Below are 57671 nucleotides of genomic sequence, written 5' to 3' on the forward strand. Positions count from 1 at the left end.
AGCTTCAAGACCCTGAAGTACTGCCCGACCTTCCCTGGCCGGTTCGGCTCGATCGAGGACGCCCGCGCGTTCTGCCAAGACTTCTACACCTGGTAACAACCACGACCACCATCACTCCGGGATCGGCTACCACCACCCGGTCGACGTGCACCACGGGCGCGCTGCCAAGGTCCGCGACCGGCGCGCTCGAGTCCTGGCTGCCGCGCAGGCAGCTCACCCCGAACGCTTCGCCAGTGGCGGCACCCCTACCCCGCCCGACCTTCCCGGCCCGGCATGGATCAACAAGCCCAACCAAGACCACACGAACGAGCAGAAGAACACATCAGAGAACCAGACACAGAATTAGCCCAGCTCAACTGCCTTGATCAAATTGACAGGTTCCGGCACCGCCAAACGGGTGGCACTGGCTCAAATCGCCCTCATCGACTCCCTCAGCATCGAAATCGACGCCATCGAAAAGGAGCTCAAGCCGCTGGTCGAGGCCCGGGTCCCGCGCTTGCTGGCGATCGTCGGGGTGAACGTGCTCACCGCCGCGAAACTCCTGGGCGAGATCGGCGACATCACCCGCTTCCACAGCTCCGCAGCATTTGCCCGGCACAACGGCACCGCCCCGATCCCCGTGTGGAGCGGCAACGACGATCGTCACCGACTCAACCGCGGCGGAAATCGGCAGCTCAACACCACCCTGCATCGCATTGCCATCACCCAGGCCCGCTGTCACGAAGGCGCCCGAGCTTTACTGAAACGACGCCAGGAGACCACCCGAGACACCGGCAAGGGGAGCTTCCGCGTCCTCAAACGGCATCTGTCGGATGTGGTCTACCGAGCGCTCATCGACGACCACGACCAATCCGCCACGACCGGGCGACCTGCTCACCGAGGCCCTGCGACGTCCCAAGGGCCAGGTTGTCAACAGTATTCGTCCACATCAAGCTCGGCATGCGTTGAGATCAAGAACTGCAGCACTCGGCGGTCCAGATGCCAGCCGAGCAGTTGATGCTGCCCCGGCAGCTTCTCAAACGCTGGATCCGAGGAGAATGTCTCCTCTTCCTCGCCGCCGTCGGCATTCAGATAACGGACGACCTGCAAGACGGCGCATGAACCGCCCTCATCCTGGTTCAGCTCCTCGACCAACTCACCGATGGCCCCGCCGAACGGCGCAAGCCGATCGATCAGGCGGGCGATCAGCTCATCGACCGTTACTCCTGGATCACGGCACACGATCTTCCATGCGTGTGCGGTCGGCCGGGGCGGCTTCGCACTACGGCTGCCCAGCGCCGCGGTCTCGTCCCGCTCCAATCCGATCCGAGCCGTCATCTCCACGGCGTCCAAGATTTCGCTCCTCACGGCGAAGTAGACGTACTGGCGGACGCGCACACGCCGACCTTAAACGATCTCCAGGGTTCCCTTGCTTGACATAGGAGCGTCAGGCAGGCGGGGGTGTCCGCGGGTGCGGATCTGTCGACGCCGTAGCCCGCCTACGCTCTTTGAGAAGGCGTTTGGCCTGGTGTCGTGCTCGCTGGCTGATGTGTCGATGCTGCTGAAGCGCGATGAGAAGGTCCTCGAACAGGGGGACCTCTTCGACCCGGATCCAATCAACGGCCAGCGTGACCCAATAGGGGGCGAGGGCTGTCAGCTCCATCTCGATGATGACGCGCACCACCTGTGCAAAGTCGGGGGTGTCTTCCGTCCGGAGCGATTCGACTTCCGCTTCCACGGTCTCCCGTGATCGTTCGAGCAACGGCAACAACCACACCGCGGTATGGAAGCTGAGAGGGAGGGCGCCGTGCTCATTCGACGTAACCAGCCAGGAGCCGTTCTCGGTGATGAGCCAGGGACCGTTCGGCTTGACCGCGAGTACGAAGGCCACGACTCACTCCTGTACCAGGATCCACATCGAGGGTAAGGGTTCGGGCTTGATCACATGCCACAGGCGTGCCGGATCCCGCGGGAAACAGCGGGGAAACACGGTCACTCACGGATCATGAACGAAGAAGCCCCCGACCGACATCTCTGCTGGTCAGGGGCTCTTTGCGCTGGTGTGGCAGGTGCAAGGTTCGAACTTGCGTAGGCTGAGCCGACGGTTTTACAGACCCACCGCGAAAACACCGTGACCTGCAACGATTACCGGCGCTGGCTGCACATGGGCACACACCGGGCATGATCTACAGGTCTGACCCGTGAAAACTAGGCGTACGCGCCCAAGTCTAGAGCGCGGGAACGCATTGGGAAAGCTCAGCCGGATCCGTCCGATTAGGGCCGGACGCAGCCGGATGACGACCGCTGATCGAGACACGAAAAAGCCCAGGCCATCACCGATGACCTGGGCTTTCATGCTGCGCGGCCGGAGGTATTCGAAACCCCAACCTTCTGATCCGTAGGTGAAGACTCATCCGACATTGCTCGGGTCGCCTACCTGCATAAACGTCTGGTGCATAGGCATGGCCTGCCCGGCTCGGGAAAGCATCAGGAGTCCACCACTCAAGGGATCGGCTCACCCACATTTCCCGCTTCAACCCTAGGACTCGACAGCATATCCGCTTCATGCACATTTATCCGCTATGGGGTAACGATTGAGAGCACATTGGCAAGATGTCGATAGTGTACGAACATCGCCACAGATAGAATCACCCGATCTTGTTAGTAGGTGCTAGAGGATCTGGGGCGATAGTGATGGCAGACCTGGACAGCGAATTCCGTGAGTACTACCCCCCGACTGACGAACAGCGCAAAGTCGCCATGACAAGCGGTCTTGTGTGCTTGGACACCAACGTCCTGTTGGATGCCTACCGCTTCGCTCCTCACGCGCGAGAAGAGCTGCTCAATGTCCTGGAAAAATTGGGAGATCGACTGTGGATCCCCCACCAGGTCGCTGGCGAATTCCATAGAAACCGCATCAAAGTAATTGGCGATCAGGCGAATGCCTATACTCCCGCGCTTACGGCTCTCGAAGGCATATTGGAGTATTTTAAGCAGAATGTCAGCGACAAAATCAGGACCTTAGGTAGAACTGTGGCTCTGACAAAAGAAGAGGAGAGAAGAATCCTTGAGCAGATCCCCGAGAGCGTATCGGCAGCATGGCAGGAAATCGACAACCTAAGGACACGGCACGGCGTAACGCTCGACATGCTGTCCAACGACCCCGTTCTGAAGCGACTAGAGGAGCTTCTTAAGGGAAAGGTGGGAGCGAGACCAACCCTTGAAGACGAGCAAAAGGCACGAGAAGAGGCCAAGAGAAGAGCAGTCGAAAATATTCCACCAGGATTCGCCGATCAGAAGAACAAGACCGACAGCAGCGGGGATTACTTAGTCTGGTCTCAGGTTCTTAAAGAGGCCGCACACAGGAAATCGCCCATTCTTCTCGTCACTAGAGACACCAAAGATGATTGGTTTCGCAAAGAGAAGGGTCGAACAATTTCAGCCCGACCTGAGTTGATCCGTGAGGCCAGGGAACAAGCTGGCTCTGATCTTGTCATCATGGAAACACAATCTTTCCTTTTCCATGCTCGCGAATATCTGAACGCAACAGTAAGCGACGAACTACTGAGTCAAGTCGAGCAGCTGCCCGGCATTGAGCACAATAACGAAATTATACACATCTCACGGAACGCACGCGGACGGATTATGCATAAGCTCAGATCTGCCTCGGTTCGCGTTCTTGAAGAGAACAGGTATCTTAAAGATCGCATGGAAACACTTTATGAAATCGCCAAGAACTCACCCCTCGAAAATTCGAAAGAGCTACAGGAAGAGCTGCACGAGAACCTAGCGCGCAGACGTGCCATAGCGGAAGATTTCGAGAAGATCGACAAGGCAATGTATATACTTGACAATCCACAATCTGAAAGTTCTACGCATATCGCAATCTACCGTGATCAATTGCGAGGTGTTCACGAAACAGCGCGATTGATCACGAACGATGACGATTCCCATACCATGGAAGACACCGAGAAAGACCCTACTGCCAGATATCTCTTCTGATTAGAGACCAGCCGTCAACTTCTCGATACTCGTCACGATCAAGTTTTCCCCGCGGCTAAGAGTCGATCCGCCTTTCCCGGCTTATTGGCGTAGCCAACGGCGAGGACGTCGGTCCGCTTGGCCGCCTGCATGTCGATGGTCGAGTCGCCGACCAAGAGGGAGACCGAGGCATCGGCACCAAGCTGCGCTAAGGCGGCACTGGGAAAGGCCGTAAAGTCGGCCCCTCTTGCCGGGTAGGTCTCACTGATGGTCTGCGTTTTCCCGCTCTCGCGCCGATACCTCCGAGCTGACGCGCACCGTAGAGTCCGACATCCCTCGCACGGTCTCAGCGAGTCGAGCTGCGCCCTGGGACGCCACACGGACATCGGAGATACCACGAATGGCCGTAGCAGCCTCCTGATATGCCCGCGTGAGCGCTACGAGGGCTGCATCCATGCCGCCGTTCTCATCGGTTGTACGGCGCTCGCTCTCGCGGCCAGGATGCCGGGGGTCGATTTCTGCGGCTCTGACGAGCTGGTGAGGGCCGATGAAACGAGCGGTCACCAGCAAACCAGCCTCGTGGGAGACCTCGCCGGCATGGCTGGCTGAGGCATCCTCAATCACCCACGGCGTCAGATCTCGCTCAAATGCATCGGCCGCTGTCTTAAGTACACAACTTTCCGTGGCGATTCCACAAACGTATATGTCAGTCCATCCGTGTTGCGAAATGAGCGCCCGGCCTTCATCGTTGAAAAGGCTATAGATGGTCTTATCGATTACCGCCGTCGCCTTCGACAGGTAGGGCTGCAGCTCAGGAACGATATCCACCTCCGGCGACCCCATGAGCTTTGACCAAGCAAAGAGCCGCTGAAAGATGCTTCCCTCATGATCTTGGTAGCGAGTGAAAACGACCTCGCCGCCCGCCGTCTGCCGGCGCTTGACGAGGTCCGCGATGATCGGAACGACATGGGCCGACTCTTCTCGCACGAACCCGTTCTGAACGTCGACTACAGCTAGGACGGCGGATCTGTTGAGCACTGGTCTTACCCTTCACTCGTTTCGCGAAGTATATCTATGGCCTGTGTAAGGTGACCCGGCAGGCCGCTGGTGTCGAGGATGGCGGAGCGCATGAACCGATGCTGGTCAGTCTCTTGGGGGCGAGGGTTCGTAAGGCGGGAGCGTACTCCACGAAGAAACCGCCACCCGTACTCTTCGGGTACCGAAGGGTCGCGCCCCTGTTCCACCTGCTCATTGATGTACGCGCAATAGGCCCAGATGGCTTGTGTTGCCAGTTCAGCGGATACAAGCTCATGTTCAGCGAGCGAACGTTGTGGCGCCATCGGTGAATAAACAACACCCGACCATGAGGCGTAACCCAAAGAGATTCCCTTTACGCCAAAGGAAATCATTTCCGAAGTGCGTCCATGGGCAGGACGGGGGGGCAATGCGCCGCATCTTGTACGCCACGACGCCTTGAAACAAGGCCATTGAGTGCCACGCTAGATAGCGGGAAAACACGCATCATCGGTTATAGATCGACCTCTGGCCTTCGGGTTGCGCTAGAGGCCGATCTATGCCTTAGAAGGGGGATACTGCGATCGCTTTGGCAAACTCAACTAGAGCATCCTCAACAGACAAGGACCTTTGCCTTACAGCCTTCTCCTTCCGTAAACCAGCCCCTACCCCCCATGGTGCCGCCCAGAAAGGCGTGCTTGACGTTACCGCCTCCTCATTCAAGCGCTTTAGATCGAGTATCGAAATGGACGCATACTTAGTGTCAACTATGCCCGCAGAGCGCCATGCCCTGAGTACCCGATTAACAGAGGCGAGGCTGGCGCCAATCCAAGCCGCTAGGTCCGGCTGAGAGACTGGCGGCGCGAGAAGAATCCCATGCCCTTTGGCTGATTCTACCTCGCCGAATCGATAGAGCAGGGTCAGGAGAAGTCGCGCCAATCGAGGAGCGACATCGAGCCGATTCATGGCATGCATATACATCACCATATGGAGTTGCATGGCAACGCAGGACATGATTGGCTTATGAAGCGTCGGCAACCTTTCTAGAATCCGCGAGATGTCGTCAGTCGGGATTTTGAGTACACGTCCGCCTCGCAGAGCAATGGCCTTTGTTACTCCGGCTCTACCTACCCACATGGGCTGGACCGGCGCTATTGAGTGCAGGGCGCTAACCAGGTCACCTGGGCCGGACAAGTCGATTACGACGCGATCATCCGGCCCAGCTTCCACCTGAAGCCTTACCCAACAGTCCGATAGAAGGACGATCAGGTTTTGAGTATCGTCGGATAGAACCACATCCCTTCTCTGGACAGTTCTCACTTCCCCTCGCTTGAGAAGCAGCCGCTTCTGCAAGGGAGACAGATCGTTCCAGAAGCTGGACTGACCGGGACGCCGTCGGACGCGATTCATGGTTGCCGTACTTCCCTAAGCCCAATACAGGGCGTACAGGATTGCCGGTATAGCACCGAGCAGGATCGAGAGCGCTAGAAGAATGCGCGCAGCCCTGGTCGGCGCCAGGCTCGCCAATCGGATACTGACGTATCCCGCCATGCAGACGATAGCCGTAGCGACCGCCACTCCAGCAGCGATCCTGAACAGTTCTGGTTGCACCTATTCCCCTAACGTCCTTTTCGCCTCTTCGCCGAGCGACTGCATTCGTCACTGTACGTACGGCCTGGTAGAAGCCGCCGTGAGGCAGACTAGGGGATATGGGGCCCATCGTCACACCGCAACAACCAAGATGCATAAATCGATGCCCTAGCTGGGACAACGGTCGATATGTCGCTTTCAATCACCGCACGCGACGAAGTTAGCGGGAGAAAAATGCCCCCCTGCGTTATATAAGTGCCGCTAAGACGGACGAGACATCTCCTCCAAGAGGTTCCGACGCAGTACATTGGACCTGCCTGGCGTCCTGCCTCTTCGCCGAGCGCATCGGAGTGCCGGGTCTCGAGAGGTGGGATCCGGGGTGGTAGCCGGAGCCCACCTCTCATCCGGCATGTGCCGCGTTACGAGGGCTTGCAGGTACTGCGAGACGCGGGTGCGGGATCCACTCGCCGCTCAACGCCGGCGTTCCGGCGCCTCAACGCCCAGTGGGCAGGGCACAGCGTGGATGTGCTCTTGCGGGTCTACGCGACGTGCATCCACGGGCAGCAAGGCGAGGCCATGCGCCGCATCTTGGATGCCACAGCACCGTAAATCCTTGGGCCCGCATTAGGCACAACCGCCCGTAGAGAGCCGGTGTCAGTCGGACACAGCCGGACACACAGCAAGAGGCCCGCCGCCGCGTTTCCGCTGGTGACGGGCCTCTTTACGCTGGTGTGGCAGGTGCAAGGTTCGAACTTGCGTAGGCTGAGCCGACGGTTTTACAGACCGCTCCCTTTGGCCACTCGGGCAACCTGCCGTGTCTTCGCTCTCGCGGTGACAGCAAGAAGAATAGCGGACTTCCGGGGTGCCCGTGACACCGGTTTGTCCGTGCCCTGATCCACACGGAACCCGCCTCGTGTCGCTAGGGTCGGAGGGACGAGAGAGGACACCTATACCGATGGCCGACAGCAGTTTCGACGTGGTGAGCAAGATCGACCGGCAGGAGGTCGACAACGCGCTGAACCAGACGGTCAAGGAGGTCGGGCACCGCTTCGACTTCAAGGGCACGGGCGCGGGCATCGCCTGGTCAGGTCAGGACAACATCGAGATCAAGGCCAACAGCGAGGAACGCGCGAACGCCGTCCTTGACGTGTTCAAGGAAAAGATCATCAAGCGGGGCCTGTCCCTGAAGGTGCTCGACGCGGGCGAGCCGAAGCTGTCCGGCAAGGAGTACCACCTGGTCGTCGGCCTCAAGGAGGGCATCGACCAGGAGCACGCCAAGAAGATCTCGAAGATCATCCGGGATGAGGGCCCCAAGGGCGTCAAGGCGCAGATCCAGGGCGAGGAACTCCGGGTCAGTTCCAAGAAGAAGGACGAGCTGCAGGATGTCATCGTCCTGCTGAAGGGCAAGGACCTGGACATCGCCCTGCAGTTCACGAACTACCGCTAGCCAGCCGCTTCTCAAGGCTCTGACCTGTTGACTCATCGGGCCGGAGCCTCCCGGGGGCACATCCGGGGCACACGGCCGAGCGCGCCGTCCACCAGGGCACGCGTCCTCTCCTGTGCCTCGGGCCACTCCACCACGTACGTGTTGAGTGTGACCACGGGCGTGCTGTGGCCAAGGGCGAGCGGGCCGAACCTGTCCAAGTGCCGCTGGAGCGCCATGACCACAACCTCAGGAGGCTCCACGGTCCGCGACGAGGTCCGGGTCTTGGGCCACCCGGTACCGAAACTGCCGAAAATCTCATCCGTGCAGGTCAAGCCGCATGTTCATATTCGTGGAGGATTCCGCCCAGACCAGACGCGGGACCAGGGGGCGGCTGGAACGCACGGTCCGCGGCCGGCCCGGCCGTTTGTCGGCTATGGCTTCAGACAAGATCAGTTGTGAGACGGCGCCTGGGCGCCTCGTACGTCGGAGAGCCATGCTCGGGGCGTGGACGAGCCGAACAGGTCGGTGCCACTGACCAGCCAGTTGGCGCCGCTAGCCGTGGCGCGACGGCCGTTTTCGCGGGTCACGCCGCCGTCGAGCCCGAGCAGGCGGGAGGCTCCGGAGGCGGCCTCTCGGAGCGCCCGCACGGTGGCGAGGGCCGACTCGTCGAAGGTGGCGCCGGCCTCGCCCGGGACGACCGACATGGTGAGAACGGCCAGCTCGTCTGAGGGCACGAGCGTCGCCGGGGTGCCCGGGGACAGGGCCAGGGCCGGCCGGGAACCGCGTCGTTCAATGCGGTCGAGCGCCGCCCGCCACCCCTCGGCCTCGGCGTGGACGATGACGAGCTCGCAGAAGCCGGTCCACGCGTCGAGGCGGGCGAGCGGGTCGGTGACCATGAGGTGGGCCTCGGCACGCATCCCGCTCTCGGCGGTCATTGCGGCGGCCGTCTCGACCGAGAAGCCGCCCTCGCGAGCGAAGACGCCGTCGGTGGTGTCCCAGTGGAGCACGTCGAGCCCGGCGTCGCGAAGCCGGTGCGCCTCACGTGCCTGTACGGCCGGGGGGACCGACCACAGGGAGCCTGCGATGCGCATGCGCTCAGCCACCCGCGGGAGGGTCGAAAGGCTCGCGGAGCACGACCTCGGCGAGGGCTCGGTCGGTGACCAGGGAGGACAGCAGCCCGGACCGGGCCACGGCCAACACGGCCTCCGCCTTTTCCGCGCCCGCGGCGACGGCGACGACGCGCGGCAACCGCCTGAGCTCCTGGGCGCTGATGGACAGGCACCGCTCGGCGAAGTCCTCCCCGACGAGGCGTCCGTGGCGGTCGATGAGGATCCCGGCGACCTCGGCCTGCACGCCCCTGGTCGCGAGCTCCGCGCGGTCGGCCTCGGACATGACCTCGCGGAGCTGCGAGATCGGCGGGTCCCACGAGCCGACGGCCACCACGGCGACGGTCACCTGGGCGAACAGCCGCATGGCCGCCGCGACGTCGGGCTGGCGCCGGAGGGCTGCCGCGGTCGTCGCGTCCTCCACGACCAGCGGCGCGAAGATGGCGTGCGCCTTGCCGCCGGCGCTGAGCGAGGCCTTGCGTACGACCTCGACGGGTGACTCGGCGAGGTCAGAGCCGACGGTCCCGGTGAGCTGCACGACCGAGACGGGCGGCAGTGAGGTGAGGTTCTCGGTCATCGCGGTGAGGGTCCTGCCCCATGCCAGGCCGAGGACGTCGCCGGCGTGGAGCGTCTCGGAGAGCAGGGTCGCGGCGGCGGCCCCGACCTGGCTGCGCACCTGCGCGTCGGTTCCGAGCGTTTCGACGACGATTGCCTCACGGAGCCGCATATGTGCGCTGAGCTGGGCGGACATGACGTCGTCGACATATCCGGAGTCCCTTAGAGTGATGGTCACAATACCGGTGCTCTTGGCCTGCTCAAGAAGCCGGGCGATCTTGAATCGCGAGAGTCCCAGCTCTTTGGCGATCTCCACCTTCGAGACGTCATCGATGTAGAAGCGCCTCGCGACGGTCGCCATGAGCCTTCGTTCGGCGGGCGTCACCTTGGTCAGAGCGCTCATATGAGCGCCAGAATTGCTCATTCGTTACCTCACTGCGACCACGTGCGCCTTGTTGGCGGACTTCGATGGACCTTATAGTACACAAACGAGCGTCTGTGGCGCTCATATGAGCGAAGCCCGGGAGGGGCAGTTGTGAGATCACGCCGTATGCCGGACGAGGTCGGGATCTTCGGGATCCTGATCCTGGTCGCCCTCGTCATGAGTTTGCTGTCCGCCAACTTCCGGACCGTCGACAACCTGCAGATCCTGCTACTTAACGGCGCGGTCATCGCCTTCCTCGCCCTGGGACAGACCTTCGTACTCCTGACAGGAGGCATCGACCTGTCCACAGGGTCGAACGTCGCCATGACGGGGATGCTGGCGGCGGTCGTCATGAAGGCAGGGGCGGGGTGGCCGATCGCCGCGCTGGTGGCCATTCTCGCAGGAATCGCGGTCGGCCTGCTCAACGGCGCGGTCATCCACCACCTGAAGCTTCCGCCGTTCATCGTGACGTTCTCCACGTTCGGCATCGCGGCGAGCATTCCGCAGATCATGACCGGGGCGAAGTCGGTGTCGGTCACCGACCCGATGTTCGCCATCATCGGCCGAGGCGCCCTGCTCGGCATCCCGATGCCGGTCGTCCTGGTCATCGTCGCCGCCTGCGTCCTGACCTTCTTCCTGCGCAGGACCGCGACGGGCGTGCACATCTACGCCGTCGGCGGCAACACCGAGACCAGCCGGCTCGCCGGGATCGGGATCGGACGCACCACCATGCTGGTCTACGCGGTGAGCGGCCTGTGCGCGGCGTTCGGCGGGCTCATCACCACCAGCCGGCTCATGGTCGGCTACCCCACCGCCGGTTCGGGCAACGAGCTGTTCTTCTCCATCGCCGCGGCCGTCGTCGGCGGCGTCAGCCTGTTCGGCGGCATCGGCTCCATTCCCGGAGCCTTCCTCGGCGCGGTGCTGATCGCGACCGTGTCCAACGGCATGAACGTCATCGGCGTCGACAGCTTCTGGCAGCCGCTCGTCATCGGCGTCATCATCCTGCTCGGCGTCAGCCTCGACACCTACCGCCGCAGGCTCTCACTCTCAGACTTCTCCCGGCTGTTCAGCCGTTCCGGTCCCCCGGGCCCGGCAGCGCATGAACCGCTCGATTCCCTCTTGCCGGGCGAAGCCGCTGTTTCCATCGAAAACCGGAGGTAGTTCCCCCATGCAGCGACGTTTTTCCCTGGCCGCCGGCGCGGCGCTCGCCGCGCTGACCCTCGCCGGATGTAGCACCGGGGTCGACACCGGCGCCCAGGCCGGCGCCGCCAAGCCGGAGGGCGGCATCCCCCGGCCGGCGGCGTGCGACGCGGCCTCCAAGTACGTGGCGGTCGCGCTCCCCAATCTGACCAACCCCTACTACGTGGCCATGAAGAAGGGCTTCGAGACGGCGGGCCAGGCGGCGGGCTTCAAGACCGAGGTCCAGATCGCCAACGACGACGACGCGGCCCAGCTCGCCCAGGTCCAGGCGATGCTCCAGAAGAAGCCGTGCGCGCTCGCGCTCAACGGCGTGAAGTCCGAGCCCGCCGCGGCGATCGTGAAGCTGGCCAACGACGCGGGCGTGCCCGTCTTCACCGTGAACGTCACCGTGGACGACGCCGCGCTCAAGGCCCAGGGCGGGAGCATCGTCCAGTACCTCGGCGCCGACAACGCCGCGGGCGGGAAGCAGGTGGCCGAGCAGGTGCTCAAGGACCTCGGCGCTGACGCCGACCTCAAGATCGGTTTCATCACCGAGCCCGACGAGGGTCCGGTCGTCGCCCGGGACAAGGGCTTCGAGGACGCCATCGCCGCAGATGCCAAGGCCAAGGTCGTGGCCAAGGTGGACGGCAACGTGAAGCCCGACGACAGCCTCGCCGCGACCACCGAGCTCCTCCAGGGCAACCCTGACGTGAACGTCCTGTTCACCAGCACCGGGCCCGCCTCCTATGGAGCGCTCCAGGCGATCAAGAGCGGGGGCAAGAACGTCAAGGTCTACGGCTTCTGCTCGGCCGACGAGCCGCTGACCGACCAGTACCCGGCGTGCGTGGCGCAGGAGCCCGAGGACTACGGCAAGCGCGTGATCGAGCAGATCTCCGCCTGGCTGGGCGGCGCCAAGCCCGAGGCCCAGATCCTGCGCCCGCTGAAGCTCTACACCAAGGGCCAGACACCCGCACCGGGCGAGGTGGGCTGAATGACCGGGCCGACGGCGACGGACACGCCGGCCGGAGGAGCGCCCCCCGGACCTGCGGAGGGTCTCCGGGCCGAGGGGATCGTCAAGCGGTACGCCGGTGTCCCCGTGCTATCCGGCGTGACCGTCACCGTTCGGCCCGGCGAGGTCGTCGGGCTGGTCGGGCACAACGGCGCCGGCAAGTCCACTCTGCTCAGGACGCTCTCCGGGGCGATCAGGCCGGACGAGGGGACGATCAGCGTGAACGGCGGCCGGATGCAGCTGACCGGCCCCGCGGTCGCCCTGAAGGCCGGCATCTCAACCGTCTACCAGGAGCTGTCGCTCCTGCCGAACCTCACGATCACCCAGAACGTGTTCCTGGGCCGCGAGCGGCGGCGCGGCTCGCGGACGCTCGACGGCGAAGGCATGCGCCGAGCGGCCCGGGACCTGGTCGATCGCTTCGGCCTGCGGGTCGACGTGGACCGGCCGCTGGGCCACTACCCGGTGGCCACCCGCCAACTGCTGGAGATCGCGGTCGCCACCGAGCGCGACACCCGTTTCCTGCTCCTGGACGAGCCGACGACGAGCCTTGAGGGCGAGCAGGTCGACCGGCTGCTCCAACTGATCAGGTCGCTGACCAGGGAGTCGGGACTCGGCGTGCTGCTCGTCGACCACAAGCTCGATGAGTTGTACGCCGTGGCCGACTCGGTCGTGGCATTGGTCGACGGTGCGGTCCGGATCGCCGGACCGGTCGAGGAGGTCGACCGAGCGGACGTCATCCGCGCGATCGCGGGTGAGGAAGCCGCCGTGCACCTGGCCGAGACCGGGCAGTACGACCAGCTCCCGGTGGAGGAACTGAGCGATCTGGCGTCAGGGCGCCCCCAGGGACGGCGTGCCGTCTCGGCGCTGCCGGACGGGGCCCGGCCGAGCCTACGGGTGCGCGGCCTGCGGGCGCACGGCCTCACCGACGTCTCCCTCGACGCTTATCCGGGACGCGTCCTCGGCGTCTACGGCCTGATCGGGTCGGGGCGCACCGAGTTCCTGCGCGCCCTGGTCGGGCTGGAAAGGATCGACGCCGGGCGGCTGGAGCTGTTCGGCAAGCCTTACCGGCCGCGCAACCCCTCCCACGCCCGGCGGGCCGGAGTCGTCTACCTCACCGAGGAGCGCAAGGTCGACGGGATCGTTCCCGGCCTCGACTCCGCCACCAACGTCGTCCTGCCCGTGCTGCACGGGTTCACCAAATACGGCGTACTGGACCGCCGTGCCATGGCAAGGAGCGCCACCCGGTTCATGGACCAGCTCCAGGTGCGCGGCGACCGGGGCGCCCCGGTCGTCAGCCTGTCCGGCGGCAACCAGCAGAAGGTCCTCCTGGCACGCGCGCTGGCGCAGGAACCCCGGCTGCTGCTTCTGGACGAGCCCACCAAGGGCGTGGACATCGGCGTGAAGACCGAGATCCATCGCCTGCTCCGCCGCCTCGCCTCCGAGCAGGGCATGGCCGTCGTGGTCGTGTCGAGCGAGGAGGAGGAGATCCTCGACGTGTCCGATGACGTCGTGACGTTCTCGCACGGGCGATGCGATGGCGGCACCCAGCTCGCCTCCGAGCTCTCGCTGGTCAAGCTCCGGCAGGTCGCGTGGGGGGCGGCATGATCCCCCGACCCGGGCCCGCTCCCCAAGAAAGGCAACAGAGAACATTGATGGCCGCCGCTGCGAATGATGTGCTGTCCGAGGGCCGCGAAGCCGTACGGCGGGAAGCGAGCGGCGTGCTGTCCGTCGCCGACCAGCTGGACGGCAGCTTCGTGGAGGCGGCCCGCCTGCTCTACGACTGCGAGGGCAAGGTGTTCGTCACCGGGGCCGGAACCTCGGGGGCGGTGGCCCGGCGCATGGCCCACCTGCTGTCCGTCTGCGGCACCCCGGCGCTGTTCATACAGGCCGCCGACGCCCTGCACGGCACGATGGGAGCCGTCACGGCCGGCGACATCCTGATCGCGATCTCGCGGGGCGGCGGCTCCCTGGAGATCAACGACCTCACCTCGCGCGTACGGGAACGAGGTGCCCGGGTGATCGCCCTGACCGCGGTCGCCGACTCCGAGCTGGGGAACCGCGCCGACCTGGTGGTCAAGCTGGAGAGTCCGCCCGGCGTCGACCCGGGCGAGGTGATCGCCATGGGTTCGACGCTCGTCACCGCGGTGTGGGGCGACGCGCTCGCGTACGTGCTGATGAGGGTGCGGGGCTACGGATGGGAGCAGGTGCTGCACAGCCACCCATCTGGGGCCGTGGGGCAGATCGACAACGCCCCCGAGCCGCTGCCCGCGCTGACCTTCGACGCCGATGCTGAGGCGACGGGCGTTGCGAGGGACATCCCGGCGGGCACGGTCTGACCATGCCCGTCGTCGCAGGCGTCGACAGCTCGACGCAGTCCTGCACCGTGGAGCTCCGCGACGCCGACGGTGGGGCGCTGCTCGGGACCGGCCGCGCCCCGCATCCGGTGACGCACCCGCCGCTCAGCGAGCAGGAGCCCGCGGCCTGGTGGCGCGCCCTGGCCACCGCGCTCGACCTGGCCTGCCGGAACGCGAACGTACGGCCGGGCTCCATCGACGCCGTGAGCGTGACGGCCCAATGTCACGGCCTGGTCGCCCTCGACGCCGCCGGCCGGGTCCTGCGGCCCGCCAAGTTGTGGAACGACACGACGTCCGCCCCCCAGGCGACCAGCCTGGTGGCGCGCTACGGGGCCCGGAACTGGGTACGCGCGACCGGCCTCACCCCGACCGCCGCGCTGACCGTCACCAAGCTGGCCTGGCTGGCCGAGCACGAGCCTGAAAACCTGCGGCGCCTCGCCACCGTGCTGGTGCCGCACGACTGGCTGACGTACCGGCTGACCGGCGAGCGCGTCACGGACCGATCCGACGCCTCCGGGACCGGATACTACGCGGCGTCCGAGAATCGGTGGCTCACCGATCTGCTCGCCGAGCTGGTGTCGCCGGACGTTGACTGGGATGCGGCGGTTCCACGGGTGCTCGGGGCCGCCGAGCCCGCGGGCGGCGTGCTGCCCGAAGTCGCGGCCGAACTCGGGCTGAGGCCCGGCGTGCCGGTCGGCCCGGGCGGCGGCGATCAGCATCTCGGCGCCGTCGGTCTCGGCCTGCGGACCGGCGACGTCGCCTACAGCCTCGGCACCTCCGGGGTGGTGCTGTCGGTGAGCGCCGACCCCGTCTTCGACTTCACCGGCTGGGTGGACGGCGTCGCGGACGCGACGGGGGGCTACCTGCCGCTGGTGTGCACGCTCAACTCCACCAAGGTCACCGACACCTTCGCCCGCCTGCTGGGGGTTGACGTCGGGACGCTGGGCGACCTCGCGCTGGACGCCGACCCCGCGCAAGCACGGCCTACGCTGGTCGCCTATCTGGACGGTGAACGCAGCCCGGCCCTGCCGAACGCCCAGGGGGTGATGGCCGGCCTGACGACCGCCTCGACACGTGAAGGCTTGGCGCTCAGCGTGTTCGAGAGCGTGATCTTCGGTCTGGTGCGCGGGCACCAGGCGATCAACGCCGCGGGCGTGCCGACCCCGGGCGAGGTCGTGACCGCGGGAGGGGGCGCGCGATCCCTCGCCTACCGGCAGGTCCTCGCGGACGTACTCGGCCGCCCGGTGGTCACGCGGGACGCGCCCGAGGCGAGCGCCCGGGGTGCCTGCGTCCAGGCGGCGGCGGTGCTGTCCGGTTCCGACATCAAGGACGTGCGCGACGCGTGGTGTCCGCCTCCGGCGGCGACCGTGACTCCCCGGCCTGGCGGCTCGGCCGCGCTGATGGAGCGCTACCTGCTGCTCGCCGAACAGGTGAGGGCGCACAACGGCTGACAGATCGCCGTCCGACGGACTGGTTCACCCGCCGTCGACTGCATGCCCATTTACAGACTCGTGCATCCGCCGTCCACAGATCCGTGCAAAGGAATGGACCCATGGCCCTCTACGTCGACTCCGCGGAACGCTCGGCCGTCGAACCCCTGCTGGCAACCGGCCTGTTCGCCGGTGTCACCACCAATCCGGCGCTGCTCGCTCGCGCCGGGCTGACCCAGGCCGACCTTCCCGCTGTCCTCACCTGGGCCACGGCCGCAGGTGCGAAGCAGGTCTTCATGCAGACGCTGGGCACGACCGCCGGGGAGATCCTCGACGCGGGTAGGAGGATCCGCGACCTCGGGCCGCAGGCCATCGTGAAGATCCCCGCCACGCGGGAGGGACTGGGCGCCGCCCGTGTCCTGGCGGACGAGGACGTGCCCGTTCTGGTCACCGCCGTCCACCACGCGACGCAGGCACTGCTCGCGGACGCCGCCGGCGCGCGCTTCATCGCGCCGTACGTCGGTCGGATGACGGACCAAGGCCGCGACGGCGTCGCCGAGACGATCCAGATGCATCGGGTGCTGTCCGGAACGGGCACCCGGGTGCTCGCGGCGAGCCTGCGCGACCGGGAGGACGTCGCGGCTCTGGCCGCCGCAGGCGTACCCGACTTCGCGCTGAGCGCCCCGCTGTGCGAAGCACTACTGGCCGACGAGCCCACGCTAGCCGCCGCCGACCAGTTCGAGACCATCGCAGCGCGCCAGAACTGACCGCGGGGCGACCACCTCGAACGTCTGACGACAACGGTGCGACACCGAGACGTTCTGGGGACACCTGGGCGAACCGTTCGCCCAGGCGGGCTTGCCCGATCACCGTGCTTCCTGCGCGCCGTCGTCGGACCGGCGTGATCGGATCGAACCTACTTCAGCTCGTTCCAGAGTGCGGTGGTGAGGGAGGCCTGGGCGTTGTCGCCGTCGAGGGACCACATCATGGAACCGCCGAGGCCACGGGCCTTGATGTACTGGGCCTTCTGGGCGAGCAGCGTGGGGTCGTCGTAGCTCCACCAGTTGCTGCCGTCGTATAGCCAGAGGGCGCCGATCGCGGTGTCGCGGTAGCGGGTGCCGCGGGCGGCGACGATCTTCTTGTAGTCCTCGGTGCCGTTCTCGTACGTACCGCGGGCAGGCCCGGTGGAGGTCTGGTAGAGGCCGTTGTTCGTGTTGGGGACGCCCTTCCAGCCCTTGCCGTAGGCGGGGACTCCGACAACGATCTTGCCTGCGGGGGCGCCGCGGGACAGGTAGGCGCCGACGGCGGCGTCCACGCTGAACTTCTCCGCTGACGGGTCGTTCGGGTCTGAGTAGAGGTTGGACTGGTGGCCGGTCCTGTTGTTCCACGGCCCGTTGAAGTCGTAACCCTGCACGGTGGCGAAGTCCAGCGAGGAGAAGACCCCGGACACCTCTACCCCAGCGTCGATCTTGGCGGGGTCGGCGGGGAGGAACGCCGTCAGGTAGTAGTGCCTGCCGGTCTGGGCGCCGTACTCGTCGAGCTGGCGGCGGAGCTCGGCCAGCAGCAAGGTGAAGTTCTGCTTGTCCTCGGGGCGGACGACGTTGCCAACGTTGCCCTCGGAGCCGGGCCACTCCCAGTCGATGTCGATGCCGTCGAAGACGTCCGCGCCAGAGCCGGGGCCGCCGTGCGGGGAGGTACCGATCTTGGGGAGGTTACCCTTGAGGTACAGGTCGATGCAGGACGCGGCGAACGCCTGGCGGGAGGCGGGGGTCAGAGCGGCGTTGGAGAAGTACTTCGACCAGGTCCAGCCGCCCAGGGATATCAGTGCCTTCAGGCCGGGATGCTTGGCCTTGAGCTTTCTGAGCTGGTTGAAGTTGCCGGCCAGGGGCTGGGTGACGACGTCTCCGACTCCGTCGACAGACTCACCCGCCTTGAACCGTTTCTGGTAGTCGGCCCACGCGTCGCCCACTCCGGCCTCGTTGGCCTCGAAGCACAGGCCCTGCTCGCTGACGTTTCCGAACGCGTAGTTGATCGTGGTGAGCTTGGCCGCCGCGCCGCTGGTGTCGACGTTCTTGACGAGGAAGTTCCGCTGGTAGATGCCCCACTGGGCGAAGTAGGCGACCCGCTCATAGGCGACGGCTGCGCTGGCGGGGGCGATGGATGGCAGGAGGCTTGCTGCGACGACGCAGGCGGCGGCCAATCGGCGGAACAGAGACATGGACGCCTCCCGGGCGGCTCGTCCCCCGAGGCCCAATGCTTAAGAAAGCTTCCTAAAGGTTAGGTGTTGATCGGGTAAGCCGCAATACCGCATTTGGGGCGACGGTTAGGGAATGGGGTCGATCGCTATTCGGGGGTCGAGGAGGCTGAGCTGGTCGCCTCGGTCGGTGAGGATGGGCCAGTGGGTGTTGCGGGCGCACCACACCACGTGGCCGGCGACCACATCGTTGGCGCCGTCCAGGAGTTCGCCGATGTCGGGAGCCTTCCCGGCCGTGAGGTCGTCGATGGTGACCCCCGGTCCCATGATCAGATCGAACAGCTCGGCCTGCGTGTCGAGCGGCGCGATGGAGTACACCGCGGCGAGCGCGGTGGACGGCACACAGAGGCCGCCTCCCCGGTAGAGGCACATCGCCACGATGTGGCGTGAATAGCGCGTCTTGGCGACGGCGATGTCCACCAGCGCGCTGACGTCGAGTACACGTCCAGGGATCATGACACCTGGGTCCGGGTCATCGGCGGGCGGTTCGCCTGCGTCCACTCCTCGTCGGTCAGGGGAGCGACGTCGAGCGCGGCGGCCGCGGCTTCGAGTTCTTCGCGGTCCAGGCACCAGCGGGACATGAGCGTGATGGCCGCCTGCCGGGCTTCGATGTGCCGCTGGACGGCGCTGCGGATGATGTCCTCGACCCTGCGTCCCTCGAGATGCGCCTGGCGCACCAAGGCCTCGGTCTGGACATCGTTCAGTCTGATGGTGAAGGAGGAGTGCCCCATGGCTCGACGGTAGACGCCGAGCGGCCGGCAGGCACTACCTTCGGCGGAGCGTGCTCTGTGAATCAGCCGTAAGGCTACAACATAACCCGACATATTCCGATTAACACCTTATATCCATCATTGGGGCTTTCCCTGAGCGTCACCGGAGGCCGCGGCCGACGCCGAATCGTGACTCAACTTTGCGCCGGTTCCTGGCATCTATTGGTGGTGACGAAAGGAACGCGCATGAAGCAGACGCGCACACTGGCCCTCCTCGCGATGGCGGCCGCTGTCACGGCGACCGCCCTCACGAGCCCGGCGGAGGCGTTTACGGGAGTCGCCTCCACCACCAAAGCGAGCAAGGCCACGAAAAGCAGTGAAGCCGCACGTTATGCCGCGGTCAGCGGCTGCACCAAGCATGGCTACAGCGTGCCGTGCGGCCCGTGGCGGGTCACGCTCCGCAACGGCAAGACCGTCACGTTGTCCGACGCGACCGTCTACCCGCGCACCGACCACGGCAAGGTCGACAAGGAGAGCGCCGCGCCGTTCGCGATCAGCGGGGACGGCACGCGGGTGGTGTACTTCCGCAAGTCCGACCGCAAGCTGGTGTGGCAGGACCTGCCGACCGGCAGAGCGCACAGCCTGCCCGGCGCCTCGGCGAAGGTGCCCAAGGGGGTGGGCATGTCCGACGTCGACCCCACGCTCTCCCCTGACGGCGACGCGGTGCTGATCGACTACAACGACGAAAGTGGCAAGCTGGCGACGCTCGTCGTGCACCTGGGAAGCGGTGAGGTGGCGAAGCTGCCGGGGGGCGACACCGTCCAGGGCTTCAGCCCCGACGGCCGGCGGATCCTGCTGTCCCATTTCACCGGCGACAACACGACCGAGCTTGCCGTGTACGACACCGACGGCGGCGAGGGGGAGAGCCGCGAGGTGCCGCAGGTCGTGTCCAACAACTCGCCGATCGCGCTGGCCGATGACGGGGTGACCGTGGCCGTCGTGATCAGCCCCACCTCCGGCAAGCCTCGCCTGAGGCAGTACGACCTGTCGACCGACGCCGTCTCTCCTGCCATCGACATCGACGTCCCGGCCGCCGAATCGCCCTACCGGATCGATTGGGACGATTCCGGAAAGCTGACGCTCTGGCACCTCCGGTCGAACGACAACGACACGGTGACGCGGGCCACCGCCAGCAGGATCGACCCGTCCAACGGCGACCTGAAGAAGGTCGACTCGTTCAAGGTCCGGACGAACGCCTGGACCTGGTGGCTGCCCGGGGAGTGATCGAACCGACCTCCGGTAAAGTCCCGTACAGCGGGCTTGGGAGGGACGATGGGCAAGGTCCACGACACGCTGAACGACCGGCTGCGCGCGTTCATCTCCGAGCAGCCGGTCTATTTCGTCGCGACGGCCCCCGAACGCGGCGGCCACGTCAACGTGTCCCCCAAGGGGTACGCCGACACCTTCGTCGTGCTCGGCGACACCACCGTGGCCTATCTCGATCTCGACGGCAGCGGCGTGGAGACCATCGCCCACCTCCGTGAGAACGGCCGCATCACGATCATGTTCGCCGCGTTCTCCGGGCCGCCGAACATCCTGCGCCTGTCCGGCCGCGGGCAGGTCGTCACCCCGCACGACGAGGGCTTCGACGGGCTCCTCAAGCACTTCGGCCCGCACCCGGGCGTCCGGTCCGTCATCGTCGTGGAGTGCGACCGCATCGCCGACTCCTGCGGCTACGCCGTGCCCTTCATGAGCTTCGACGAGGACCGCCCGCTGCTGGACGAGTGGGCACAGCGCAAGGACGTCCAGCAGAAGCGCGCCTACCGCGCCAAGCACAACCGGGAGAGCGTCGACGGCCTGCCTGGGCTGAGCGCCGACGAGACCGACCCCAACGGCAACCACTCCTAGGAGCAGCACACCCGCACAGCGGGCCGCTCCTGAAGACGCCGGCCACGGCCCTCCTCATCACGGCACCCAACCCGCGACGCCCTCATCCGCGTTCATGACGGGTGAGAGGAGAGTGCATGGACCGTTACGAAGGCTTCCGCGAGTTCGTGAGCGCCCGACAACAGGTGCTGATGCGCACCGCGTACCTGCTGACCGGAGACGCGCATCTCGCCGAGGACCTGCTCCAAATCGCCTTCGCCAAGGTGTCACGGCACTGGGCGAAGCTGGCGAGAGACGGCAACCCCGAGGCGTACACCCGCCGGTGCTTGATCAACGAGTTCGTCTCATGGCGGCGGCAGCGGCGGTGGCACGCCGAGCTGTCGTCCGCCCATCCACCCGACGCCGGCCGCGCCGGCGGTGAGAACGACGCCCTGCACCGCATGGCGCTGCGCGACGCGCTGGACAAGCTGGCGCCCCGGCAGCGCGCCGTGATCGTGCTGCGCTTCTACGAGGACCGCAGCGTCCAGGAGACCGCCGAGCTGCTCAGGTGCTCGCCCGGCACGGTGAAGAGCCAGACCAGTGACGCCCTCGACCGGCTGCGCGCGTTGGCGCCCGAGCTGGCCGAGCTGCTTTCCGACGCCGACCCCGTCCACCAGGAGGTGACCCGATGACCCGGCTTCATGACGCGCTCGACGCGATCGCCCAGGAGGCTCCCCCCGTCGACCTGGCCGAACGCGCCATCGGCACGGCGCGCAGGGGACGTTTCAGGACGCTCGCCTCCGTGGCGGCGGCGGCACTGCTCGTCTGCGGGGGCGGAGCTGTGGCGCTGAACAGGTATGGCGGCGATGACCAGCGGACGATCAGCACCCAGGTCTCGGACGTGCTCCCCGACCGCGACGTCGGTTCGGCCCGGTACGCCTACCTGGACTGGTGCAAGCGGGATTGGAAGCCCGGCGTCAACACCTCCTCGTTCGCCGGGGAGTGCGCGCAGTGGCGGATCGTCACCGAGGAGGGCCGGACCTTCCGGATGCCGCAGGCGCTGGGCGTCTACACCGAGCAGAGCGGCGAGAAGTACATGAACGACTCGGCACCGCTGGTGATCAGCCGCGACGGGCGGCGCATCGCGTACTACAGCGAGCAGGACCCGACCGTGAGGGTGCGCGATCTCGCGAGCGGCGAGGAGTGGCCGGTCGGGACCGCGGTCGACCGAGCCTCTCTGGTCCAACATGGCGGCCTGATCCGTCTGTCCCCGGACGGCAGGTACGTCGCCGTAGCCGGCGACCCGCGCGAGCCGGGGCTGCTCCTCGACACCTCCAGCGGCAGGTCGCGTCCCATTCCGACGGGCTGGTGGCCGAGGTTCATCTCCCAAGAGGGCGTTCTTCTGATGATCAAAAACGAAGACCAGATCTCCACCATGTCACTTGACGGCGAGCGGGCACCGACCGTGTTGTCGAAGGACCTTCGGCCGCTCCGGGGTGTTCTTGCCCTCGATGGCAGGACCATCGCGATGTTGACCGAGGGGGACCGGCCGGACAAAGTCTCTCCCGAAGGCATAGGGCCGGTGAACCCGAAACCGGACAGCGTCACGATCTTCGACGTCGGCACCGGCGAGGTCCGTTCCTCGGTCAAGCTGAGGGGCGCGCCGAAGGGTCTGTGGGCGATGGGCCCGGGAGGCTGGCTCGACGAGGACCGGCTTCTTATCAGCGTGCCCAGCGGAAGGCTCGACTCGGCGACACCGCGCTCTGGCGGGCCGGGCGCGGGCGACGGGCTGTGGGACATGGGCCAAACGGCCTTCGCCGTCAACGTGCGGACCGGCCAGGTGCATGAGATCGGGACCTATCCGCTACGTGCCCAGACGGCCAACGTGATAGTCCCGGGGCTGTAGTCCGCTCCCCCACGGTCTCGTCCGGGCGGTCAGCGGCGGTAGCCGGCCATGCGCTCGAGGCGGGCCACGCGGGCGGCCGTGGGGGGGTGGGTGGAGAACAGCCTGCCGACCCCGGCGCCGCGGAACGGGTTGGCGATCATGAGGTGGGACGCGGAGGTCAGCCGGCTCTCCTCGGGAAGCGGCAGTCTGCGCGCGCCCATCTCGATCTTCCTGAGGGCGGAGGCCAGCCCCAGCGGATCACCGGTGAGGAGGGCCCCCGACTCGTCGGCCTGGTACTCCCGGGACCGGGAGATCGCCATCTGGATCATCCCGGCCGCGACCGGGCCGAGGATCATCATGAACAGCGCGCCGATGAAACCCGGCCCGTCATCGTCGTCGGCCGAGCCGCCGAAGAAGACGGCGATGTAACTGCAGTACGTGATGATCGTCGCCAGCGCCGCCGCGACCGAGGAGATCAGGATGTCGCGGTTGTACACGTGGGACAGCTCGTGCGCGATCACTCCTCTGAGCTCGCGCTCGCTCAGGATCTGCAGGATCCCGTAGGTGAGGCAGATGGACGCCGTACGCGCGCTCCTGCCGGTGGCGAAGGCGTTCGGCTGCATGGTCGGCGAGAGGTAGAGGCGCGGCATGGGCTGGCGCGCGTCCGTGGACAGCTCGCGGACGATGCGGTAGAGGCCGGGCTGCTCCACCTCGCTGATCGGGCGCGCCCGCATGGCGGACAGCGCGATGCGGTCGGAGAAGAAGTACGCGAACGCGTTGGTCGACAGCGCGACGAGAACGGCGAGCTGCAGCCCTCGGCCACCGCCCAGCCATGATCCGATCAGGAGGATCAACGCGGACAAGGCGCCCATGAGGACTGCGGTACGCAGGCCGTTGTTGTGCACGCTTCCCCCTCTCCGGAACGCTGCGCTCTACCCTGGCAACGTTCTTGGCCTGCCCAAACGTTCCCGGTCCTGGCCGGGGACGATGGGCGCGGAGGTCAGCCGACGGCGGAGAGCACCAGTTGCGGGGCGACGGAGAAGGCCACCGAGGCGACCAGCCCGAGCGCGATCGCGATCGTCACCGCACGCGAGGGGGCTCGGGCGGCGAGCGGCCCGGCCTCAGGGACGGGGGCGAAGAGCCGGGCCGTCCAGGTGATGTAGTAGTAGAGCCCGATCACCGTGTTGACCGCCATGACCACCGCGAGCCACCCGCCGCCGCCCTGGACGATCTCCCGGAACACCACGACCTTGGCGAACAGCCCGGCGAGGCCCGGTGGCAGGCCGGCCAGGCAGATCAGGAAGAACGCGAGGGCGAGCGCCGGGACGGGGGCGCGGAAGGCCAGGCCCCGGTAGTCGTCCAGCTCGTTGCGCGGCGCCGTACGGCTGACCAGCATCACCACGGCGAACGCGCCGATGTTCATGGCCGCGTAGATGGCCAGGTACGCGATGGACGCGGACGCGGCCGACTTCCCCGCCACGCCGAGCGGCGCCAGGATGTACCCGGACTGGGCCACCGAGGACCACGCGAGCAGCCGCACGGCATGGCGTTGCCGCAGGGCCAGCAGGTTGCCCACGGTCATGGTGAGCGCGGCGAGCACCGCCACGAGCGGCCCCCACAGCCCGCCCTGGCCCTTCAGCGCGATCGTGAGCACGAGGATCAGCCCGGCGAATCCGGCGGCCTTGGAGATCACCGAGAGCAGCGCGGCCACCGGCACGGGCGCGCCCTGGTACACGTCCCCGGCCCAGAAGTGGAACGGCACCGCCGCCACCTTGAACGCGAACCCCGCCAGCACGAGTACCACGGCCACGGCGAGCACCCCGGGAGTCACGCCGGGGGGCAGTTGGCCGAGTACGTCCGCGGGTGTCCCGGTCTGCGCTCCGATCGCCGCGGTGGCTTCCGCGTACCGGCGGGGGAAGCCGGAGGCCGACATGGGGAGCGCCGCCCCGATGCGGTCGAGATGGACCGACCCGGTCAGGCCGTACAGAAGCGACACGCCGAACAGCATGATCGCCGTAGAGATCACCGAGACGAGGAACAGCTTCAGCGCCGCCTCGGAGCCACGGGGGTCGTATCGCTTGAAAGCGGTCAGCGCGAAGACCGGCAGCGACACCAGCTCCAGCGCGACCACCAGCATGATCAGATCGCGGGACGCGGGGAGCGTGACGGCACCGGTCAGCGTGCAGAGCAGCAGGAAGTACCACTCGCCGGCCGGGATCGTGCCGTCGGCCAGCTGCGCCGCGGAGAGCAGGACGACCACGACCCCGGCGGCGAGCACGACGGCGCCGAAGACCAGCGTGAGGTCGTCGACCACGAACGAGCACGACGTCCGGCCCCCGGCGAGGTTCGCCGGCACGCAGAAGGTCTGGAGGCGCTCGCCACGCACGGCCTGCGCGACGACGACGGCCAGCGCGCCCAGCACGCCGGCGAGCGTGAACATCCCGAGCGTCGAGCGCGTGCGCGGGCCGCGCGGCAGGAACGCGTCCAGCAGGAGCACCGCCCCGGCCATCAGCGCGAGGATCAGAGGCGGTGCGATGGCCGCGTAGTCGATCGACTGGATCATCGTGCCCCCAGGAAGGTCATCGTGCCCCCAGGAAGGCCTGTACCACCGGATCGGTGACGGCCAGGAGTGCCTTCGGCCACAGCCCCAGTGCCAGCGTGAGGATGACCAGCGGCGTCCAGGCGGCCAGCTCGTACGCGGTCACGTCGCGCAGCGCCGCTCGCGGCGGGGGCACCTCACCTGGCGCTCCCGGCCGGGTGACCTCGCCCGCGGCTCCCGCCGGAGTCACATCGCCCGCCGCTCCCGCCGGGGTGACCTCGCCCGTCTCCTCGGGCTCGTACGGGCCCTCGTCCGGCAGGGCTGTGAGGGCCGTCGGCCTGCCATGGGTCACGCGGGAGAGCATGCGCAGGAAGTAGGCGGCGGTCAGCACCGTGCCGAGGCCTCCCGCGGCCATGAAGACCAGGAACAGCGGCCGGGACAGCCCCGGAGCCGGCTGGAAGGCGCCGAGCAGCGCCAGCATCTCCCCCCAGAACCCGGCGAGGCCCGGCAGCCCCAGCGACGCCACGCACGCGAACGTCAGCAGCGACCCGACGTACGGGAGTCGCGCCAGCATGCCGCCGCCGAGCCGGGACATGTCCGCCGTGCCGTACCGCTCCTTGATCCCCCCGGCGACGAAGAACAGCAGGCCGGTGATCAGCCCGTGGGCGACGTTGCCGAACAGGGCCGCGTTCATCCCGACGGGCGTCAGCGTCGCGAGGCCGAGCAGCACGAACCCCATGTGGCCGACCGACGAGTAGGCGATCATGCGCTTGAGGTCGCGCTGGGCCAGGCAGGCCAGCGATCCGTACACGATGCCGACGGCGGCGAAGGCGCCGAGCCACGGGGCGAGCACGGCGGCCCCCTCGGGCGCGACGGGGATCGCGATGCGGGCGAAGCCGTACGTGCCCATCTTCAGCAGCACGCCGGCCAGCAGCACCGACCCGACCGTCGGGGCCTCGGTGTGCGCGGCGGGCAGCCACGTGTGCAGCGGCCACATCGGCGCCTTGACCGCGAGGCCGAGGCCGATCGCGAGGAACGCCAGGATCTGCACCCCGCGCGACATCCCCGCGCCGTGCTGCTGGGCGAGCCTGACCATGTCCAGCGTGCCGGTGTTCGCCCAGACGAGGAGCAGGCCGAGGAGCAGCACGGCCGAGCCGAGCAGCGTGTACAGGATGAATTTCACCGCCGCCGCCCTGCGGCCCCCGCCGCCCCATACGGCGATCACGAAGTACATCGGGACCAGCACGATCTCGAAGAAGACGAAGAACAGCAGCAGGTCGAGCGCGAGGAACGTGCCGACCATCCCGACTTCGAGCACCAGCAGCGTGAACACCAGCGCGCGGAACCGGTCCCCGTCCGGCTTGTGGCGGACGAGGTAGAGGAAGCAGAGGAACGTCAGCAGCGCGGTCAGCACCACGAGCGGCAGCGAGATGCCGTCGATCCCGAGGTGGAACCGCAGGTCCAGGCCGGGGATCCAGGGCCGGTCGAGCTCGAACTGGGGCCGGGCGGCCCGGCCGTAGTCGAACGACGCCGCGAGCGCGAGCGCCAGCACCAGCGTGACGCCCGAGACCGCCGGGCCGTACCAGGGCCACCGCGAGGGCCCGGGAACCAGCACGAGGATCGCCGCGCCCACCAACGGGACGGCGAGCAGCCCGATCAGCACCGCGCTCATCCGAGCACCACCGCCCCGGCCATGACGCTCAACGTCGCCACCGCCGTCCTGGTCATGATCGTCACCACGCTCACCCGAGCACCACCGTCCCGATCACGATGATCAGCACGCCGGCGAGGATGCCCGTCAGGTACAGCTGGGCGTTGCCGGTCTGCGCGCGCCGCAGCAGCCCCGACACGTCGACGGCGAGCCTTCCCGAACCGCGTACGGCGCCGTCCACGACCGTGTCGTCGGTCCGCGCGACGACCCGGGCCAGCCACAGGACCGGGGCGACGAACAGCCTGTGGTACACCGCGTCGACGTAGAACGCCCGCTCGCACGGCACGCGCAGCGGCCCGAGCACGCGCGCCGGGTCGGCCATCGGGTCTGCGCGCCAGGCGGCGTAGACGGCGCCCGCGCCGAGCAGGGCCACGAGCAGGCTGACCGCCGCCGAGGACCACTCGATCAGCCCGATGCCGGTGAACCCGAGCAGGAGCGCGGGGACGGCGAGCACGCCGATCGGCCACAACATCGACGCCGGGGCCTCGCGGCCGTCCCAGACGTGCGCGACCCCCGGCTCGGGCTCGGGCAGCGGGACGTGCCGCACGCGGCTCTCGCCGAAGAAGGTGCGCAGCCAGGCGCGGGTCGCGTACGCGCCGGTCACCGCGACGGTCAGCAGGGCGCAGCCGTACAGCAGCCACGCGGCGGCGTCGGTCAGCGGCGCCGCGCTGGCCGCCGCGTGCTCGATGGCCGCCAGCACGGCGTCCTTGCTGAAGAACCCGCTGGCCGGAGGCAGCCCCATGAGGGCGGCGAAGCCGATGGTCATCGCCGGGAAGGTGACCGTCATGGAGCGCCTGAGCCCGCCCATGTCGCTCATCAGGTTCGAGCCGACCACGTGGATCACCGCGCCCGCGCCCAGGAACAGCAGCGCCTTGAACGCGCCGTGCGACACCAGGTGGAAGATCGCCGCCTGGTCGGAGCCGGCGGCGAGGGCGCCCGCCATGTACGCGAGCTGGCTGATCGTCGAGTACGCGAGCACCCGTTTCAGGTCGTCCTGCGCGAGGGCGGCCAGCGCGGCGCCGAGCATCCCGAGGGACGCCATGATCGCGAGCAGGTCGAGCGTGGGCCGGGCGCCGAGGAACGCCGGGTACAGCCGGGCCACGACGAAGATGCCCGCCGCGACCATCGTGGCGGCGTGGATGAGCGCGCTGATCGGCGTGGGGCCCGCCATCGCGTCCGGCAGCCAGGTGTGCAGCGGCACCTGGGCGCTCTTCCCCGCGACGCCGAGCAGGAGCAGCATCGTCGCGGCCACGAGCGTGCCGGTGGACATCTCCGGCACCTTCTCCAGCACGACCTGGATGCGGAAACTCCCCGCGGCGAGGCCCAGGGTGAAGATGCCGAACAGGAAGCCGACGTCACCGATGCGGGTGACGAGGAACGCCTTCACGGCCGCCCGCGAGTTCGCCCGGTCCTCCCACCAGTGCCCGATCAGCAGGTACGAGCACAGGCCCATGATCTCCCAGCCCACGTAGAGGACCAGCAGGTCCCCCGCGTAGACGACGAGCAGCATGGCGCTGGTGAACAGGCTGATGAAGGAGCTGTAGGAGGGGTAGCGCGGCTCGTCGCGCATGTACCCGACCGAGTAAATCTGCACGGCGAGCGCCACGCATGCCACCAGGATCGCGATGACGGCGGCCAGCTCGTCGACGCGCAGGCCGACGCCGATCGGGACCGCGCCGGTGCCGATCACCGACAGCGTGCCCTCGATGGCGCCGACCGGCGGGCGGGTCCCGGCATGGGGCGGCGCGTAGGTCGTGAAGCCGGGCGGCAGGTTACCGAGGTACACCACCAGCCCCCAGACCGCCAGCACGGTGGAGACCGCCGTGGGCGCGATGGCGAACCACGCCGCCCGCCGGTACGCCGACCGGTCGATCGCCCCCGGAGGCCCGCCGCCGCGCAGCCGGCGCGTTCCCAGGAGGCCGGCGGCCGCGCCGAGGAACGGCGACAGCACGGCCGCCGCGGCCATCCCGGGCAGGGCGTTCACGGCGCTCATGCCGCACCGCCCGGGGCTCGGACGACCCCGGCGCCGCGCGGGCGGTCGTGCTCAGGGACCGGTGGCGCATTCTCATCCAGCCCGCGGCCGTCTCCCGGTGGCCTGTCTTCCCCGGTGCCGTCGATGCCCGGCCCAGGACCCGCTCCACCGCCCGGCCCGTGGCCCCGTCCAGGACTCGGCCCTCCGCCCGGGCCTGGGCCCTGGCCTGCGCCCGGTCCGGCCTCCGGCCCGGGCTCTGCGAGGTCGCGGAGGCGGTCGAGTTCGACGGTCTGCCGGTTGCGGAACACCGCGAGGACGATCGCCAGCCCCACCCCGAGCTCGGCGGCGGCGATCACGATGACGAACAGGGTGAGCACCTGGCCGCCATGCAGCGCGTCCCTGAGCCATACGTCGAAGGCGACGAGGTTCAGGTTGACCGCGTTGAGCATCAGCTCCACCGACATGAGCACGAGGATCGTGTTGCGCCGCGCCAGCACGCCGTAAACGCCGATCGAGAACAGCAGTGCGGCAAGCACGACGGGATAGACGACGTGCACGTCAGTCCTTTCCGCCGATGTCGGTACGGGAGAGCACGATCGCGCCGATCAGCGCCGCGAGCAGCAGCACCGACAGCGCTTCGAAGGGCAGCACCCAGGTACGGAAGATGCTCGCCCCGAGCGGCTTGGCCGCGCCCTCGCCCGGCACCAGCGGGGTGTAGGCCGTCCGGAAGCCGTGGATCACGGTGGTGACGAGAACGGCCGCCGTCCCCACCGCGACCACCGCGGCGGCCATCTGGTTACCCGAGTCCAGGTCGGCGGACCGGCCGATCGGCGCGCGGGTCAGCATGATGCCGAACAGCAGCAACACGACCACCGCGCCGACGTAGATCAGCACCTGGACCCAGGCCACGAACTCGGCGGTGAGCACCAAGTAGCACCCGGCGAGCGCGCCGAACGAGACGACCAGCCACAGGGCCGCGTGCACGATCTGCCGCGTGGTGACCACGAGCAGCGCCGCCCCCGCTGCTACCACTCCGAGCAGCAGGAAGACGATCTCCTGCGCCGTGGGCGGCCACAGAGCCGGCGCCGCGAAGGTCACGACTCCTCCACCGACCCCGACTCCGGCGAACTCGAGGATTTCGTCGGCTTGACGGCTCCCGGCGACCCGGAGGACTCGGACGGGCTGGACGAGTTGCCCGGGTCGGGAGGGGTCTTCTTGGGCAGTGCGCCGGGGGGCCGGATGGCGCGTACGGCGGCGTGTGGGGTGCGTCCCGAGGAGGAGGCCCTGCTCGGCGCGGTCCCGCCGGCCGTCGCTGCAGGAGGCGTTCCTTCCGACGTCCCTTCAGGAGGCGTCGTTCCGGCAGGCGTCGTTCCGGGAGATGCCGTTCCGGGAGGCGTCGTTCCGGGAGATGCCGTTCCGGGAGGCGTCGTTCCGGGAGATGCCGTTCCGGGAGGCGTCGCTCCTGGTCTGGTGGCGGAGGGCGGTGGGACAGGGGTGGCCGGCGTGGCGGCGGCGGGCGGGGTGCCGGGGGCCGGGCGGTCGCGGGTGGGGCGGGCGGCGCCGCGGGAGGCGGCGTCGATCTCCTTGGGCGGCTCGGCGTTCGGCTCGTGCGCGGGCGGGATCGGGACCGTCTGTACCCACTCGCCGAGCTTGTCCTTCTCGTGGAGCAGGTTACGGATGTCGTACTCCGCGTACTCGAACTCCGGGGACCAGAACAGCGCGTCGAACGGGCAGACCTCGATGCAGATCCCGCAGTACATGCAGAGGGAGAAGTCGATCGCGAACCGGTCGAGGACGTTGTGGGCGCGCGGACGCCCGCCCTCGGGCGCCGGTGCCGTCTCCTTGTGGGAGTCGATGTAGATGCACCAGTCGGGGCACTCCCTGGCGCACAGCATGCAGACCGTGCAGTTCTCCTCGACCAGGGCTATGACGCCGCGACTGCGAGCGGGCAGCTCAGGCTGTACCTCCGGGTATTGCTGAGTGTCCGCCCTGCTCAGCATGTGGCGAAAGGTGACGGCCAGACCCTTCGCCAGCCCTTCTCCTGGTATACGAGCCACGGCTCAACATCATGACGCACATAGGCCCCGCCGTGAATGCGCAGGCGCCCCTCATCTCCCGGTTTTCCACAATCATCACGAATTCGGGGGACTAATCCGCCATGGGAAGTGGTCCTTGTGGCCGATGCGATCGTCTAGCCGAGGCCGTATCCTCCTCGTTATGCACCCGACCAACGGGCACGGAGGCCCAGGATCGGGGCCGCCGGGAGGCCCTTCCCCCGAGTCCGGTGAGCCGAACGGGCCGCCCGCTCCGCGGCCCGACGAGATCGACCCGAACGGCCCCACCGCCCCACGGCCCCGCCAGGCGGGCCGGCCGTTGCCGGGCCACGGTGCCCAAGCACGCCCCGATGACGTTCCTTTCGCAGGCCCGGGCCAAGCCTCTCAGCCGCGTCGCGAACAGGCTCCTCAGGCACGCCCCGGGCCGGCCCCGCAGGGACGTCCCCGCCCGGCTCCGCAAGCGCGTCCCGGCCAGCGGCGGCCCCATCCCGAGCAAGGGCGTCCTCCGTACGCCCCGCCGGGTCCCCGCCACGACAGCGGGCCGTTCCTTCCGCCTCACCAGCAGCACGGCCTCGCGCCCTACACCCGGCCCGCCCCGGGTCCGTACGGCGCGCCGGGGCCCGTCGATCCTCGCGGGCACCTCCCGCAGCCGCCGTTCCCCCCGCGCGTCCCGCCGCCTCCGCAGCCGTCCACCAATAGCGCGGCGAGCGTCCTCTGGGCCCTGGCGCCGCTGCTGACCTGCGGCGCGGCCACGCCGTTCACCATCGGGTACGCGGCGGCGAAGCTGCGAAGCACGATGCTGGCCTTGTCGGCGGCCATCTATGCCCTCGGCATGGTCCTTTTCGTGGTCGGCATCGCCGACTCCGGCAGCGACACCGAGTGGCTGGCGGCCCTCGCGATCCTGGGGTCGACCGGGAGCTGGCTGGGGGGCACCGTCCACTCCTTGATCATCCGTAGGAAGGTCTTCGACCGGTCGGAGACCCCGAACGACTACGCCGTCGCCTTCGCCCAGCACCGCCGCGAGCTGCGGCAGCAGGCCCGCGAGCTGGTGGAGCGCGACCCGGCTCTGGCGCGCGAGCTGCGCATCGGCCGGCCCGACCTTCCCCGGCACTACGACGACGGAGGGCTGGTCGACGTCAACCACGCACCCGTCGGCGTGATCGCCGGCCTTCCCGGCATGACCGCCGAGCTGGCGGCGCACGTGGTGGAGACCCGGGACAGCGTCGGCGGCTTCATCTCGGCCGAGGACCTGTCGATCGCCGCGGACCTGCCGCCGCAGCTCACTCCGGAGCTGGTGGAGCTGACGATCTACCTGCCCTGACCGATCCGGAGACGTCGGCGCCGGCTTCCCCTCCGCCGCCTGGTCATCCGGCGGGATGCGGTGAGCCGACCGGCCCTGTATCGGCGGTGGCACCGTGCTCGCAAAAACATGCATAAGACGGCCTATCTCCGTACTCTTCCCCTATGCAGCTTGCCAGGCCCTCCCAGTCCAATACCGCGATCAGCATCGTGTGGGCACTGGCTCCGCTGTTCACCTGCGGCATCGGCACCCCCTTCACGATCGGGTACGCGGCGTACCGCAAACGCGCCCCGATGATCGCGGTGGCGGCGCTGCTGTACTTCCTCAGCATCTTCGTGGTCTTCGTGCTGATCGTCGCCTACGACAGCGCCGAGTCCTACCCGGACGCGGCCGGGTTCGTCATCGTCGCCGGGCTGTTCACGAACTGGATCGGCGGGCTCATCCACTCCCTCGCCATCCGCACCACGGTGTTCGCGCCGCGGGCCGCCGGCCACGGGTCCTACCCGCCGCCGCAGGCCCCGCAGGCCTACCGTCCCTCGTACCCGCCGGCCAACTACCCGCCGCAGCCCGGCCCGGGCCCGTACGGGAACCAGAACCAGCACCACAACCAGCAGCGTCCCGGCGCCGCTCCCCAGCGCCACCCGCAGGCCGGACCCCAGCACCAGTGGCCCCAGCCGCGCCCGCAAACCCAGCCGCAGCCGCACTCGCAGCCCCAGCCCCAGCCGCGGCACCCGCAATCTCAGCCCCAGCCGCAGGACCGGCGGCCGCCGGCGTACGGCCACCAGAACCCGGAACAGGCGTACACCGGCCCGGATCAGCAGCCGACCCGGCAGCGGCCGGGCGGGTCGCAGCCCTCGTACCCGCACCCGCAGGACCAGCGGCCGCCGCAAGGCACCGGCCCGGCCGCCCCGCCCCAGAGCCACGGGCAGGGACAGGGACAGGGACAGGGCGCCGGCTTCGGCCAGGCGCACGACGAGCGCCGGACGGCCGACCCCATCTCCACCAACCCGCCCGCGCCCGTCAACGCCACGGCCCCGGGGGCCGGTCAGTCCGGCATGCCGAGCGGCTCGAACAGCGCTTCAACGCTCCCCACGCAGGCGCCGGGACCGCTGCCGGCCGGCGAACCCAGTCATATCGGCCGCTACCGGCTGATCGGCAGCCTCGGGCAGGGAGGTCAGGGCGCGGTCTACCTCGGCGAGACCCCGGACGGCACCCGGGTGGCGATCAAGGTGCTGCACGCCCGGCTGGCCTCCGAGACCGGCGCCCAGCAGCGCTTCCTTCGCGAGGTGGAGGCGGCCCGCCGCGTCGCGCCGTTCTCCACCGCCCGCGTCATCGACGCCGACATCGCCGACGACCGTCTCTTCATCGTCAGCGAGTACGTCGAAGGGGCGTCGCTGGAGCAGCTCGTCCGGGAGCGCGGGCCGCGCGGCCACGACGGCCTGGTGCGGCTCGCGCTCGGCACGGCGGGCGCGCTCGCCGCGATCCACCGCGCCGGCATCGTGCACCGCGACTTCAAGCCGAGCAACGTCCTGATCGGCGCCGACGGGCCACGCGTGGTGGACTTCGGCATCGCCCGCGTGCTCGACAACGCCACGGCGACCTCCAGCGGCGTGCTGGGGACCCCGGCCTACATGTCGCCCGAGCAGGTGTCGGGCGAGCGGGTCGGCCCGGAATCGGACGTGTTCAGCTGGGCAGCGACGATGGTCTTCGCCGCGACCGGCCGTCCCGCCTTCGGCGAGGACAACATCGCGGCGGTGTTCAACCGCATCTTCACCAAGCAGCCCGATCTGTCCGCGCTGCCGGACTCGCTGGCGCAGGTGGTCGGCAAGTGCCTGGAGAAGCGTCCGGAGAACCGTCCCAGCGCCTCCGACGTCATGCTGGCCATCGTGCACTGAGAGCCACTGAGGACCGCCGAGAGCCACGAGAGCCGCTGAGAGCCCCTGCCCGGGTCGCGGGGCAGGGGCTTCAGCCGTCGCACGCGCAGAATATCCAGTAATGAAGCCATCGCGGAGCAATTGGTAATGCGACTGAGGCCCGTTTCCTCGGACGCGGCCGAGGCCGCCCCTTTCCGCGATGGACCGGGGGTGAAGGCGGTAGATTCGCGTTCGCGGTATTCGTCCTGATCGTTGCCCGACCTGAAGAGGTGTGACGGCCATCTCGCAGCACTCTGTCGACGCCACGCCCGACGCCGCCACCCTGCACGAGGTGGTTCCCGGGGTGATGGCCTGGGTCCAGCCGGACGGGTCCTGGTGGCTGAACAACGCCGGGGTGGTGACGGGGGACGACGGGTGCGTCGTCATCGACACCTGTGCCACCGAGCGGCGTACACGCCGGTTCCTGGAGGCGGTGCGCGAGGCGACGGGCGACGCGCCGTTGCGCCTGGCGGTCAACACCCACCAGCACGGTGACCATTCGTACGGCAACAGCCTGCTGCCCGCGTCGACGGTGATCATCGGGCACGAGGCCATGCGTCAAGGGCTGCTCGTCGACCCGATCATCGACGGCTGCCCGCCGATCTGGACCCCCGTGCCCGACTGGGGCGGGGTCACCCGGCGGGTCCCGGCCGTCACATTCCGGTCGGAGCTGACGGTCTTCACCGGTGACCGCCGGGTGGAGTTGCGCCATCCGGGGTCGGCCGCGCACACCACGGGGGACGTCATCGCCTGGCTGCCGGAGGAGCGGGTGCTCTTCTCCGGCGACCTGATCTTCCACGGCCTCACGCCGCTGGTCTTCATGGGCTCGGTAGAGGGCGCGCTGCGGTCGCTCGACTGGATGGCAGCCTTCGAGCCGGCCCACGTCGTCCCCGGGCACGGGCCGCTGCTGGACGAGCGGGCCCTGCCGGACGTCCTCGCGGCCCACGAGCGGTACTACCGGCTGATCCTGGACACCGGCGAGCGTGGCCGCCGGGAAGGGCTCTCGCCGCTGGAGGCCGCCCGGCGGTGCGACCTCGGCGAGTTCGCCGGCTGGGCGGACTCCGAGCGCCTGGTGCTCAACCTGCACCGCGCCTACCTGGACGCCGCGGGCGGCGGCGAACTCGACCTCATCCAGGCCTTCACCGACGCCATGGCGCTAAACGGCGGCCCCCTGCGGACCTCCGTCTGATCCCGGGGGTGGGGTCAGGGCCGTCGTGATGCTGCGGAGCCCTTCGATGAGGTCGCGGCCGGTGGGGGCACTGCCGGGGTCCAGTAGCCACTGGGACGCCACCCCGGCGAGGAGTGCCTGGTAGAGCGCTCCGACCCTTTCGTCTTTCTTGTCGTCTCCGCTGCCGCCGATGCGGCCGAACAGTTCGAGCAGCCCAAGGCGGCCCTCCCTGCCGGCCTCGGTGAAGGTGTGACGCAGTTCCGGCAGCTTGTCGAGATGGGCGATGAGTTCGAACTGGATCGCCCATAGCGGCCGGTTGGCCGCGAACGACCGGGTCACCGCCCCCCACGCGGCCTCGAACCGTTCCTCCGGGGTGGCGCCGGGATCGGCCTCGGCGGCCAGGACGCGTCCGAGTTCGTGCGCCCACTCTTCCAGCGCCTGCTTGAGCGCCTCGTTGAGCAGCGCCTCCTTGGAGCCGTAGTGGTAGCCGATCGCGGCGAGGCTGACCACGCCTGACGCCGCCGCGATGTCGCGCGCGGTCGTGCGGGCGTAGCCCTTCTCGTACAGGCAGCGTTTGGCGCCGGCCAGTAGGTCTTCGCGGTTTCCCATGAGAGGCAGTCTACACACAGTCTCATACGTTTGTATCGTACAAATGTATTGCACAATCGACTGATACAGATGTACTGTCACGGAGAGACCTAGACGGAGTCGAGCAGGGAGCTCTCATGCGGAACCAGAACATCCTGATCTCAGGCGCGAGCATCGCTGGTACGACGCTGGCCTACTGGCTGAAGCGCCACGGCTTCACCCCCACGGTGGTGGAGCGGGCGCCCGCCGTCCGCGAGGGCGGGTACAAGATCGATATCCGTGGCGCGGCGATCGCCGTGGTCAAGCGCATGGGCGTCCTGGACGAGATCCGCCGGGAGCGCACCGACGTGCAGGGCGCCTCGATGGTCGACGCCTCCGGCAGGTGGCTCGACAGCATGGGCGGCGACGAGTTCGGCGCACGCGGGACCGAGGACGCCGAGATCCTCCGCGGCGACCTGAACCGCATCCTCTACGACCTGACCAAGGGCGAGGTCGAGTATCTCTTCGGCGACTCCATCACCTCGGTGACCGACACCGGCGAGGGGATGGAGGTCACCTTCGAGAGTGGCCGGACGCGCATCTTCGACCTGGTGGTGGGCGCCGACGGGCTGCACTCCAACACCCGCGCGCTGACCTTCGGCGACGAGTCGCAGTACGTCCGCGATCTCGGCTACTACGTCTCGATCTTCAGCGTGCCCAACCACCTGAACCTCGACCGCTGGGAGCTGACCTACCCCTCCTCCGGCAGGACGACGCTCGCGTACAGCACCGCGAAGGACGCCGGGGCCAAGGCCATGTTCCTGTTCGCCTCCGAGCCGCTGGAGTACGACCACCGCGACCGCGCCGGGCAGGAGAGGCTCCTGGCCGACGCGTACGCGGGGGAGGGGTGGGAAGTCCCCCGGCTGCTCGACGGCATGGGCGCCGCGTCCGACTTCTACTTCGACTCGATCAGCCAGGTTCACATGGACCGCTGGTCGAAGGGCCGGGCAGTGGTGGTCGGCGACGCCGCTTACTGCGCCTCGCTCGCCTCCGGCCAGGGGACGAGCCTGGCACTGGTCGGCGCGTACGTCCTGGCGGGTGAGCTGGCCGCGGCCGGCGGCGACCACGAGGCCGGCTTCGACGGCTACGAAAGGGAGATGCGGCCCTTCGTCGAGCAGAACCAGAAGCTCGGGCCGGCCAACATCAAGCACATGGTGCTGCGGAGCAGGGCGCAGGTCTGGTTCTCGACGAAGCTGCTGGGTCTGTTGAAGTACATGCCGGGCAAAGATCGCATGATGGCCAAGATCTACGAGCCGATCCAGAAGGCGGCGAACGCCATCACGCCGAAGGACTACTGAAGGCCCCGACGGGCACTCGCCCGGGAGACACGGAACGGGTCGAGCACCGAAATGACCTAAGGTCGGGCGACACCGGAGTTCGTCAAGTCCCGCGTCGCCCAGACCCTGACCGGCCGGCCGGGCACGCCCGCCGAGGTGGCCGCGGCGATCCGGTACCTCGCCTCTCCGGAGGCCAGGTACGTCACCGGTCAGATCCTGCACATCAACGGCGGGGCGATGCTGGGGCGCTAGGCTCCGCGGTTCAGCCGGTCAGAACGCGGACGACGCCGGTGAGCGCGAGCTGTACCAGGGCGAGGGGGACCAGGCCGATCCAGGCGAGCTTCTGGAGCTGGTCGGCGCGGAACCTCGGGAAGCTGACGCGCACCCAGATCACCACGAAGGCCAGCGCGAAAATCTTGATCAGCGTCCAGACCGGCCCGGGCAGCAGCGGCCCCTGCCAGCCGCCGAGGAACAGCACGGTGGTCAGCGCCGAGAGCACCACGATGCCGACGTACTCGGCGAGCATGAACAACGCGAAGCGGATGCCGGTGTACTCGGTCATCGGGCCCATGATGATCTCGGATTCGGCGATCGGCATGTCGAAGGGCGGCCTGCGCAGCTCGGCGAGCCCGGCGACGAAGAACACCACCGCGCCGATGGCCTGCCAGGGCAGCCACCACCACTGCCAGGCCTCCACGATGCCGGACAGCGACAGCGTGCCCGCCGCCATCGCGACCGAGGACGCCGCGAGCACCAGTGGCAGCTCGTACGACATGAGCTGCGCCGCCGCGCGCATGCCGCCGAGCACGGAGTACTTGTTGGCCGACGACCAGCCCGCCATGATCGAGCCGAGCACGCCGACACCCATCACGGCGAGCACGAAGAACAGCCCGACGTCCAGGTCGGCGCCGAACAGCCCCGGGCCGACCGGGATGACGGCCATCACCACGAGATAGGGCACCAGCCCCACGGCCGGGGCGATCGCGAACACCCGCCGATCGGCCGCCGCCGGGATGACGTCCTCCTTCTGGGCGAACTTAACGCCGTCGGCGATCAGCTGGGCCCAGCCGTGGAACCCGCCCGCGTACATGGGGCCGAGGCGCGCCTGCATGTGCGCCATGGCCTTGTGCTCGGTCTGCCCGACGATCAGCGGCAGCGTGAGGAACGCGATGACGATCACCGCGAGCCGGAGCACGACGTCGAGCACCTCAGCCATCGCCGTCCTCCCGTCGCTCCGGCGCCGGTGCGGGCCGCTCTGGTGGCGGCGGAGGGGGAGACGCCTCCGCGGGACCGGCGGGCGGGCGGGGGGCCCGGGGGCCCCGGACGGGTGCGGGCGTGCCCGCGGACGGCCCCCAGTCGGCGGGCACGCCGGGCGGCGCCGTCTTGCGGCGGCTGGGCGAGCCCTGCCCCGACTCTCCGGGCTCCTTGGCTCCCGGCCACGGCTTGGCGACCCGGGCGGCGAGGACGAAGTCCTTGCGCAGGGGGTACCCCTCGAAGCCGTCGGGGAGCAGGAGCGGGACCAGGTGCGGATGTCCCTCGAAGATCACTCCGAACATCTCGAACGTCTCGCGCTCGTGCCAGTCGGCGCCCCGGTAGACGCCCGTGGCGCTCGCCAGCCGGGGGTCCTCGCGCGGCACCCGGGTCCTGGCCAGCAGGTGGGCGTGCCGTACCGGGTCGAAGAGGTGGGCGACCACGGAGAAACCGTCCGGGGGGTCGTCGACCCCGGTGAGCCAGTCGAAGAACGCGCATCCGAGGTCGTCACGCGCGAAGGTGAGCAGGTCGATCCAGTCGTCCGCGCCGACGTCCACGGTGATCTCGCCGAAGGACTCCGAGACCTCGGCCCGCGACCCGTACCGCTCCTCGATCGCGGCCCTCACGGCCGCACCCCCTCGACCGCGGCCCACACGACCGGCAGTCCCTCGGCCGAGGCTCGCACGGTCCGGCGCGAGAGGATCGCCCGCGTGGCGGTCACCGGGTCACGTCCGGGCGGTCGGGGGTGGCGTAGCGATCGCCGAGCGACTCTCCTGCGATCTTCTCCTGGAGCTTCATGATGCCGTACAGCAGGGCCTCGGGGCGGGGTGGGCAACCGGGCACGTAGACGTCGACCGGGATGATCTGGTCGACGCCCTTGGTCACGCAGTAGGAGTCCCAGTAGGGGCCGCCGGAGTTGGAGCAGGCACCGAAGGAGATCACGTACTTCGGGTCGGGCATCTGCTCGTAGAGGCGCTTGACGGCCGGGGCCATCTTGTCCGTGACGGTCCCCGAGACGATCATGAGGTCCGCCTGCCTCGGCCCGTTGGCGAACGGGATCACCCCGAACCGGATGAAGTCGTGACGGCTCATCGAAGTCGCGATGAACTCGATCGCGCAGCAGGCCAGCCCGAAGTTGAACACCCACAGCGAGTAGCGCCGTCCCCAGTTGAGGATGAAGCGCATCGGTTTGGGGGCGAGCCGGGACACCGGCCCCACGGTCGGCATCGGAAGATCACTGGCTGCCATGGAAGGCATTCTCCCCTCTTCGTCACGTCCAGGCGAGTACGCGTTTGCGCCAGGCGTACAGGATGCCGATGGCGATGAAGGCCAGGAAGACGAACATCTCGACCAGCGTGGTCATGCCGAAGCCCGGCGCCGCGAAGACGGTCGCCCAGGGGAACAGGAACACCGCGTCCACCGCGAACACGACGTACAGGTAGGTGAAGACGTAGTACCTGATCTGTGACTGCGCCCATCCCTCGCCCACGGGGTCGACGCCGCACTCGTAGGTCATGAGCTTGTCGGGCGTGGGGTGGCGCGGGCTGAGCAGCCGGTTGACCAAGAGCGCGCCGGCGAAGACGGCGACGCCGATGGCGAACAACAGTGCCACGACGGTGTAGGAACCGAAATATCCGCTCATGCAGCCTCCCACTCGCCCGCCCGAAGTGGGCGCGGGTCCACGGCACGACCCCGCGAGACCTTCGAGCGCCGGCCACAGGATCGCTTTCCGTCACCCGACCACTACCCGTCGCGGTCAAAACCCAGTCTCTCATCACTCAAAATCTGAGTAAATGGGGATTTAGCTGAGCCTAGTGTGGCAGTCATGTCCCGCTTGTCACTGTCCGGAGGTATCGCCTTCATTGTCGCGATCACCGCCGGGTGCGGGGTCACCTTCCCTCCGTCCTTCGGCGACCGGCCGGCCACCACCCTGCCCTCCCAGCCTACGGTGATCAACTTCGTCGACCCCTCCACGGTCGGCGGGCTGTCCGTGCGGACCGCCTCCGACGACTCCGCCGGCCTGCACGTCTTCACCGGCTACCCCGCGCCGGCCGCGGCCCCCGCCCTGGCCGCCCGGCTCAAGGAGGTGACCGCGGCGGCGGTCCGCCGGTTCACCGCCGCCTCCGCCTCCGGCGCGGACGGCCGCCCGGCGCCCGCCCCCACCACGTCCTCCGCGCCCTCCGCGCCCTCCGAGCTGAACGTCGGCGGGCAGCTGACGGCGGCCTCCGGCGGCGTCTTCGGGGTACGGCTGCGCACCGGGACGCTCACCGGCTCCACCTGGCGCAACTCCCTGCGCACCTACTGGTACGACGCGGACACCCGGCACGTCCACGACTCGGCGGACCTGCTGAAGGACGGCACGGCCCTCGGCACGCTGACCTCGATCGTCCGCAACCGCCTCTGGGCGATCGGCCCGGAGATGAACGTGAACGCCGTCAAGCCCGACCGGGCCCTGTTCGACTCGCTCAACTTCAACCCGCACGGCGATCTGGTGGTCGAGTTCGACGACGGGCAGGTGGCTCCGGCACCGATGGGGCGCATCGCGATCGCCGTCGGCAAGCGGGAGGCCACCCCCTTGCTGTCGGACTTCGGCCAGCGGGCCATGGCGGTCGTCGACTCCGCCACCCCCGCCACCCTCTCCGCCTCCCCGCCTCCGGAGTTCACCCCGCCTCCGGACGGCGGCGACCCCGGCGACGGCGGACCCAGCGGCGGCGCCAGCGGCGGCGGTAGCCGGGCGGGCGGCAGACCGGACTGCTCGGTCACCAAGTGCGTGGCGCTGACGTTCGACGACGGCCCCGGCCCGCAGACCGGCCGGCTGCTGTCCATCCTGGCCCGGTACAGCGCGCGCGCCACCTTCTTCACCCTGGGCGCGAGCGCCCAGGCGCGGCCGGACCTGCTCCGGCAGATCGTCGCCGCCGGGCACCTGGTCGCGGCCCATTCCTGGTCGCACCGTGACCTGACCACCCTGGACGCTCACCGGATCTCCGACGAGCTCGGCCGCACCCAGATCGCCGCCGGCGTCGCCATCGGCCGCACGCCGTCGCTGATGCGGGCCCCATACGGCCACACCGACGCCAAGGTCGCGACCGCGGCCCGCGCGCTGAATCTTTCAATCGTCGGATGGAGCGTCGACACGGCCGACGCCAGGGACCCCGACCCCGGCTCGGTGGCCCGGCGGGCGATCGACGGGACGCGGCCGGGGGCGATCGTCCTCATGCACGAGTCGGGTCCCGCGACGGCTCCGGCCCTGCTCAGGGTGCTGGCCGCCCTGGAGGCGAAGGGCTACGCGTTCGTGACGGTCCCCGAGTTGTACGGCTCGCGCCGCATGGAACCGGGCCGGATGTACACCGAGGCCGATTCGCCGCCGAGACGCAGGCGGGCACGGCCGGTCGAGACGGCGGGCCCCCCGATCACACCCGCCGTTGACCGGAAGGCGCTCGGAAACATGGGGAGAAGGGACATATAGTTAGTCACCGTGACCCGAAACGTGCTCTACTCCCGCTTGCACGTTGATCTATGCAGGCTTGCCGCGGGCTTGTGTACCCGGAGCCGTTTCCGGTCGTGATCATGCCCCCGGCAGTGGTCACCACCCCGTCTCGACCTGAGCCGTTCCGGCCTCAGCGTGTGCTGAGCATCGCCGGCGTCGCCCCCGACGCCCAGCGTGTCCCGGTATGACCAAGAGATCGTTGCCGTTGCCAGGGATAAAGGTCACACCCCTGATCGACGCGCATGCGTAAAGAAGCCCGCGCAGCCCCAAGGGATCTAGCATGGAAATGAATACGTGCCACGAGCGACGGCGCCCATGCGCGTCGAGGAGGACCGAGCTGTGACCAAGCAGGTGCAGCAACTCGACCGCGTGATCATTCGCTTCGCTGGCGACTCCGGCGACGGCATGCAGCTGACCGGTGATCGCTTCACGGCGGAGACCGCGCAGTTCGGGAATGACCTTTCAACCCTGCCCAACTTCCCCGCGGAGATCCGCGCCCCCGCAGGCACTCTCCCCGGCGTGTCGAGCTTCCAGCTCCACTTCGCCGACCACGACATCCTGACGCCGGGCGACGCCCCGAACGTCCTGGTCGCGATGAACCCTGCGGCGCTGAAAGCCAACCTCGGCGACCTGCCGCGCGGGGCCGACGTCATCGTCAACACCGACGAGTTCACCAAGCGCAACCTGCAGAAGGTCGGCTACGCCGAGAGCCCGATGGAGAACGGCTCGCTCGACGAGTGGCGCGTGCACGCCGTCCCGCTGACCTCGCTGACGGTCAAGGCACTCGAAGGCTTCGCCATCTCCAAGAAGGACGCCGAGCGGGCGAAGAACATGTTCGCGCTCGGCCTGCTCTCCTGGCTCTACCACCGGCCCACCGAGGCGACGGTCAGGTTCCTCGAGGCCAAGTTCGCCAAGAAGCCCGACATCGCCAAGGCCAACATCGCCGCCTTCCAGGCCGGGTGGAACTACGGGGAGACCACCGAGTCGTTCTCGGTCTCCTACGAGGTGAAGCCGGCCAAGCTGACCCCTGGCCTCTACCGCAACATCTCCGGCAACCAGGCGCTGGCCTACGGCCTGATCGCCGCGTCGGTGCAGTCGCGGCTGCCGCTGTTCCTCGGCTCCTACCCCATCACCCCGGCCTCCGACATCCTGCACGAGCTGTCCAAGCACAAGCGGTTCGGCATCCGCACCTTCCAGGCGGAGGACGAGATCGCGGGCGTGGGCGCGGCCCTCGGCGCGGCGTTCGGCGGCGCGCTCGGCGTCACGACGACGTCGGGCCCGGGCGTGGCGCTCAAGGCCGAGACCGTGGGCCTGGCCGTCGCGACCGAGCTTCCTCTGCTCGTGGTCGACGTCCAGCGGGCCGGTCCCTCGACGGGCATGCCGACCAAGACCGAGCAGACCGACCTGCTCATGGCGATGTTCGGCCGCAACGGCGAGTCGCCGGTGCCGATCGTGGCTCCCGCCACCCCCTCCGACTGCTTCGACGCGGCCCTGGAGTCGGCGCGCATCGCGCTGAAGTACCGCACGCCGGTCATGCTGCTCTCCGACGGCTACCTGGCGAACGGCTCCGAGCCGTGGCTGCTGCCCGAGGTGGACCAGTTGCCCGACCTGTCGGTCGACTTCACCGTGGAGCCGAACGGCGACGACGGCGAGACCTACCTGCCGTTCAAGCGCGACCCGCAGACGCTGGCGCGGCCGTGGGCCGTCCCGGGCACCCCGGGCCTCGAGCACCGCATCGGCGGCATCGAGAAGGCCGACGGCACCGGCAACATCTCCTACGACCCGAACAACCACGACCGCATGGTCCGGCTCCGCCAGGCCAAGATCGACGGCATCGCGCAGGACATCCCGCCTCTGGCGATCGACGACCCTGACGGCGACGCCCGCGTGCTCGTCCTCGGGTGGGGCTCGACGTACGGGCCGATCGCGGCGGCCGTGCGACGGGTGCGGAAGTCCGGCGGGAAGGTCGCGCAGACCCACATCCGCCACCTGAACCCGCTGCCCGCCAACACCGGCGAGGTGCTGCGCGCCTACGACAAGGTGCTTCTGCCGGAGATCAACCTCGGCCAGCTCGCGCTGCTCCTGCGGGCGCGCTTCCTGGTCGACATCATCAGTTACAACCGCGTGCGCGGTCTTCCCTTCAAGGCCGAAGAGCTCGCCGGAGTGATCCAGGACGTGATCGACAGTGAGTGATATCGCGACCAACGGGCACATCACGGGCCCGGTCGGCGGCACGGGGCTTGCCCTCATCCCCCGGGCCACCGAGAAGCAGACCCTCAAGGATTTCAAGAGCGACCAGGAGGTGCGCTGGTGCCCCGGGTGCGGTGACTACGCCATCCTCTCCGCGGTCCAGGGCTTCCTGCCCGAGCTCGGGCTCAAGCGCGAGAACATCGTGTTCGTCTCGGGCATCGGCTGCTCGTCCCGCTTCCCGTACTACCTGAACACCTACGGGTTCCACTCGATCCACGGCCGGGCGCCGGCGATCGCGACGGGCCTCGCCGCGTCCCGGCCCGACCTGTCGGTCTGGGTGATCACCGGTGACGGCGACGCGCTGTCGATCGGCGGCAACCACCTGATCCACGCGCTGCGCCGCAACGTCAACCTGAACATCCTGCTGTTCAACAACCGCATCTACGGGTTGACCAAGGGCCAGTACTCCCCGACCTCCGAGGTCGGCAAGATCACAAAGTCGACGCCGATGGGCTCGCTGGACAAGCCGTTCAACCCGATCTCGCTCGCGCTCGGCGCGGAGGCGAGTTTCGTGGCCCGCACGCTCGACTCCGACCGCAAGCACCTCACCTCGGTGCTGCGCGAGGCGGCGGCCCACCGGGGCACGAGCCTGGTCGAGATCTACCAGAACTGCAACATCTTCAACGACAACGCGTTCGAGGCGCTGAAGGACCCCGAGGTGCGCGACGACATCACGCTGCGCCTGGAGCACGGGCAGCCGATCGTTTCGGCCTCCAAGGCCGTGCGGCGCGCGCCCAACGGCGGCATCGAGGTCGTGGACCGGGCCGAGGTGCCCGAGGGCGAGATCCTCGTCCACGACGCCCGCAACCCCGACCCGTCGCTGGCGTTCGCGCTGTCGCGGCTGGACGAGCCGGCGTTCGACCACGTGCCGATCGGGGTCTTCCGGTCCGTCGACCGTCCCGCGTACGACACGCGGATGGCCGAGCAGCTCGACGAGGCGGTCGCCGAGCGCGGCCCCGGGCAGCTGAGCGACCTGCTGCGCGGCGGCGACACCTGGCGCGTCGGCTGACCCTGCCGCCGGGAGCGCCGGTCGTCCGGCGGGCGTGACCGCCGGCATCCGGCGCGGCGCCGAGTGAAGGTGCGACACGAAGCGGGAAGGCCCGCCCCGGTTGCCGGGGCGGGCCTTCCCGCTGTCATGCTCCGCTCCGGTCAGCCGCCTTCGGGGACGATCTTGCCGTCCTCCCAGACGTTGTCCTTCCACTCGTTGCCGGGGCCGTTCTTGTCCCAGTAGGCGACGGGGCCGTTGTAGCCGCCCTTGGCCCACACGTCCCGGCTGAAGACGTTGCCGACGACCTTGATGTTGGAGGAGGTGCCCTTGCTCCCCGCGCCGCCGTACAGGGAGTAGCCCCCGCCGGCCAGGAAGTTGCCCTCGACCGTCACGTTGCGGACCACGCCGAAGTCCTGGAAGAGCGCGATCGCGCCGGTCTGCTCCAGGGTGTTGATGACCGTGTTGTTGCGGATCACCAGCTTGGCCCCGGACGGCGGCCCGCTCGTACACATGATCATGTCGGTGTGGTCGCCGGAGAAGTACTTCGGATCGTGGAGGTAGGAGTCCTCGACCAGGCCCTGCTCGGTGAGGATCCCGTTGCTGATGGTGTGGATGTCGACCCGCCGCACCGTGAGGTCCGCGCCCTGGTTGAGGATCGCGAACTGGGTGCGCTCCTTGCCGTCGCCGAAGATCTCGCTGTCCTCGACGGTGAGGCCGCTGTGCCCGTTGCGCTGGATGATGCCCCAGTCGCCGGGCGCCGCCGCCAGGCGCGTGTTGCGGATGGTCACGTCATCGGCCTCGACATTGATCTCGCCGTGCACCTCGAGGCCGTCGATCACCGTGCCGTCCTTGGTGACCGTGATCGACTTGCTCTGCTTGAGGCTCACGCCGGAGGGCACCCCGGTGGTGGAGGCGCCGGGGAAGCCGCCGGTGGGCGGGGGCGTGGCCGTCTGCGTCGGCTTGGGCGTCGAGGACGGGACCTTGGTGGGCTGGTTGGTCGGGTCCGGGGTGAGCGACGGCTTCGGCGTCTGGCTCGCCGGCGGCTTCGGCGTGTCGCTGCTCGACGGCTTGGGCGTGTGGCTCGCCGGCGGTGTCGCCGAGGGGCTGCCGGAGGTGTGGGTCCTCGTCGGGCTCGGCGTCGAGCTCGCCGTGGCGGACGACGACGGGCTCGGAGTCGTGGTCTCGCCACCGGTGGGCGTCGCGGAACCCTGCGGCGTGGAGGTCGGCGGGACGCTCGGGTCGCCGCTCGTGGGCGCCACGGTCGGGTCGGTCGTCGGCCGGCCGGTCGGGCGGGGGAAGGTGCGGCGTTCCCGGTGACGGAAGATCACGTCGACCCAGTAGCTGACCCTCTTGTGGTGCACGCGCGAGGGGAAGGCCGCCTTGGCCGCGGGGGCGAACACCCCGGCTTCGGCGGTCAGCGGGCCGGCCGTGATCGGGTCGTCGAACGCGCCCGCGGAGGCGACGTACCCGCCGTTGGGCGTGTGGTAGGAGATCGTGTAGACGCGGCCGGCGACGATGGGCACCGGCTCTGCGAACATCGCCTGCTGCCAGCCGCTCTTGGTCTCGTCGGTGAAGGTCACCTTGGCCAGCAGCTTCTTGCTGGAGTCCCAAAGGCTCCCGCGGTGCGTGCCGCGCTCGGAGGCGGGCTTGTAGAACCGCACGCCGGCGACCTCGCCATTGCGGCTGGCCTTGAATCGGGTGCCGAGCTCCAGCGGGGTGTTCTCGGTCTGGGTGGTGGCCTTCACGACCTTGCGCGACTTCCAGATGCTGGACTCCAGCGTCACCTCGGCCGACACGGGCGCGGCGTTGGTGGTGCCCGTGCCCTGGGGGGAGGCCGGCTTCCGGCTGATGACCACCACGGTCACGGTCGCCCCGAGCAGCGCGGCGGCGGCCACCAATGTGACCCGTCCCCCGACGGGGAACCGGCGCGACGCCGCCGGTCGAGTTTCGGCGGACGGCGATCGGCGCCGGGCGCGCCGCCTGTCCGGGTGCCGGGAATCGCTCACTGGCACGAGCCTCCACCTCCGGCGCTCGCGAGCGCCGGCTCCGATCATGTTTCAGTGCGAGGCCATTGTTGCGGTTGGGAAACGATGAGACAACCAGATCCCGTTTTTTATCCCGGTAATAGGCCTAAATCAGCATGGCACCCTTGATTTCAGTACCATAAACGCGGGATTCATCCGACCAAAACCCCGCGTCATCCCGTGATCACTTACCGTTCGGCGCTCCCGCGCCCGGCCGGCCCTTTTCCCGCAACTCCGCGTAATACGCCAAGCAGTCCTCGTACAGCGGCAGCATGCCCTTCTCCCGGGCCTCGGCCAGCGACGGCGCCGCGGCGTCCTTCGGCGACAGCAGCGGCGGGAGATCGTCCGGCCAGGCGATGCCCAGCTTCGGATCCAGCGGGTGCACGCCATGCTCGCGGGCGGGCGCGTACGGTTCGGAGCACAGGTACACCACGGTCGCCTCCTCGCTCAGCGTCATGAACGCGTGCCCCAGCCCCTCGCCGACGTATATGCCGCGCCTGGACCGGTCGTCGAGTTCGACGGTCTCCCACGCGCCGAAGGTCGGCGATCCGACCCGCAGATCCACCACGACGTCCAGCACGCGGCCGCTGACGCACGTGACGTACTTCGCCTGGCCGGGCGGCACGTCGGCATAATGCACGCCGCGCAGGACGCCGCGCCGGGACACCGAACCGTTGGCCTGCGCCAGGCGGAGGTCGTGACCGGTCGCCGCGGCGAGACTGCCGGCGCGGAACCACTCCAGAAAGGACCCCCTCTCGTCCTCGTGGACGGCCGGGGTGAACAGATAGGCGTCTTCGATGCTCAGTTGCTCCACGCGCTAAGGGTGGCATCTCCTGATCTCAGTGCGCTATCGAATGGTGCCACGCCGCATCGGGTCCGGACCGGGTCTGCGATAGTTGGGCGGTCCCTGTTGGAACGTGCCCATCGCGGGCGAATCCACGGGACGCCAGCTCCGCGCCCCCCCCATTGAACTCCCCGTCAAGGAGAGACCATGAGCCGTCTGAACGCTCTCCGGAGCCGCTTCGTCGACGCCCCCGACTCGCTCGGCGCCAAGGCCCGGGCCCGTCGCTGGAACTGGTTCGCGCAGAGCTTCCCCGACCTTTCGAACATGTCGGTGATCGACCTCGGCGGCACGGCCAGCGCCTGGCTGCGCGCGCCCGTACGGCCGGCCCACGTGCAGATCGTCAACCTGGAGACGCCGCCCGCCGACCTGCCCGGCTGGCTGAAGGCCGACGTGGCCGACGCCTGCGAGCTTCCCGCCGCCATCTTGGACACCAAGTACGACCTGGTGTTCTCCAACGCGGTCATCGAGCACGTCGGCGGGCACCTCCGCCGCCAGATGTTCGCCGACTCCGTGCACCGCCTCGCGGACCGCCACTGGGTGCAGACGCCCTACCGCTACTTCCCGGTGGAACCGCACTTCCTGTTCCCCGGCTTCCAGTACCTCCCCATCGCCGCCCGCACCTCGCTGCTGCGACGCTGGCCGCTCGTGCACACCCCGACCTCCGACCGCGAGGCGGCGCGGAACATCGTCATGGAGGTCGAACTGCTCAGCATCACCGAGATGCGGCACTACTTCCCGTCCTCGGAAACACGTTTCGAGCGGCTGGCCGGCCTGGTGAAGTCGGTCATCGCGGTGCGGAGCTAGGCCCCTCGCCCCGCAGGCCCCCTGGTAGCAGGTGCGGCCAGAGTGAACGATGCGACGGCAGTTGGCGGAGCCACGTAAACCGAGCCGTGCCTCCGGACGTCGATTCGTCGGGACCACGCTCCGCAGCGTGAGCACCAACGGGGCAATCGACCCTTTCGATCACGTGGGAGCACCATGAAACCGCGCAGTGCCGCGCGCCGACACAGGTCGGCGATCGTAGCGGCAGCGTTAACCCTGGCCGCACTTCTGTCGTCCCCCGCCGCTCCGGCGCAGGCGATGGGCCCGTGCGACGCGGGTGGCAACAAGATCACCTGTGAGAACGACCTCACCGGCAACGACCGGACGGAATGGGACACCAATCCGCACGGGACGGTCGAGGGATACGGCGACCAGATGAGCGTCAACCTCGGCCAGACGGTCAACTTCAAGATCCGATCCGCGGCGCTCACGCTGCAGGTGGACATCTACCGGATGGGCTACTACCGGGGCAAGGGCGCCCGCAAGATCATCACGGTGCCCGCCACCACCTCGGTGTCCCGCAACCAGCCGAGCTGCCCGGAGAACACCACCACCGGCGAGGTCGCCTGCAACTGGGGCACCGTAGCAAGCTGGACCGTTCCCACCACCGCCGTCTCGGGCATCTACTTCGCCCACGTGGTCCGCACCGACACCAGCGACGACACCCACATCGTCTTCGTGGTCCGAGACGACGCGAGCACCTCCGACATGCTGTTCCGCACCTCCGACAGCAGCTGGCAGGCGTACAACTCCTGGGGCGACATCCCGGCCACCGAGGACAACCCGAACAAGGTGCTCAACAGCCTCTACCGGGGCGACAGCGTCGCGGCGCCGGGCCGGGCCGTCAAGGTGAGCTACAACCGCCCGTTCAACACGCGCGAGTCCACCCCGTGGGGCCGCGACTTCGTGTTCGCCAACGAGTACCCGATGGTGCGCTGGCTTGAGGCCAACGGCTACGACGTGTCGTACATGTCGTCCCTGGACGCGGCGCGCGGCCCCGCCACCCTGCTCAACCACAAGTCGCTGCTGTCGGTCGGCCACGACGAGTACTGGTCGGGCGAAGAGCGCACCGCCTTCGAGAACGCCCGCGACCACGGCGTGAACCTCGCGTTCTTCAGCGGCAACGAGGTCTACTGGAAGACCCGCTGGGAGAACAACTACCGCACGATGGTCTCCTACAAGGAGACCCACGCGAACGCCAAGATCGACCCCGCCGTGAACGTCTGGACGGGCACCTGGCGCGACACGCGGTTCAGCCCGCCCGCCGACGGCGGCAAGCCCGAGAACGCCCTGACGGGCACCTCCTTCGCGGTCAACTGCACCACCTCGGCCGACGGCTGCGCCGCGATCCCGCTGACCGTGCCGGCCGCCGACGGGAAGATGCGGTTCTGGCGCGGCACCTCGGTCGCCGGCCAGGTCTCCGGGTCGATCAGCATCCCCGGCCTCGTCGGCTATGAGTGGGACGAGGACGCCGACAACGGGTTCCGTCCCAAGGGCCTGGTGCCCATGTCGAGCACGACGGCCACGGCCGAGCAGGTGCTCATCGACTACGGCACCAACGTCGCGCAAAAGAGCGCCACCCACCGCATCACCCTGTACCGCGCACCGAGCGGCGCCCTGGTGTTCGGCGCCGGAACGGTGCAATGGACGTGGGGTCTGGACAGCGAGCACGACAGCTACAGCACCAGCGACTTCTCCGACACCCGTATCAAGCAGGCGACGGTGAACCTGTTCGCCGACATGGGCGTGCAGCCCAAGTCGCTCACCGCCGGGCTGAGCGCGGCCGTCAAGTCGACCGACACCACCGCGCCGACCGCGACGATCAGCGCTCCCGCCGCGAACGCCACCGTGAACAACGGCTCCACCGTCACCGTCAGCGGCACCGCCGCCGACACCGGCGGGCAGGTCGGCGGCGTCGAGGTCTCCACCGACGGCGGCACCACCTGGCACCCCGCCACCGGCCGCGCGAGCTGGACCTACACCTGGAAGGTCACCGGGGTCGGCGCGACCGCCATCAAGGTCCGCGCCGCGGACGACAGCGGCAACGTCGGCGCCGAGGCGGCGCGCAACGTCACGGTCGACTGCCCGTGCAGCATGTTCACCTCCTCCACCGTCCCGGCCAACCCGGCGGAGAACGACACCAGCGCGCTGGAGCTCGGCGTGCGGTTCAAGGCGGCCGTGAACGGCTACCTGACCGGCGTCAAGTTCTACAAGGGCACCGGCAACACCGGCACGCACACCGGCACGCTGTGGGACGGCGGCGGCAACGCGCTGACCACCGGCACCTTCACCGGCGAGACGGCCACCGGGTGGCAGAAGCTCACCTTCGCCTCGCCCGTCTACATCACCGCAGGCACCGAGTACGTGGCCTCCTACTACGCGCCGAACGGGCACTACGCCGCCGACGCGAACTTCTTCCGGTACGAGCCGCTGGTCAACGCGCCTCTCACCGCGCCCATGGCCACCCAGGCGGCCGGCAACGGCGTCTACCGCTCGGGGGCCGGCTTCCCCAACCAGACCTACAACGGCGGCAACTACTACGTCGACGTCGTGTTCACCACCAACGACACCTTCCCCCCGGCGGCCACCTCGGCCACGCCGGTGCCCGGCTCCTCCAGCGTGCCGACCGGGGTGCAGCCGAAGATCACCTTCGGCGAGCCCGTCCAGGCCGGCACGGCCACGTTCACGCTGAAGGACTCCACGGACGCGAACGTCGCCGGCACGGTGTCCGCGGACGCCTCCCGCAAGACGCTCACGTTCGTCCCGGCGGCGCCGCTGGCCCCCGGCGAGCGGTTCACGGTCAGCGTGTCGGGCGCCAAGGACGACGCGAACAACACGATGGCCCAGCCGTACACCTTCTCCTTCACCACGGCGAAGACCTGGACGGCCGGGCAGTGCCCGTGCACCATCTGGCCGGACATCACCGTGCCGGACGTGCCGAGCGTCAACGACACCGGCTCGCTCGAGCTGGGCGTGAAGTTCCAGGCCTCCTCGGACGGCTTCATCGAGGGCATCCGCTTCTACAAGGGCGCGGGCAACACCGGCACCCACACCGGCACCCTGTGGAACGGGTCCGGCCAGGAGCTCGCCACCGCCACCTTCACCGACGAGTCGACCCAGGGCTGGCAGGAGGTGTACTTCAACACCCCCGTACCGGTGGCCAAGGACACCACCTACGTCGCGTCCTACCACGCTCCGAGCGGGCACTACGCGGCCACGTACTACGGGCTGGACACCGCCGTGACCGCGAACCCGCTGCGCACGCTGGCGAGCTCGGCGAGCGGCGGCAACGGCGTCTACGCCTACGGCGCGCGCTCGTTCCCGACCGGCTCGTGGGCGGCGACCAACTACTGGGTGGACGTGGTCTTCACCAGGCTGGCCGACACCACGGCCCCGTACGTCACGCTCAAGTCGCCCGACCACGGCGGCACGGGCGTGGCCACCGGCACCGCGGTGACGGCGACGTTCAGCGAGCCGATCCAGGAGAGCACCGCCACGATCACGGTCAAGAACGCCGCGAACCAGGCGGTGGCGGGCACGCGGACGCTCAACGAGGCGCGCACGCTGCTCACCTTCACTCCTGGCGACCCGCTGGCGCAGAGCACGACGTACACGGTCACGGTGAGCGGCGCCAAGGACGACGCCGACAACGTCATGACCTCGACGTCGTGGTCGTTCACCACCGGCGGCGCGACGAGCTGCCCGTGCTCCATCTGGGCGAGCAACGCCACCCCCGCCAACCCGTCGAACAACGACTCCGACGCGGTGGAGGTGGGCGTGAAGTTCACCGCCGAGATGGACGGGCAGATCACCGGCGTCCGGTTCTACAAGGGCGCCGGCAACACCGGCACCCACGTCGGCAACCTGTGGAGCGCCACCGGCACCCCGCTGGCCACCGGCACGTTCGTCAACGAGACGGCCTCCGGGTGGCAGACGCTGCAGTTCACCACCCCGGTGAACGTCATCGCCGGCCAGGTGTACGTGGCCTCCTACCTCGCGCCGAACGGGCACTACGCGGGCGACGGCGGCTACTTCAACGCGGGGGCGGTCGACAACCCGCCGCTGCACGCGCTGGTCAACGGCGGCCCGGCGGGCGCCAACGGCGTCTACCGGTACGGGACCGCGTCCGGATTCCCGACCGCCAGCTTCAACGGCGCCAACTACTGGGTGGACGTGCTGTTCACCCCGTCGAGTTAGTCCCTTCACCTACGTGCGGTTCGATCGCCGGAGAGCTCCGGCGGTCGGACCGCACGGGCAGAACGAGATGACGAGAGGAGAGCCACGTTGACGTCGATCGGCCTTGCCGTGATCGGTGCGGGTTACTGGGGCCCGAACCTGGTGCGTAACGCGATGGCCACTCCCGAGCTGCGTCTTGAGTCGCTGTGCGACCTGGACGTGGACCGGGCGAAGGCGGTGCTCGGCCGGTACACCACGGTGAGACCGACGTCTTCGGTGGAGGAGGTGCTCGAGGATCCGGCGGTGGACGCGGTCGCCATCGCCACCCCGGCGCGGACCCACTTCGACCTGGTCCGTGCAGCCCTGGACGCCGGCAAGCACGTCCTGGTGGAGAAGCCGCTGACCCCGACCTACGCCGAGGGCGCCAAGCTGGTCGCCCTGGCGGAGGAGCGTGAGCGGGTGCTGATGCTCGACCACACCTTCTGCTACACGCCGGTGGTGCGCCGGATCCGCGACCTCATCGTCTCCGGCGAGCTGGGCGAGGTGCAGTTCGTCGACTCGGTGCGCATCAACCTCGGGCTGGTGCAGCCGGATGTGGACGTGCTGTGGGACCTCGCGCCGCACGACCTGTCGATCCTGGACTTCGTGCTGCCCGAGGGCGTCACGCCGGTCGCGGTGGCGGCGCACACCTCCGACCCGATCGGGGCGGGCCGGCCGTGCCTCGCGTACCTCACCCTGTGGCTGTCTTCGGGGGCCATCGCGCACGTGCACGTCAACTGGCTCAGCCCGACCAAGATCCGCACCACCGTGATCGGCGGCTCCCGCCGCACGATCGTGTGGGACGACGTCAACCCGGCCCAGCGGCTCGCCGTGTACGACCGCGGGGTCGACCTGTCGGCGGTCGGGGAGGACGAGCGCCGGGCGGCCCTTATCTCCTATCGCACCGGTGACGTCGTCGTACCGGCCCTGCCGGAACGGGAGGCGCTCCGGGGCGTGATGAGCGAGTTCGCGGCCTCCATCGCCGAAGGCCGTGCCCCGCTCACCGACGGCCGGTCCGGGCTCCGCGTGCTGGCTCTCCTGGAAGCCGCAGGGCAAAGCATCCAGAATGACGGCAGACGAATCGATCTGGGGGGAACCGCTCGATGATTGAGAACAGCCGCTGCCTGGTGACCGGTGGCGCGGGCACGATCGGCTCGACCGTCGTGGACCAGCTCCTCGCGGCCGGCGCGGGCGAGGTGGTCGTGCTCGACAACTTCGTCCGGGGCCGCTCCGCCAACTTGGCCGCGGCCGAGGCGGCGGCCGGGGACTCCGGCCGCCTGCGCGTCGTCGAGGGGGACATTCGCGACACCAAGCTCGTGCGCTCGCTGACCCAGGGCATGGACCTGGTGTTCCACCTGGCCGCGATCCGCATCACCCAGTGCGCCGAGGAGCCGCGCCTGGCCCTGGAGGTGCTGGTCGACGGCACCTACGAGGTCGTCGAGGCGGCGGCCGACGCCGGCGTGCGCAAGGTGGTGGCCTCCTCGTCGGCCTCAGTGTACGGCCTGGCCACCGAGTTCCCCACCCGCGAGGACCACCACCCGTACGACAACGACACCCTGTACGGGGCAGCCAAGACCTTCAACGAGGGTCTGCTGCGCAGCTTCCACGCGATGCGCGGCCTGGACTACGTGGCCTTGCGCTACTTCAACGTCTACGGCCCCCGCATGGACATCCACGGCCTCTACACCGAGGTGCTGATCCGCTGGATGGAGCGCATCGAGTCAGGGCAGCCGCCGCTCATCCTCGGCGACGGGCTGCAGACCATGGACTTCGTCTACACCGACGACATCGCCCGCGCCAACCTGCTGGCCGCGGCGAGCGACGCCACCGACGAGGTCTTCAACATCGCGAGCTCCACCGAGACCAGCCTGCGCGGGCTGGCCGAGGCGCTGATGGCGGTCATGGGCGCGAGCGACCTGGGCCTTGAGTTCGGCCCGGCGCGCGCGGTCAACGGCGTGACCCGGCGCCTCGCCGACGTGAGCGCGGCGGCCGAGCGGCTCGGCTGGAAGGCGGAGGTGGACCTCGAAGAGGGCCTGCGCCGCCTGGTGGCCTGGTGGCGCGCCGAGAAGACCCGGTGAACGACCTTCTGGTCTACGGCGGAGGCACCCGCTACGACGGCGTGAGCGGCACCGACCGGCACATGGCCGACCGGCTGAGCGCGTACATCGACGTGCTGTACGTGGACCCGCCGCGCCCGGTGCGCTCGGGGCTGCGCGACCCGGAGACCGGGCAGGCCGGGCATGTCCTGCGCGCGGTGCGCCCCGGCCTGTGGCGGCTCAGCCCGGTCGCGCCGCCCGCCGCGTACCGCAGGGGCGTCGACCGGATCACCGGCGTGCTGGCCCGCCGCGCCGTGCGCGCGGCGGCCCGCAAGGTGGGGCGCACGGTGACCTCCGTGGTGGTCGCGGGGACGACCGACCTGCTGGACGTCTCCCCCGGTGCCCGCAAGGTGCGGTACGTCACCGACGACCTGGTGGCGGGCGCCTCGCTGATCCGGATGTCGGCCTCCCGGCTGTCCGCGGCCGAAGATCGCATGACGGCCCGGGCGGACGCGGTCGCCGTCGTCTCGCCCGATCTGGTGGAGCGCGTCGCGCGGCCGGGGCGGACCGTGACGCTGGTGCCCAACGGTTGCGACATGTCCGCATATATAGGCATTGACGAGGCGCCGCTGCCCGCCGACCTCCCGCCGGAACTGGCCGGCACCCCGGTCGCCGGGTTCGTCGGGCACATCAACGCCCGCATCGACATCGCCCTGCTCGAGGCCGTCGCGCGCACCGGGGTGCCGCTGGTGCTCGTCGGCCCCCGCTCCGGCGACTACGAGCCCGAGCGGTGGCCCGAGCTCATCGGGCGTCCCAACGTCCACTGGGTGGGGCGCAAGCCGTACGAGGAGCTGCCGTCCTACCTGCGGCTCATCGACGTCGGCCTCACGCCCTACGCCGACAGCGCCTTCAACCGGGCGAGCTTCCCGCTGAAGACGCTCGAGTACCTGGCGGCGGGCCGCGGGGTGGTCTCCACCGACCTCCCGGCCACCGCCTGGCTGGAAGCCGGGCCGCTCATCCCCGTCGCACGCACCCCGGCGGACTTCGCCGCCGCCGTGACGGCCGAGCTCGGCACCCCCCGGACGGCCGCGCTCGCCGAACGACGACGCGCGCTCGCGGCACAGCACGACTGGCACCAAAGGGTGCGCCTGCTGGCGGACCTTCTCGGCTTGGAGATCAAGGAGGTGGCCGGGCGATGATCCCGGTGATGCGGCCGTGGTTCGGCCCGGAGGAGCAAGCCGCCGTCGGCGAGGTCATCGCCTCCGGCTGGGTCGCGCAGGGTCCGCGCGTGGCCGAGTTCGAGCGGGAGTTCGCCGCGAGCGTCGAGGCGAGTCACGGGGTGGCCGCCTCCTCGTGCACCACCGCGCTGCACCTTGGCCTGGTCCTCGCCGACGTCGGGCCCGGCGACGAGGTCATCGTGCCCTCGCTGTCGTTCATCGCCACGGCCAACGTCGTGCGGTACGTGGGGGCGACCCCCGTGTTCGCCGACATCGACCCCGCGACCGGCAACCTCACCGCCAAGACCATCGACGCGGCCCGCACCCCCCGCACCCGCGCAGTGATCGTCGTCCACCAGGCGGGCGTGCCCGCCGACATCGACGACATCCGGGCCGTCCACAACGGGCTGACGCTGATCGAGGACGCCGCCTGCGCCGCCGGCTCCCGCTACCGCGGCCGGCCCGTCGGCGCCGGCTCCACCGTGTCCGCCTGGTCCTTCCACCCCCGCAAGCTGCTCACCACCGGCGAGGGCGGCATGCTGACCACCGACGACCCCGAGTGGGCCGCCCGGGCCCGGCGGCTGCGCGAGCACGGCATGAGCGTCAGCGCCGCCGAGCGCCACGCCAGCGGGTCCACCGCGCCCGAGGAGTACACCGAGGTCGGGTTCAACTACCGGATGACCGACCTGCAGGCCGCCGTGGGCCTCGTCCAGCTGGGCAGGCTCCCCGAGCTGATCGCCCGCCGCAGGGCGCTCGCCGCGCGTTACCAGCGGCTGCTGGCCGGCGTGCCCGGGCTCACGACGGTCCACGACCCGGCGTACGGCAGCTCCAACTACCAGTCGTTCTGGATCGCGCTCCCCGCCGACTTCCCGATGAACCGCAACGAGCTGCTCGGCTTCCTCGCCGAACGGGGCATCTCTGCCCGGCGCGGCATCATGGCCGCCCACCTGGAACCGGCCTACGCCGGGGTACCTGCCGCCGAGCTGCCGAACACCGAATGGCTCACCGCCAACTCGCTGATCCTTCCGCTGTTCCACGCGATGACCGAGGCCGAGCAGGACCAGGTCGTCGAGGCCGTGCACGCCGCCGCGGGCATCTGACCATGCACGTCCCGGCGACCCCCGCCGTCAGGGAGACCAGGACCACGCACATCCACCCCCCCGTCAGGGAGACCCGGAGTACGCACATCCCGGTGTCCCCCAACCCCATGGAGA

The 57671-nt window shown here is 68.9% G+C and carries 51 protein-coding genes, 1 tRNA gene and 1 pseudogene; 28 read left to right on the forward strand and 25 right to left on the reverse strand.

Annotated features, from left to right (window positions below; genetic code table 11):
- Window positions 1-520 precede the first annotated feature (520 nt).
- Window positions 521-997 carry a transposase gene (locus MYF83_RS44335; RefSeq protein WP_372500200.1) on the forward strand — a complete coding sequence of 159 codons (477 nt, stop codon included), beginning with the start codon at window positions 521-523 and terminating at the stop codon, window positions 995-997.
- Here MYF83_RS44335 and MYF83_RS19405 read toward each other — a convergent pair.
- Together MYF83_RS19405 and MYF83_RS19410 are read right to left on the reverse strand one after the other, a co-directional pair.
- A complete protein-coding gene (locus MYF83_RS19405; protein ID WP_504974253.1) occupies window positions 910-1377 on the reverse strand; it encodes a DUF4279 domain-containing protein in 468 nt (155 codons plus the stop codon). The two genes, MYF83_RS44335 and MYF83_RS19405, sit on opposite strands and share 88 nt — an antisense overlap.
- Before the next feature lie 49 nt (window positions 1378-1426).
- Window positions 1427-1870, reverse strand: a complete 444-nt coding sequence (locus MYF83_RS19410) for a hypothetical protein (RefSeq protein ID WP_248961885.1) — start codon at window positions 1868-1870, stop codon at window positions 1427-1429.
- A gap of 803 nt (window positions 1871-2673) precedes the next feature.
- Between MYF83_RS19410 and MYF83_RS19415 the strand changes: the two genes are divergently transcribed.
- Window positions 2674-3981 carry a PIN domain-containing protein gene (locus tag MYF83_RS19415; protein ID WP_248961886.1) on the forward strand — a complete coding sequence of 436 codons (1308 nt, stop codon included), beginning with the start codon at window positions 2674-2676 and terminating at the stop codon, window positions 3979-3981.
- A gap of 240 nt (window positions 3982-4221) precedes the next feature.
- Here the strand turns inward: MYF83_RS19415 and MYF83_RS19420 are convergent, their stop codons facing one another.
- From MYF83_RS19420 to MYF83_RS19425, 3 genes are all read right to left on the reverse strand, one after another.
- Window positions 4222-4998: a cysteine hydrolase family protein gene (locus MYF83_RS19420; protein ID WP_248961887.1), complete on the reverse strand. Its 777-nt coding sequence runs from the start codon at window positions 4996-4998 to the stop codon at window positions 4222-4224.
- A 540-nt stretch (window positions 4999-5538) separates the two neighbouring features.
- Complete coding sequence (locus MYF83_RS44340; RefSeq protein ID WP_372500195.1) at window positions 5539-6384, reverse strand: Crp/Fnr family transcriptional regulator; 846 nt, start codon at window positions 6382-6384, stop codon at window positions 5539-5541.
- A gap of 912 nt (window positions 6385-7296) precedes the next feature.
- Window positions 7297-7378 (reverse strand) — tRNA-Tyr (locus MYF83_RS19425).
- A gap of 141 nt (window positions 7379-7519) precedes the next feature.
- Here MYF83_RS19425 and MYF83_RS19430 point away from each other — a divergent pair.
- On the forward strand, window positions 7520-8011 hold the full coding sequence (locus MYF83_RS19430; protein WP_248961888.1) for a YajQ family cyclic di-GMP-binding protein: 492 nt from the start codon (window positions 7520-7522) through the stop codon (window positions 8009-8011).
- A 32-nt stretch (window positions 8012-8043) separates the two neighbouring features.
- On the opposite strand, the gene MYF83_RS19435 is transcribed toward MYF83_RS19430, so the two are convergent.
- The 3 genes from MYF83_RS19435 to MYF83_RS19445 form a co-directional block, all read right to left on the reverse strand.
- Window positions 8044-8226 (reverse strand): hypothetical protein, encoded by a 183-nt coding sequence (locus tag MYF83_RS19435; protein WP_248961889.1) that lies wholly within the window; start codon window positions 8224-8226, stop codon window positions 8044-8046.
- Between the two features lie 213 nt (window positions 8227-8439).
- Window positions 8440-9081 (reverse strand): beta/alpha barrel domain-containing protein, encoded by a 642-nt coding sequence (locus MYF83_RS19440; RefSeq protein ID WP_248961890.1) that lies wholly within the window; start codon window positions 9079-9081, stop codon window positions 8440-8442.
- 4 nt (window positions 9082-9085) lie between these two features.
- Window positions 9086-10054: a sugar-binding transcriptional regulator gene (locus tag MYF83_RS19445; protein ID WP_248961891.1), complete on the reverse strand. Its 969-nt coding sequence runs from the start codon at window positions 10052-10054 to the stop codon at window positions 9086-9088.
- Between the two features lie 132 nt (window positions 10055-10186).
- Here MYF83_RS19445 and MYF83_RS19450 point away from each other — a divergent pair, with 132 nt between their 5' ends.
- The 6 genes from MYF83_RS19450 (at window position 10187) to MYF83_RS19475 (ending at window position 16814) form a co-directional block, all read left to right on the forward strand.
- Window positions 10187-11236: an ABC transporter permease gene (locus tag MYF83_RS19450; RefSeq protein WP_248961892.1), complete on the forward strand. Its 1050-nt coding sequence runs from the start codon at window positions 10187-10189 to the stop codon at window positions 11234-11236.
- A gap of 7 nt (window positions 11237-11243) precedes the next feature.
- A complete protein-coding gene (locus MYF83_RS19455) occupies window positions 11244-12245 on the forward strand; it encodes a substrate-binding domain-containing protein (protein WP_248961893.1) in 1002 nt (333 codons plus the stop codon).
- Entirely contained in the window at window positions 12246-13868 is a 1623-nt protein-coding gene (locus MYF83_RS19460) for a sugar ABC transporter ATP-binding protein (protein ID WP_248961894.1), read from the forward strand. It abuts the gene before it with no gap.
- A 47-nt stretch (window positions 13869-13915) separates the two neighbouring features.
- Complete coding sequence (locus tag MYF83_RS19465; protein WP_248961895.1) at window positions 13916-14599, forward strand: KpsF/GutQ family sugar-phosphate isomerase; 684 nt, start codon at window positions 13916-13918, stop codon at window positions 14597-14599.
- A gap of 2 nt (window positions 14600-14601) precedes the next feature.
- Complete coding sequence (gene xylB, locus MYF83_RS19470; RefSeq protein WP_248961896.1) at window positions 14602-16068, forward strand: xylulokinase; 1467 nt, start codon at window positions 14602-14604, stop codon at window positions 16066-16068.
- A gap of 101 nt (window positions 16069-16169) precedes the next feature.
- Window positions 16170-16814 (forward strand): transaldolase family protein, encoded by a 645-nt coding sequence (locus MYF83_RS19475; protein ID WP_248961897.1) that lies wholly within the window; start codon window positions 16170-16172, stop codon window positions 16812-16814.
- Window positions 16815-16963: 149 nt separating this feature from the next.
- On the opposite strand, the gene MYF83_RS19480 is transcribed toward MYF83_RS19475, so the two are convergent.
- The 3 genes from MYF83_RS19480 to MYF83_RS19490 all read right to left on the reverse strand — a co-directional run bounded on the left by MYF83_RS19480 (window position 16964) and on the right by MYF83_RS19490 (window position 18978).
- Window positions 16964-18265: a glycoside hydrolase family 18 protein gene (locus MYF83_RS19480; RefSeq protein ID WP_248961898.1), complete on the reverse strand. Its 1302-nt coding sequence runs from the start codon at window positions 18263-18265 to the stop codon at window positions 16964-16966.
- Window positions 18266-18370: 105 nt separating this feature from the next.
- Window positions 18371-18757: a hypothetical protein gene (locus MYF83_RS19485; protein WP_248961899.1), complete on the reverse strand. Its 387-nt coding sequence runs from the start codon at window positions 18755-18757 to the stop codon at window positions 18371-18373.
- Window positions 18754-18978 carry a hypothetical protein gene (locus MYF83_RS19490; protein WP_248961900.1) on the reverse strand — a complete coding sequence of 75 codons (225 nt, stop codon included), beginning with the start codon at window positions 18976-18978 and terminating at the stop codon, window positions 18754-18756. Before MYF83_RS19490 ends, MYF83_RS19485 begins: the two co-directional genes overlap by 4 nt.
- Before the next feature lie 279 nt (window positions 18979-19257).
- Between MYF83_RS19490 and MYF83_RS19495 the strand changes: the two genes are divergently transcribed.
- The 4 genes from MYF83_RS19495 (at window position 19258) to MYF83_RS19510 (ending at window position 22783) form a co-directional block, all read left to right on the forward strand.
- Window positions 19258-20295 carry a hypothetical protein gene (locus tag MYF83_RS19495; protein ID WP_248961901.1) on the forward strand — a complete coding sequence of 346 codons (1038 nt, stop codon included), beginning with the start codon at window positions 19258-19260 and terminating at the stop codon, window positions 20293-20295.
- A 48-nt stretch (window positions 20296-20343) separates the two neighbouring features.
- Window positions 20344-20919, forward strand: a complete 576-nt coding sequence (locus MYF83_RS19500) for a pyridoxamine 5'-phosphate oxidase family protein (RefSeq protein ID WP_248961902.1) — start codon at window positions 20344-20346, stop codon at window positions 20917-20919.
- Window positions 20920-21035: 116 nt separating this feature from the next.
- A complete protein-coding gene (locus MYF83_RS19505) occupies window positions 21036-21569 on the forward strand; it encodes a SigE family RNA polymerase sigma factor (protein ID WP_248961903.1) in 534 nt (177 codons plus the stop codon).
- The gene (locus MYF83_RS19510) at window positions 21566-22783 is read left to right on the forward strand and encodes a hypothetical protein (RefSeq protein ID WP_248961904.1); all 1218 of its coding nucleotides are present in this window, start codon (window positions 21566-21568) and stop codon (window positions 22781-22783) included. Before MYF83_RS19505 ends, MYF83_RS19510 begins: the two co-directional genes overlap by 4 nt.
- A 29-nt stretch (window positions 22784-22812) precedes the next feature.
- Here the strand turns inward: MYF83_RS19510 and htpX are convergent, their stop codons facing one another.
- The 7 genes from htpX to MYF83_RS19545 form a co-directional block, all read right to left on the reverse strand.
- Entirely contained in the window at window positions 22813-23667 is an 855-nt protein-coding gene (gene htpX, locus MYF83_RS19515) for a zinc metalloprotease HtpX (RefSeq protein ID WP_248961905.1), read from the reverse strand.
- A gap of 95 nt (window positions 23668-23762) precedes the next feature.
- Window positions 23763-25325: an NADH-quinone oxidoreductase subunit N gene (locus MYF83_RS19520; RefSeq protein ID WP_248961906.1), complete on the reverse strand. Its 1563-nt coding sequence runs from the start codon at window positions 25323-25325 to the stop codon at window positions 23763-23765.
- 16 nt (window positions 25326-25341) lie between these two features.
- A complete protein-coding gene (locus MYF83_RS19525) occupies window positions 25342-26973 on the reverse strand; it encodes a complex I subunit 4 family protein (protein WP_248961907.1) in 1632 nt (543 codons plus the stop codon).
- 70 nt (window positions 26974-27043) lie between these two features.
- On the reverse strand, window positions 27044-29005 hold the full coding sequence (locus tag MYF83_RS19530; RefSeq protein ID WP_248961908.1) for an NADH-quinone oxidoreductase subunit 5 family protein: 1962 nt from the start codon (window positions 29003-29005) through the stop codon (window positions 27044-27046).
- Window positions 29002-29541, reverse strand: coding sequence for an NADH-quinone oxidoreductase subunit NuoK (gene nuoK / locus MYF83_RS44785; RefSeq protein WP_443729297.1), 540 nt, complete (start codon window positions 29539-29541; stop codon window positions 29002-29004). The genes MYF83_RS19530 and nuoK overlap by 4 nt, the downstream gene beginning before the upstream one ends.
- Window position 29542: 1 nt before the next feature.
- A complete protein-coding gene (locus MYF83_RS19540) occupies window positions 29543-30082 on the reverse strand; it encodes an NADH-quinone oxidoreductase subunit J family protein (RefSeq protein WP_248961909.1) in 540 nt (179 codons plus the stop codon).
- Window positions 30079-31041: a NuoI/complex I 23 kDa subunit family protein gene (locus MYF83_RS19545; RefSeq protein ID WP_248961910.1), complete on the reverse strand. Its 963-nt coding sequence runs from the start codon at window positions 31039-31041 to the stop codon at window positions 30079-30081. Before MYF83_RS19545 ends, MYF83_RS19540 begins: the two co-directional genes overlap by 4 nt.
- Window positions 31042-31834: 793 nt before the next feature.
- On the opposite strand from MYF83_RS19545, the gene MYF83_RS19550 reads away from it, so the two are divergent.
- From MYF83_RS19550 to MYF83_RS19560, 3 genes are all read left to right on the forward strand, one after another.
- A complete protein-coding gene (locus MYF83_RS19550; RefSeq protein WP_248961911.1) occupies window positions 31835-32359 on the forward strand; it encodes a helix-hairpin-helix domain-containing protein in 525 nt (174 codons plus the stop codon).
- Window positions 32360-32502: 143 nt separating this feature from the next.
- Window positions 32503-34233, forward strand: a complete 1731-nt coding sequence (locus MYF83_RS19555; protein ID WP_248961912.1) for a serine/threonine-protein kinase — start codon at window positions 32503-32505, stop codon at window positions 34231-34233.
- Window positions 34234-34558: 325 nt separating this feature from the next.
- The gene (locus MYF83_RS19560; protein ID WP_248962027.1) at window positions 34559-35440 is read left to right on the forward strand and encodes an MBL fold metallo-hydrolase; all 882 of its coding nucleotides are present in this window, start codon (window positions 34559-34561) and stop codon (window positions 35438-35440) included.
- Here MYF83_RS19560 and MYF83_RS19565 read toward each other — a convergent pair.
- Complete coding sequence (locus MYF83_RS19565; RefSeq protein ID WP_248961913.1) at window positions 35408-36028, reverse strand: TetR/AcrR family transcriptional regulator; 621 nt, start codon at window positions 36026-36028, stop codon at window positions 35408-35410. The two genes, MYF83_RS19560 and MYF83_RS19565, sit on opposite strands and share 33 nt — an antisense overlap.
- Before the next feature lie 116 nt (window positions 36029-36144).
- On the opposite strand from MYF83_RS19565, the gene MYF83_RS19570 reads away from it, so the two are divergent.
- A complete protein-coding gene (locus MYF83_RS19570) occupies window positions 36145-37344 on the forward strand; it encodes an FAD-dependent monooxygenase (RefSeq protein ID WP_248961914.1) in 1200 nt (399 codons plus the stop codon).
- A gap of 84 nt (window positions 37345-37428) precedes the next feature.
- Window positions 37429-37575 (forward strand): annotated as a pseudogene (locus MYF83_RS19575) (SDR family oxidoreductase); the annotation flags it as partial.
- A gap of 10 nt (window positions 37576-37585) precedes the next feature.
- Here MYF83_RS19575 and nuoH read toward each other — a convergent pair.
- The 4 genes from nuoH to MYF83_RS19595 form a co-directional block, all read right to left on the reverse strand.
- Window positions 37586-38539 (reverse strand): NADH-quinone oxidoreductase subunit NuoH, encoded by a 954-nt coding sequence (gene nuoH, locus MYF83_RS19580; protein WP_248961915.1) that lies wholly within the window; start codon window positions 38537-38539, stop codon window positions 37586-37588.
- Window positions 38532-39200: an NADH-quinone oxidoreductase subunit C gene (locus tag MYF83_RS19585; RefSeq protein WP_248961916.1), complete on the reverse strand. Its 669-nt coding sequence runs from the start codon at window positions 39198-39200 to the stop codon at window positions 38532-38534. The genes nuoH and MYF83_RS19585 overlap by 8 nt, the downstream gene beginning before the upstream one ends.
- 91 nt (window positions 39201-39291) lie before the next feature.
- Entirely contained in the window at window positions 39292-39822 is a 531-nt protein-coding gene (locus MYF83_RS19590; protein ID WP_443729298.1) for an NADH-quinone oxidoreductase subunit B, read from the reverse strand.
- Window positions 39823-39844: 22 nt separating this feature from the next.
- On the reverse strand, window positions 39845-40216 hold the full coding sequence (locus tag MYF83_RS19595) for an NADH-quinone oxidoreductase subunit A (RefSeq protein WP_248961917.1): 372 nt from the start codon (window positions 40214-40216) through the stop codon (window positions 39845-39847).
- 183 nt (window positions 40217-40399) lie between these two features.
- Here MYF83_RS19595 and MYF83_RS19600 point away from each other — a divergent pair, with 183 nt between their 5' ends.
- The 4 genes from MYF83_RS19600 to MYF83_RS19610 all read left to right on the forward strand — a co-directional run bounded on the left by MYF83_RS19600 (window position 40400) and on the right by MYF83_RS19610 (window position 45320).
- The gene (locus tag MYF83_RS19600) at window positions 40400-42040 is read left to right on the forward strand and encodes a polysaccharide deacetylase family protein (RefSeq protein ID WP_248961918.1); all 1641 of its coding nucleotides are present in this window, start codon (window positions 40400-40402) and stop codon (window positions 42038-42040) included.
- Between the two features lie 21 nt (window positions 42041-42061).
- Window positions 42062-42139, forward strand: a complete 78-nt coding sequence (locus MYF83_RS44345) for a putative leader peptide (RefSeq protein ID WP_372500201.1) — start codon at window positions 42062-42064, stop codon at window positions 42137-42139.
- 261 nt (window positions 42140-42400) lie between these two features.
- A complete protein-coding gene (locus MYF83_RS19605; RefSeq protein WP_248961919.1) occupies window positions 42401-44254 on the forward strand; it encodes a 2-oxoacid:acceptor oxidoreductase subunit alpha in 1854 nt (617 codons plus the stop codon).
- Entirely contained in the window at window positions 44247-45320 is a 1074-nt protein-coding gene (locus tag MYF83_RS19610; RefSeq protein WP_248961920.1) for a 2-oxoacid:ferredoxin oxidoreductase subunit beta, read from the forward strand. Before MYF83_RS19605 ends, MYF83_RS19610 begins: the two co-directional genes overlap by 8 nt.
- Before the next feature lie 140 nt (window positions 45321-45460).
- On the opposite strand, the gene MYF83_RS19615 is transcribed toward MYF83_RS19610, so the two are convergent.
- On the reverse strand, window positions 45461-47311 hold the full coding sequence (locus tag MYF83_RS19615) for a DUF4082 domain-containing protein (protein ID WP_248961921.1): 1851 nt from the start codon (window positions 47309-47311) through the stop codon (window positions 45461-45463).
- A 196-nt stretch (window positions 47312-47507) separates the two neighbouring features.
- Window positions 47508-48137 carry a dTDP-4-dehydrorhamnose 3,5-epimerase gene (rfbC, locus tag MYF83_RS19620; protein WP_248961922.1) on the reverse strand — a complete coding sequence of 210 codons (630 nt, stop codon included), beginning with the start codon at window positions 48135-48137 and terminating at the stop codon, window positions 47508-47510.
- A gap of 177 nt (window positions 48138-48314) precedes the next feature.
- Here rfbC and MYF83_RS19625 point away from each other — a divergent pair, with 177 nt between their 5' ends.
- The 6 genes from MYF83_RS19625 to MYF83_RS19650 all read left to right on the forward strand — a co-directional run bounded on the left by MYF83_RS19625 (window position 48315) and on the right by MYF83_RS19650 (window position 57557).
- Window positions 48315-48971: a class I SAM-dependent methyltransferase gene (locus tag MYF83_RS19625; RefSeq protein WP_248961923.1), complete on the forward strand. Its 657-nt coding sequence runs from the start codon at window positions 48315-48317 to the stop codon at window positions 48969-48971.
- 276 nt (window positions 48972-49247) lie between these two features.
- The gene (locus tag MYF83_RS19630) at window positions 49248-53186 is read left to right on the forward strand and encodes a DUF4082 domain-containing protein (RefSeq protein WP_248961924.1); all 3939 of its coding nucleotides are present in this window, start codon (window positions 49248-49250) and stop codon (window positions 53184-53186) included.
- Between the two features lie 87 nt (window positions 53187-53273).
- Complete coding sequence (locus MYF83_RS19635) at window positions 53274-54311, forward strand: Gfo/Idh/MocA family protein (protein WP_248961925.1); 1038 nt, start codon at window positions 53274-53276, stop codon at window positions 54309-54311.
- Window positions 54308-55282, forward strand: a complete 975-nt coding sequence (locus tag MYF83_RS19640; protein ID WP_248961926.1) for an NAD-dependent epimerase/dehydratase family protein — start codon at window positions 54308-54310, stop codon at window positions 55280-55282. Before MYF83_RS19635 ends, MYF83_RS19640 begins: the two co-directional genes overlap by 4 nt.
- Window positions 55279-56439 carry a glycosyltransferase gene (locus MYF83_RS43830; RefSeq protein WP_248961927.1) on the forward strand — a complete coding sequence of 387 codons (1161 nt, stop codon included), beginning with the start codon at window positions 55279-55281 and terminating at the stop codon, window positions 56437-56439. Before MYF83_RS19640 ends, MYF83_RS43830 begins: the two co-directional genes overlap by 4 nt.
- On the forward strand, window positions 56436-57557 hold the full coding sequence (locus MYF83_RS19650; protein ID WP_248961928.1) for a DegT/DnrJ/EryC1/StrS family aminotransferase: 1122 nt from the start codon (window positions 56436-56438) through the stop codon (window positions 57555-57557). The genes MYF83_RS43830 and MYF83_RS19650 overlap by 4 nt, the downstream gene beginning before the upstream one ends.
- The last annotated feature ends 114 nt before the right edge of the window (window positions 57558-57671 follow it).

Origin of the sequence: Sphaerisporangium perillae (assembly GCF_023276435.1) — a bacterium.
In the GTDB taxonomy this organism is placed as follows: Bacteria; Actinomycetota; Actinomycetes; order Streptosporangiales; family Streptosporangiaceae; genus Sphaerisporangium; species Sphaerisporangium perillae.

Bases quoted from the DNA above. Each gene is read 5' to 3' on its own strand.
- MYF83_RS19415 (WP_248961886.1), top strand. From the start codon at position 2,674: ATGGCAGACCTGGACAGCGAATTCCGTGAGTACTACCCCCCGACTGAC.
- MYF83_RS44340 (WP_372500195.1), bottom strand. From the start codon at position 6,384: ATGAATCGCGTCCGACGGCGTCCCGGTCAGTCCAGCTTCTGGAACGAT.
- MYF83_RS19430 (WP_248961888.1), top strand. From the start codon at position 7,520: ATGGCCGACAGCAGTTTCGACGTGGTGAGCAAGATCGACCGGCAGGAG.
- MYF83_RS19435 (WP_248961889.1), bottom strand. From the start codon at position 8,226: ATGGCGCTCCAGCGGCACTTGGACAGGTTCGGCCCGCTCGCCCTTGGC.
- MYF83_RS19440 (WP_248961890.1), bottom strand. From the start codon at position 9,081: ATGCGCATCGCAGGCTCCCTGTGGTCGGTCCCCCCGGCCGTACAGGCA.
- MYF83_RS19445 (WP_248961891.1), bottom strand. From the start codon at position 10,054: ATGAGCGCTCTGACCAAGGTGACGCCCGCCGAACGAAGGCTCATGGCG.
- MYF83_RS19455 (WP_248961893.1), top strand. From the start codon at position 11,244: ATGCAGCGACGTTTTTCCCTGGCCGCCGGCGCGGCGCTCGCCGCGCTG.
- MYF83_RS19460 (WP_248961894.1), top strand. From the start codon at position 12,246: ATGACCGGGCCGACGGCGACGGACACGCCGGCCGGAGGAGCGCCCCCC.
- MYF83_RS19465 (WP_248961895.1), top strand. From the start codon at position 13,916: ATGGCCGCCGCTGCGAATGATGTGCTGTCCGAGGGCCGCGAAGCCGTA.
- xylB (WP_248961896.1), top strand. From the start codon at position 14,602: ATGCCCGTCGTCGCAGGCGTCGACAGCTCGACGCAGTCCTGCACCGTG.
- MYF83_RS19475 (WP_248961897.1), top strand. From the start codon at position 16,170: ATGGCCCTCTACGTCGACTCCGCGGAACGCTCGGCCGTCGAACCCCTG.
- MYF83_RS19480 (WP_248961898.1), bottom strand. From the start codon at position 18,265: ATGTCTCTGTTCCGCCGATTGGCCGCCGCCTGCGTCGTCGCAGCAAGC.
- MYF83_RS19485 (WP_248961899.1), bottom strand. From the start codon at position 18,757: ATGATCCCTGGACGTGTACTCGACGTCAGCGCGCTGGTGGACATCGCC.
- MYF83_RS19495 (WP_248961901.1), top strand. From the start codon at position 19,258: ATGAAGCAGACGCGCACACTGGCCCTCCTCGCGATGGCGGCCGCTGTC.
- MYF83_RS19500 (WP_248961902.1), top strand. From the start codon at position 20,344: ATGGGCAAGGTCCACGACACGCTGAACGACCGGCTGCGCGCGTTCATC.
- MYF83_RS19505 (WP_248961903.1), top strand. From the start codon at position 21,036: ATGGACCGTTACGAAGGCTTCCGCGAGTTCGTGAGCGCCCGACAACAG.
- MYF83_RS19510 (WP_248961904.1), top strand. From the start codon at position 21,566: ATGACCCGGCTTCATGACGCGCTCGACGCGATCGCCCAGGAGGCTCCC.
- MYF83_RS19520 (WP_248961906.1), bottom strand. From the start codon at position 25,325: ATGATCCAGTCGATCGACTACGCGGCCATCGCACCGCCTCTGATCCTC.
- MYF83_RS19525 (WP_248961907.1), bottom strand. From the start codon at position 26,973: ATGAGCGCGGTGCTGATCGGGCTGCTCGCCGTCCCGTTGGTGGGCGCG.
- MYF83_RS19530 (WP_248961908.1), bottom strand. From the start codon at position 29,005: ATGAGCGCCGTGAACGCCCTGCCCGGGATGGCCGCGGCGGCCGTGCTG.
- MYF83_RS19550 (WP_248961911.1), top strand. From the start codon at position 31,835: ATGCTGGCCTTGTCGGCGGCCATCTATGCCCTCGGCATGGTCCTTTTC.
- MYF83_RS19555 (WP_248961912.1), top strand. From the start codon at position 32,503: ATGCAGCTTGCCAGGCCCTCCCAGTCCAATACCGCGATCAGCATCGTG.
- MYF83_RS19560 (WP_248962027.1), top strand. From the start codon at position 34,559: ATGGCCTGGGTCCAGCCGGACGGGTCCTGGTGGCTGAACAACGCCGGG.
- MYF83_RS19565 (WP_248961913.1), bottom strand. From the start codon at position 36,028: ATGGGAAACCGCGAAGACCTACTGGCCGGCGCCAAACGCTGCCTGTAC.
- MYF83_RS19570 (WP_248961914.1), top strand. From the start codon at position 36,145: ATGCGGAACCAGAACATCCTGATCTCAGGCGCGAGCATCGCTGGTACG.
- nuoH (WP_248961915.1), bottom strand. From the start codon at position 38,539: ATGGCTGAGGTGCTCGACGTCGTGCTCCGGCTCGCGGTGATCGTCATC.
- MYF83_RS19590 (WP_443729298.1), bottom strand. From the start codon at position 39,822: ATGGCAGCCAGTGATCTTCCGATGCCGACCGTGGGGCCGGTGTCCCGG.
- MYF83_RS19595 (WP_248961917.1), bottom strand. From the start codon at position 40,216: ATGAGCGGATATTTCGGTTCCTACACCGTCGTGGCACTGTTGTTCGCC.
- MYF83_RS19600 (WP_248961918.1), top strand. From the start codon at position 40,400: ATGTCCCGCTTGTCACTGTCCGGAGGTATCGCCTTCATTGTCGCGATC.
- MYF83_RS19625 (WP_248961923.1), top strand. From the start codon at position 48,315: ATGAGCCGTCTGAACGCTCTCCGGAGCCGCTTCGTCGACGCCCCCGAC.
- MYF83_RS19630 (WP_248961924.1), top strand. From the start codon at position 49,248: ATGGGCCCGTGCGACGCGGGTGGCAACAAGATCACCTGTGAGAACGAC.
- MYF83_RS19640 (WP_248961926.1), top strand. From the start codon at position 54,308: ATGATTGAGAACAGCCGCTGCCTGGTGACCGGTGGCGCGGGCACGATC.
- MYF83_RS19650 (WP_248961928.1), top strand. From the start codon at position 56,436: ATGATCCCGGTGATGCGGCCGTGGTTCGGCCCGGAGGAGCAAGCCGCC.